At 73.1% G+C, this 57,671-nt stretch carries 46 protein-coding genes (1 of these 46 running past the window's edge); 21 read left to right on the top strand and 25 right to left on the bottom strand.

What is annotated here, in order from left to right:
• Window positions 1-450 carry the start of a macrolide-inactivating glycosyltransferase gene (mgt, locus tag ACFVST_RS11160; protein WP_390149139.1) on the bottom strand. Its footprint begins 750 nt before the window's first position, so 450 of the gene's 1,200 nt are visible here — the first part of the coding sequence; it begins with the start codon at window positions 448-450; its stop codon lies off the left edge, out of view.
• Window positions 451-600: 150 nt separating this feature from the next.
• On the opposite strand from mgt, the gene ACFVST_RS11155 reads away from it, so the two are divergent.
• Window positions 601-1,476, top strand: coding sequence for a phosphotransferase enzyme family protein (locus tag ACFVST_RS11155; protein ID WP_390149137.1), 876 nt, complete (start codon window positions 601-603; stop codon window positions 1,474-1,476).
• Window positions 1,477-1,513: 37 nt separating this feature from the next.
• On the opposite strand, the gene ACFVST_RS11150 is transcribed toward ACFVST_RS11155, so the two are convergent.
• Both ACFVST_RS11150 and ACFVST_RS11145 read right to left on the bottom strand, forming a co-directional pair.
• On the bottom strand, window positions 1,514-2,236 hold the full coding sequence (locus ACFVST_RS11150; RefSeq protein WP_390149135.1) for an exonuclease domain-containing protein: 723 nt from the start codon (window positions 2,234-2,236) through the stop codon (window positions 1,514-1,516).
• 97 nt (window positions 2,237-2,333) lie between these two features.
• Window positions 2,334-3,608, bottom strand: a complete 1,275-nt coding sequence (locus ACFVST_RS11145) for an SAV2148 family HEPN domain-containing protein (RefSeq protein WP_390149133.1) — start codon at window positions 3,606-3,608, stop codon at window positions 2,334-2,336.
• A 344-nt stretch (window positions 3,609-3,952) separates the two neighbouring features.
• On the opposite strand from ACFVST_RS11145, the gene glgX reads away from it, so the two are divergent.
• The 3 genes from glgX (at window position 3,953) to ACFVST_RS11130 (ending at window position 9,956) form a co-directional block, all read left to right on the top strand.
• Entirely contained in the window at window positions 3,953-6,073 is a 2,121-nt protein-coding gene (gene glgX / locus ACFVST_RS11140; RefSeq protein WP_390149131.1) for a glycogen debranching protein GlgX, read from the top strand.
• A 77-nt stretch (window positions 6,074-6,150) separates the two neighbouring features.
• On the top strand, window positions 6,151-8,523 hold the full coding sequence (gene treY, locus ACFVST_RS11135; RefSeq protein ID WP_390149129.1) for a malto-oligosyltrehalose synthase: 2,373 nt from the start codon (window positions 6,151-6,153) through the stop codon (window positions 8,521-8,523).
• A gap of 182 nt (window positions 8,524-8,705) precedes the next feature.
• A complete protein-coding gene (locus ACFVST_RS11130) occupies window positions 8,706-9,956 on the top strand; it encodes a M14 family zinc carboxypeptidase (protein WP_390149127.1) in 1,251 nt (416 codons plus the stop codon).
• Between the two features lie 62 nt (window positions 9,957-10,018).
• Here ACFVST_RS11130 and ACFVST_RS11125 read toward each other — a convergent pair whose 3' ends face one another.
• Window positions 10,019-10,570 carry an FHA domain-containing protein gene (locus ACFVST_RS11125; protein WP_390149125.1) on the bottom strand — a complete coding sequence of 184 codons (552 nt, stop codon included), beginning with the start codon at window positions 10,568-10,570 and terminating at the stop codon, window positions 10,019-10,021.
• Window positions 10,571-10,889: 319 nt separating this feature from the next.
• On the opposite strand from ACFVST_RS11125, the gene treZ reads away from it, so the two are divergent.
• Window positions 10,890-12,638 carry a malto-oligosyltrehalose trehalohydrolase gene (gene treZ, locus ACFVST_RS11120; RefSeq protein ID WP_390149123.1) on the top strand — a complete coding sequence of 583 codons (1,749 nt, stop codon included), beginning with the start codon at window positions 10,890-10,892 and terminating at the stop codon, window positions 12,636-12,638.
• A 28-nt stretch (window positions 12,639-12,666) separates the two neighbouring features.
• On the opposite strand, the gene ACFVST_RS11115 is transcribed toward treZ, so the two are convergent.
• From ACFVST_RS11115 to ACFVST_RS11085, 7 genes are all read right to left on the bottom strand, one after another.
• Window positions 12,667-13,608, bottom strand: a complete 942-nt coding sequence (locus ACFVST_RS11115; protein WP_390149121.1) for an aminoglycoside phosphotransferase family protein — start codon at window positions 13,606-13,608, stop codon at window positions 12,667-12,669.
• Between the two features lie 108 nt (window positions 13,609-13,716).
• Window positions 13,717-14,352 (bottom strand): PDZ domain-containing protein, encoded by a 636-nt coding sequence (locus ACFVST_RS11110; RefSeq protein WP_390149119.1) that lies wholly within the window; start codon window positions 14,350-14,352, stop codon window positions 13,717-13,719.
• A 168-nt stretch (window positions 14,353-14,520) separates the two neighbouring features.
• A complete protein-coding gene (gene cyc2 / locus ACFVST_RS11105) occupies window positions 14,521-16,692 on the bottom strand; it encodes a germacradienol/geosmin synthase Cyc2 (protein WP_390149117.1) in 2,172 nt (723 codons plus the stop codon).
• Between the two features lie 156 nt (window positions 16,693-16,848).
• Complete coding sequence (gene msrB, locus ACFVST_RS11100) at window positions 16,849-17,256, bottom strand: peptide-methionine (R)-S-oxide reductase MsrB (protein ID WP_390149115.1); 408 nt, start codon at window positions 17,254-17,256, stop codon at window positions 16,849-16,851.
• A gap of 28 nt (window positions 17,257-17,284) precedes the next feature.
• Complete coding sequence (gene murC, locus ACFVST_RS11095) at window positions 17,285-18,676, bottom strand: UDP-N-acetylmuramate--L-alanine ligase (RefSeq protein ID WP_390149113.1); 1,392 nt, start codon at window positions 18,674-18,676, stop codon at window positions 17,285-17,287.
• A 107-nt stretch (window positions 18,677-18,783) separates the two neighbouring features.
• Window positions 18,784-19,257 (bottom strand): indole-3-glycerol phosphate synthase, encoded by a 474-nt coding sequence (locus ACFVST_RS11090; protein WP_390149111.1) that lies wholly within the window; start codon window positions 19,255-19,257, stop codon window positions 18,784-18,786.
• Between the two features lie 318 nt (window positions 19,258-19,575).
• Window positions 19,576-20,397, bottom strand: a complete 822-nt coding sequence (locus tag ACFVST_RS11085) for a pyrimidine reductase family protein (RefSeq protein WP_390149109.1) — start codon at window positions 20,395-20,397, stop codon at window positions 19,576-19,578.
• 37 nt (window positions 20,398-20,434) lie between these two features.
• On the opposite strand from ACFVST_RS11085, the gene zapE reads away from it, so the two are divergent.
• From zapE to ACFVST_RS11055, 6 genes are all read left to right on the top strand, one after another.
• Window positions 20,435-21,535: a cell division protein ZapE gene (gene zapE / locus ACFVST_RS11080; protein ID WP_390149107.1), complete on the top strand. Its 1,101-nt coding sequence runs from the start codon at window positions 20,435-20,437 to the stop codon at window positions 21,533-21,535.
• Window positions 21,528-21,680, top strand: coding sequence for a hypothetical protein (locus tag ACFVST_RS11075; protein WP_390149105.1), 153 nt, complete (start codon window positions 21,528-21,530; stop codon window positions 21,678-21,680). Before zapE ends, ACFVST_RS11075 begins: the two co-directional genes overlap by 8 nt.
• Window positions 21,681-21,724: 44 nt before the next feature.
• Entirely contained in the window at window positions 21,725-22,498 is a 774-nt protein-coding gene (locus tag ACFVST_RS11070) for a peptidyl-tRNA hydrolase (RefSeq protein ID WP_390149103.1), read from the top strand.
• Window positions 22,499-22,868: 370 nt separating this feature from the next.
• Entirely contained in the window at window positions 22,869-24,098 is a 1,230-nt protein-coding gene (locus tag ACFVST_RS11065; protein WP_390149264.1) for a DUF692 domain-containing protein, read from the top strand.
• 92 nt (window positions 24,099-24,190) lie between these two features.
• Entirely contained in the window at window positions 24,191-24,970 is a 780-nt protein-coding gene (locus tag ACFVST_RS11060) for a TIGR04222 domain-containing membrane protein (protein WP_390149101.1), read from the top strand.
• 172 nt (window positions 24,971-25,142) lie between these two features.
• Complete coding sequence (locus ACFVST_RS11055) at window positions 25,143-26,753, top strand: alpha/beta hydrolase (RefSeq protein ID WP_390149099.1); 1,611 nt, start codon at window positions 25,143-25,145, stop codon at window positions 26,751-26,753.
• 31 nt (window positions 26,754-26,784) lie between these two features.
• On the opposite strand, the gene hemQ is transcribed toward ACFVST_RS11055, so the two are convergent.
• Window positions 26,785-27,501 (bottom strand): hydrogen peroxide-dependent heme synthase, encoded by a 717-nt coding sequence (gene hemQ, locus ACFVST_RS11050; protein ID WP_390149098.1) that lies wholly within the window; start codon window positions 27,499-27,501, stop codon window positions 26,785-26,787.
• 4 nt (window positions 27,502-27,505) lie between these two features.
• Window positions 27,506-28,996 carry a protoporphyrinogen oxidase gene (gene hemG / locus ACFVST_RS11045; RefSeq protein ID WP_390149096.1) on the bottom strand — a complete coding sequence of 497 codons (1,491 nt, stop codon included), beginning with the start codon at window positions 28,994-28,996 and terminating at the stop codon, window positions 27,506-27,508.
• Between the two features lie 437 nt (window positions 28,997-29,433).
• On the opposite strand from hemG, the gene ACFVST_RS11040 reads away from it, so the two are divergent.
• Both ACFVST_RS11040 and ACFVST_RS11035 read left to right on the top strand, forming a co-directional pair.
• On the top strand, window positions 29,434-30,585 hold the full coding sequence (locus ACFVST_RS11040) for a DUF4349 domain-containing protein (RefSeq protein WP_390149095.1): 1,152 nt from the start codon (window positions 29,434-29,436) through the stop codon (window positions 30,583-30,585).
• A 62-nt stretch (window positions 30,586-30,647) separates the two neighbouring features.
• Window positions 30,648-32,024 carry an FAD-dependent oxidoreductase gene (locus ACFVST_RS11035; protein ID WP_390149093.1) on the top strand — a complete coding sequence of 459 codons (1,377 nt, stop codon included), beginning with the start codon at window positions 30,648-30,650 and terminating at the stop codon, window positions 32,022-32,024.
• 339 nt (window positions 32,025-32,363) lie between these two features.
• Here the strand turns inward: ACFVST_RS11035 and ACFVST_RS11030 are convergent, their stop codons facing one another.
• From ACFVST_RS11030 to hemE, 3 genes are all read right to left on the bottom strand, one after another.
• Entirely contained in the window at window positions 32,364-33,314 is a 951-nt protein-coding gene (locus ACFVST_RS11030; protein WP_390149092.1) for an AEC family transporter, read from the bottom strand.
• A gap of 55 nt (window positions 33,315-33,369) precedes the next feature.
• A complete protein-coding gene (locus ACFVST_RS11025; protein ID WP_390149090.1) occupies window positions 33,370-33,618 on the bottom strand; it encodes a hypothetical protein in 249 nt (82 codons plus the stop codon).
• Window positions 33,619-33,691: 73 nt separating this feature from the next.
• The gene (gene hemE, locus ACFVST_RS11020) at window positions 33,692-34,801 is read right to left on the bottom strand and encodes a uroporphyrinogen decarboxylase (RefSeq protein WP_390149088.1); all 1,110 of its coding nucleotides are present in this window, start codon (window positions 34,799-34,801) and stop codon (window positions 33,692-33,694) included.
• Between the two features lie 149 nt (window positions 34,802-34,950).
• Here hemE and ACFVST_RS11015 point away from each other — a divergent pair, with 149 nt between their 5' ends.
• From ACFVST_RS11015 to ACFVST_RS10995, 5 genes are all read left to right on the top strand, one after another.
• Window positions 34,951-35,634, top strand: coding sequence for a DUF3000 domain-containing protein (locus tag ACFVST_RS11015; protein ID WP_390149086.1), 684 nt, complete (start codon window positions 34,951-34,953; stop codon window positions 35,632-35,634).
• Window positions 35,635-36,011: 377 nt separating this feature from the next.
• Window positions 36,012-36,674 (top strand): LuxR C-terminal-related transcriptional regulator, encoded by a 663-nt coding sequence (locus tag ACFVST_RS11010; RefSeq protein ID WP_390149084.1) that lies wholly within the window; start codon window positions 36,012-36,014, stop codon window positions 36,672-36,674.
• A 135-nt stretch (window positions 36,675-36,809) separates the two neighbouring features.
• Entirely contained in the window at window positions 36,810-38,111 is a 1,302-nt protein-coding gene (locus ACFVST_RS11005) for an HRDC domain-containing protein (RefSeq protein WP_390149082.1), read from the top strand.
• A 216-nt stretch (window positions 38,112-38,327) separates the two neighbouring features.
• Entirely contained in the window at window positions 38,328-39,548 is a 1,221-nt protein-coding gene (locus tag ACFVST_RS11000; RefSeq protein WP_390149080.1) for a thiolase family protein, read from the top strand.
• Window positions 39,545-41,674 (top strand): 3-hydroxyacyl-CoA dehydrogenase NAD-binding domain-containing protein, encoded by a 2,130-nt coding sequence (locus tag ACFVST_RS10995; protein WP_390149078.1) that lies wholly within the window; start codon window positions 39,545-39,547, stop codon window positions 41,672-41,674. Before ACFVST_RS11000 ends, ACFVST_RS10995 begins: the two co-directional genes overlap by 4 nt.
• A gap of 66 nt (window positions 41,675-41,740) precedes the next feature.
• Here ACFVST_RS10995 and ACFVST_RS10990 read toward each other — a convergent pair whose 3' ends face one another.
• The 5 genes from ACFVST_RS10990 to ACFVST_RS10970 form a co-directional block, all read right to left on the bottom strand.
• Entirely contained in the window at window positions 41,741-42,811 is a 1,071-nt protein-coding gene (locus ACFVST_RS10990; RefSeq protein WP_390149076.1) for a C40 family peptidase, read from the bottom strand.
• 19 nt (window positions 42,812-42,830) lie between these two features.
• Window positions 42,831-43,313, bottom strand: a complete 483-nt coding sequence (locus tag ACFVST_RS10985) for a poly-gamma-glutamate biosynthesis protein PgsC/CapC (protein WP_390149074.1) — start codon at window positions 43,311-43,313, stop codon at window positions 42,831-42,833.
• Complete coding sequence (gene pgsB / locus ACFVST_RS10980; protein ID WP_390149072.1) at window positions 43,310-44,938, bottom strand: poly-gamma-glutamate synthase PgsB; 1,629 nt, start codon at window positions 44,936-44,938, stop codon at window positions 43,310-43,312. The genes ACFVST_RS10985 and pgsB overlap by 4 nt, the downstream gene beginning before the upstream one ends.
• Before the next feature lie 7 nt (window positions 44,939-44,945).
• Entirely contained in the window at window positions 44,946-47,177 is a 2,232-nt protein-coding gene (locus ACFVST_RS10975) for a HAMP domain-containing protein (RefSeq protein ID WP_390149262.1), read from the bottom strand.
• Between the two features lie 230 nt (window positions 47,178-47,407).
• Window positions 47,408-48,616 carry a CapA family protein gene (locus ACFVST_RS10970; RefSeq protein WP_390149070.1) on the bottom strand — a complete coding sequence of 403 codons (1,209 nt, stop codon included), beginning with the start codon at window positions 48,614-48,616 and terminating at the stop codon, window positions 47,408-47,410.
• Between the two features lie 95 nt (window positions 48,617-48,711).
• On the opposite strand from ACFVST_RS10970, the gene ACFVST_RS10965 reads away from it, so the two are divergent.
• The 3 genes from ACFVST_RS10965 (at window position 48,712) to ACFVST_RS10955 (ending at window position 51,562) form a co-directional block, all read left to right on the top strand.
• Window positions 48,712-49,653 carry a hypothetical protein gene (locus ACFVST_RS10965; RefSeq protein ID WP_390149068.1) on the top strand — a complete coding sequence of 314 codons (942 nt, stop codon included), beginning with the start codon at window positions 48,712-48,714 and terminating at the stop codon, window positions 49,651-49,653.
• A gap of 346 nt (window positions 49,654-49,999) precedes the next feature.
• On the top strand, window positions 50,000-51,100 hold the full coding sequence (locus ACFVST_RS10960) for an LCP family protein (protein ID WP_390149066.1): 1,101 nt from the start codon (window positions 50,000-50,002) through the stop codon (window positions 51,098-51,100).
• Window positions 51,101-51,169: 69 nt separating this feature from the next.
• Complete coding sequence (locus tag ACFVST_RS10955; RefSeq protein ID WP_390149064.1) at window positions 51,170-51,562, top strand: NTP pyrophosphohydrolase; 393 nt, start codon at window positions 51,170-51,172, stop codon at window positions 51,560-51,562.
• Window positions 51,563-51,594: 32 nt separating this feature from the next.
• Here ACFVST_RS10955 and ACFVST_RS10950 read toward each other — a convergent pair whose 3' ends face one another.
• The 4 genes from ACFVST_RS10950 to ACFVST_RS10935 all read right to left on the bottom strand — a co-directional run bounded on the left by ACFVST_RS10950 (window position 51,595) and on the right by ACFVST_RS10935 (window position 57,467).
• The gene (locus ACFVST_RS10950; RefSeq protein WP_390149062.1) at window positions 51,595-53,100 is read right to left on the bottom strand and encodes an amino acid permease; all 1,506 of its coding nucleotides are present in this window, start codon (window positions 53,098-53,100) and stop codon (window positions 51,595-51,597) included.
• Window positions 53,101-53,257: 157 nt separating this feature from the next.
• The gene (gene dxs / locus ACFVST_RS10945; RefSeq protein WP_390149060.1) at window positions 53,258-55,192 is read right to left on the bottom strand and encodes a 1-deoxy-D-xylulose-5-phosphate synthase; all 1,935 of its coding nucleotides are present in this window, start codon (window positions 55,190-55,192) and stop codon (window positions 53,258-53,260) included.
• Window positions 55,193-55,383: 191 nt separating this feature from the next.
• Window positions 55,384-56,682, bottom strand: a complete 1,299-nt coding sequence (locus ACFVST_RS10940) for a sugar ABC transporter permease (protein WP_390149058.1) — start codon at window positions 56,680-56,682, stop codon at window positions 55,384-55,386.
• Window positions 56,679-57,467 (bottom strand): ATP-binding cassette domain-containing protein, encoded by a 789-nt coding sequence (locus ACFVST_RS10935; protein WP_390149056.1) that lies wholly within the window; start codon window positions 57,465-57,467, stop codon window positions 56,679-56,681. The genes ACFVST_RS10940 and ACFVST_RS10935 overlap by 4 nt, the downstream gene beginning before the upstream one ends.
• Between the last annotated feature and the right edge of the window lie 204 nt (window positions 57,468-57,671).

Raw genomic sequence — 57,671 nt, 5'->3', positions numbered from 1 at the left:
CGGCTGGTCGAAGACGGGCTGCCAGACCTCCTCCTCGTACCCCTGCCAGGCAACGAAGTTGGGCGAGAGCTGGATGAGGGGGACGCCCCAGCGGTGGGCGAGGACCCGGGCCGGGTAGGCGGTGATGTCGTAGAGGACGAGGTCCGGCGCGTCGTCCCGGTAGGCCTCTTCGAGCTGTGGCAGGGCTTGGAGGGCGTCGGTGAGGAACGGCTCGACGTTGTCGATGAGTTCGGCGCCCCAGTCCTCCGGCCGGTCGTCGGTGGGCAGGATGGACGTCCACACCTTCGGCTCGGCACCGGTCTCGGCGACGATCCCGGCGAAGGACGGCGGGATGGCGTACGTGACCCGGTGGCCGCGGGCGACCAGCTCCCTGATCACCTCGATACTCGGGTTCACATGGCCGTGGGCGGCGATGGAGAACATCGCGATATGCGCGGGGCGTTGGGGCATACCGCAGACCTTAACGATACGTCTCGTCTCGCGCGAACCGTTTTCCGAGCGTCCGGCCGCCGGTGACCGGCCCACCCCTCCGGGTGCGAGACTGGCGGGCGTGGACGACCGGGAAGGCCGGCCCCGGAAGAGCAAGGAGAGCGGGGAGAGATGGACGAGGCGCGGGCACGCGAGGTACTGGAGGCGGCACCACTGCCCGAACTGCCGGCCGGTGCGGCCGCCGGGGCGCGCCTGGCCGCGCTCGGCGAGAACGCCGTCTTCACCACCGCGGAGCTGGCCGTGAAGATCAGCCGGGCCGACGCCGCCCTGCTGGACCGCGCCACCCGCGAACTCCGTATCGCCCGCTGGCTGGAGGCCGAGGAGATCCCCGCGGTACGCGCCGCGCGGGCGGAGCCGCTGGTGGTGGACGGGCATCCGGTGACCGTGTGGCACCGGCTGCCCGAGGCGGTGCGCCCGGCCGAGGCGGCCGATCTGGCGGGGCTGCTGCGGCGGGTGCACGCCCTGCCGGGGCCGCCGTTCGCCCTGGGGCGGCGGGAGTTGCTGGGCGGGGTGGAGCGGTGGCTGCGGCTGGCGGGGGACGCGGTGGACCCGGCCGACGCGGACTATCTGCGCCGCCGCCGGGACGGCTTCGCCGAGGCCGCCGCCGCCCTCACGCCTCATCTGCCGCCCGGCCCGATCCACGGCGACGCCCTGCCCCGCAATGTCCATATCGGCCCCGGCGGTCCCGTCCTGGTCGATCTGGAGACCTTCGCCTCCGATCTGCGGGAACACGACCTGGTGGTGATGGCCCTCTCCCGGGACCGGTACGGGTATCCCGCCGAGGGCTATGAGGCGTTCGTCCGCACCTACGGCTGGGATGTGCGCGAGTGGGAGGGGTGTGCGGTGCTGCGCGGCGCGCGGGAGACGGCGAGCTGTGCCTGGGTGGCGCAGCACGCCCCGGCCAACCCGAGGGCGCTCACCGAATTCCGCCGCCGGGTGGCCTCACTGCGCGCGGAGGACCCCACCGTCCGCTGGTACCCCTTCTGACCCGCCCTTCCTCAACTCCCTTGTGTCCGCCCGCAGTTCACCGCACCGGATCGGGTATCGCGCGCAACGGCCAGGCACCGTCCACCACGGCGTCCGGAGTGCCCTGGCGGCGTAGATAGCTCTGGAAGTCCGCGGCCCGCTCCGCGCTCCAGGTGATCTGCCGGCGGTGCAGCTCGGCCGGGCCGAGACCGGCGATCTTCGGGTGCCGCTCGGCTATCGCCGCGGCCAGCCGGGCCGCGGCCAGCGCGTCGGCCGAGGCGTCGTGCGCCGCCTCCAGCAGCACCCCGTACTCGGCGCAGACCGCCTCCAGGGTGCGTTTGCCCTTGCGGTACTTGTCCACGGCGCGGTCGATCGTGTACGGGTCGACGACCGGGGCGGGCGGGATGCCGCCGAGCCGCTCGGCCAGCGACGGCAGCCCGTACCGTCTCAACTCGGCGCTGAGCAGCGTCAGATCGAAGGAGGCGTTGTACGCGGCGACGGGTGTGCCGCCGCGCCAGGCGTCGGCGAGGACCGCGGCGACGGCCTCCGCCACCTCGTCCGCGGGGCGGCCCTCGGCACGGGCCCGCTCCTCCGTTATGCCGTGCACCGCGACCGCGTCAGCCGGTATCGGTACGCCGGGATCGGCCAGCCACTCCCGCCGGCCCAGCGGCCGGCCGTCTCTCAGCTCGACGACCGCGCCGGTGACGATGCGCGCCTCCAGCGGATCGGTGCCCGTCGTCTCCAGGTCGAAGCCGATCAGCAGCTCCCGGTGCCAGGCCATGTGCGCCCCCTCCTTCGTGGTGCTCCCCCATGGCTCTCCACCCTGCCATGCGGCACTGACAACGCGGCCGGCCCCACTGCGTGGCCGGGGCGGCGGGTCAGGACACCGGGCGCGAGTCGGCCCAGGCGGACTCGAACTCCTCGCGGTAGATGGGGAAGAGCCCCCGGTCCATCGGCTCGGCGCCCGGCCGCCCGGCGCCGCCCGGCCCCTCGGCGCGCACCAGCCGCCCGCTGCCGCGCAGGACGAACACCGGGGCCTCCATGCCGCGGGCCCGCCGCAGATAGGACTGGACGACGGCTATCCCGTCGGGGCCGTCCCCGTCGACCAGGTAGGCGGTGAAGCGGGGCGTCTCGTCGTAGACCTGGATCTCGAAGGCGCCCGGGTCGCGCAGTTCGGCCCGGACCCGGCGCATGTGCAGGATGTTCATCTCGACGGAGCGGCTCAACTCACCCCGTTTGAGGCCGAGTTCGCGTTCGCGGCGCTTCACCGCGCTGCTGGCCGGGTTGAGGAAGAGGAGCCGCACCCGGCTGCCGGACTCGGCGAGCCGGACCAGGCGGCGGCCGGAGAAGTTCTGCACCAGCAGGTTGAGGCCGATCCCGGCGGCGTCCAGGCGGCGGGCCCCGCCGAAGAGGTCCTCGGCGGGGAACTGCCGCAGCAGCCGCACCCGGTCCGGGTGCACCCCCACCACGTCCGCGTACCGGTCGCCGACCAGGTCCTCCACCGCGTCCACCGGCAGCCTGCGGGCGGAGGGCACATCGGCGCCGGAGCCCAGGATGTCCAGCAGCCGGGCGGCGGCGCGCTCCGCCTGGGCGAGGACGGTCTCGGAGAGCGCCCGGTTGCGGGAGACGACATTGCGGGTCACCTCCAGCTCATCCAGGGCCAGTTCGAGATCGCGCCGGTCCTCGAAGTACGGCTCGAAGCAGGGCCAGTGCTGGACCATCAGCTCGCGCAGTTGCGGCAGGGTGAGGAAGCTGAGGACGTTGTCGTCGGCCGGGTCCAGCAGATAGCCCTTGCGGCGGCTGACCTCGCGGACCGCGACGGCCCGCTGCACCCACTCCTGCCCGGCCGGCCCGGCCGCGGCCACCACCCAGTCCTCGCCGTGCACGGGGGCGTACACCGGGCGGAGCACGGCGGCGACGACGGTGCGCAGCCGCTGCTCGACCAGGTTCAGCCAGATGTAGGCGCGGCCGGCGCGCTGGGCGCGGGTGCGGACCTCGCGCCAGGCGTCGGCGCCCCAGTCCAGCTCGGGTCCGATCTGGGTGGCCGGCTCGACCGGCCGCGCCAGGGACACCGCTGAGGGCGGGGCCTTCGCGGAGCCGCTCCCCTCGTGACCCTCGTCACCAGGGGGCAGCTCTCGCCCTCCCGAGCTCACCCGTTACCTGCCTTCCCCTGCCGGGACCGCGCCCCGGGCGCCCTCGCCCGACGCCGCCCGGACCTCCCCGTTCAACGATCAAGGAAGGGTACTCCGCATCCGGTGGGCGGTGCAGCCGGATGCGGCCGGTCTTTTCCCAACTCTCCCTTGGCGCACGGTTGTTCCGCACCGGTGGGTCACCGCGTACCCGCCGGTGACCGTGCCGTGGCGAACGGGCGTTCGACGGGCGGGCGGGACGGTCACCCGGTAGGCGGGGCAGAAGTCCTAGGAGGTTTCCGGACTTTCCGGAACACTCTGGGCGGAGTGGCCCCCAGACCCAGGGCCGGGAGCGGAAGGCTCAATCGATGCAGGTCTGGCCTGGACAGGCATACCCCCTCGGCGCCACCTACGACGGCGCCGGGACCAACTTCGCGGTCTTCTCGGAGGCCGCCGACCGGATCGAGCTGTGCCTGCTGCACGACGACGGCTCGGAGACGGCGGTGGAACTGCGCGAGACGGACGCCTTCGTCCGCCACGCCTACCTCCCCGGTGTGATGCCGGGCCAGCGGTACGGCTTCCGGGTGCACGGCCCCTACGCACCCGAGCGCGGTCAGCGCTGCAACTCCGCGAAGCTGCTCCTCGACCCCTACGCCCGCGCCGTCAGCGGCAAGATCTCCTGGGGCGAGGAGGTGTACGGCTACCGCTTCGGCTCCCCGGACAAGCGCAACGACATGGACTCCGCCCCGCACACCATGACCTCGGTGGTGGTCAACCCGTACTTCGACTGGGGCGACGACCGGCTGCCGCGTACCGACTACCACCGCACCATCCTCTACGAGGCCCACGTCAAGGGCCTGACGATGACGCACCCCGCGCTGCCGGACGAGCTGCGCGGCACCTACGCGGCGCTCACCCACCCGGCGATCCTGGAGCATCTGACCGAACTCGGCGTCACCGCACTGGAGTTGATGCCGGTGCACCAGTTCGTCAACGACCACCGCCTGGTCGAGATGGGCCTCAACAACTACTGGGGCTACAACACCATCGGCTTCTTCGCCCCGCACAACGCCTACGCCTCCTGGGGCGACCGCGGCCAGCAGGTCCTGGAGTTCAAGTCGGCGGTGCGCGCCCTGCACAAGGCGGGCATCGAGGTCATCCTCGACGTCGTCTACAACCACACCGCCGAGGGCAACCACCTCGGCCCCACCCTCTCCTTCCGCGGCCTGGACAACGCCTCCTACTACCGCCTCGCCGACGACGCCCGCTACCACATGGACACCACCGGCACCGGCAACTCCCTGCTGATGCGCTCCCCGCACGTCCTCCAGCTCATCATGGACTCGCTGCGGTACTGGGTGACCGAGATGCATGTGGACGGCTTCCGCTTCGATCTGGCGGCGACCCTGGCCCGGCAGTTCCACGAGGTGGACCGGCTGTCGTCGTTCTTCGACCTGGTGCAGCAGGACCCGGTGGTCTCCCAGGTCAAGCTGATCGCCGAGCCGTGGGACGTCGGCGAGGGCGGCTACCAGGTGGGCAACTTCCCGCCGCTGTGGACCGAGTGGAACGGCAAGTACCGGGACACGGTGCGCGATCTGTGGCGGGGCGAGCCGCGCACCCTGGCCGAGTTCGCGTCCCGGCTGACCGGCTCCTCCGACCTCTACCAGGACGACGGCCGCCGCCCGCTGGCCTCCATCAACTTCGTCACCTGCCACGACGGTTTCACCCTGCACGACCTGGTCGCCTACAACGACAAGCACAACGAGGCCAACGGCGAGGACAACCGGGACGGCGAGAGCCACAACCGCTCCTGGAACTGCGGCACCGAGGGCGACACCGACGACCTCGCCGTACTGGAGCTGCGGGAGCGGCAGATGCGGAACTTCATCGCCACCCTGATGCTCTCCCAGGGCGTGCCGATGCTCAGCCACGGCGACGAGTTCGCCCGCAGCCAGCGCGGCAACAACAACGCCTACTGCCAGGACGGCGAGCTGAGTTGGGTGCCCTGGGACGAGGGGGACGGGGACGCCCGGGAGCGGCGGCTGGCGTTCACCCGGGCCATGGTGTGGCTGCGCCGCGACCACCCGGTGTTCCGGCGGCGCCGCTTCCTGCACGGCCGCCCGGTGCGCGGCACCCGAGACGAACTGTCCGACATCGCCTGGTTCACCCCCGAGGGCGAGGAGATGACGCAGCGGGACTGGAGCGCGGCCCCGGCCAGCGCGCTCACCGTGTTCCTCAACGGCAACGCCATCTCGGAGCCGGGGCCGCGCGGCGAACGCATCGGGGACGACTCGTTCCTGCTGATGTTCAACGCCTCCCCCGGCGCACTGGACTTCCTGGTACCGGCCCACCACGGCAGCCAGTGGCAGGTGGTGGTGGACACGGCCCGCTCGGACGGCGTCCCCCCGGGCACCGGCCCCCGCGTCAAGGCCGGTGACCGGCTCACCCTGATCGACCGCAGCCTCACCGTGCTCCAGCGCCCCGCCTGACCACCCCGCCGCCGGGCCACACCCCCATGGCCCGCTCCGGCGGGACGAAGCCGAGCCCAGCGGGTAGCGATACCCCCATGACGCCAGAGCGTGCCGCCACCCCGCCGACCGCCACCTACCGGCTCCAGTTGCAGCCGGCCTTCCCGTTCGCCGCAGCCGAGCAGGCGGTGCCGCGGCTCGCCGCGCTCGGCGTCTCCCATCTGCACCTCTCCCCGCTGCTGGAGGCGGTGCCGGGCTCACCGCACGGATACGACGTGGTGGACCACGGGCGGGTGCGGGCCGAGTTGGGCGGCGAGGACGGGCTGCGGCGGCTGGCCGCCACCGCCCGCCGGCACGGCCTCGGCCTGATCGCGGACATCGTGCCCAACCACATGGCCGCCGACCCCCGCCACAACCGGGCCCTGCGGCACACCCTGCGGGAGGGCCCGCACTCCCCCTACGCCCGCTGGTTCGACGTGGACTGGGAGGCGGGCGGCGGGCGGCTGCTGCTGCCGGTACTGGCCCGCCCGCTCGGCGAGGAACTGGACGCGCTGCGCGTCGAGGACGGCGCGCTGCACTACGGCGAGCAGGTCTTCCCGCTGCGCGAGGGCACCGCCCACCTGCCGCTGCCCCGGCTGCTGGACGCCCAGTGGTACCGGCTCGGCTGGTGGCGGCTGGCCCGCACCGAGCTCAACTACCGGCGCTTCTTCACCGTGTCCGAACTGATCGGGCTGCGGGTGGAGGACGAGGAGGTCTTCCACGCCACCCACGCCACCGTGCTGCGGCTACTCGGCGAGGAGGTGCTGGACGGGCTGCGGGTCGACCACCCCGACGGCCTGGCCGACCCGGGCCGGTACCTCCAGCGGCTGCACGAGGCGAGCGGCGGCCGGTGGACGGTGGTGGAGAAGATCCTCGCCGACGGGGAGCGGCTGCCCGCCTCCTGGCCGGTCGACGGCACCACCGGCTACGACGCGCTGCGCCGGGTCGACGGAGTGCTCACCGACCCGGCGGGCGCCGGTGAACTGCTGGGCGGATACCGGCGGTTCACCGGCCGGCAGCCGGACCGCGGCGGTGACTGGGCGGCCACCGTACGGCGCGCCGCCCACCGTGTCCTCACCCGTGACCTGGCCGCCGAACTCAGCCGGCTCACCCGGGCCGCGTCCCGGCTCTGCGACCGCGACCCGGCCCGCCCCGACCACGCCCCGTGGACCTTGCACACCGCGCTGCGGGAGCTGCTGGTGCGGCTGCCGGTGTACCGTCCGTACACCCCGGGCGACGCCGCCGCACTGCTCACCGAGGAGACCACCGCCGAGGCCCGCGCCGCGTTCGCGGTGCCCGAGGAGGCGGCGGCGGTGGACACCGTACGGGCGCTGCTGACCGGGCCGGAGCGGCTGGGGGCCGAACAGGCCGCGTTCCGGGCCCGGTTCGGGCAGACCTCGTCGGCGCTGCGCGCCAAGTCGGTGGAGGACACCGCCTTCTACCGCTACACGCCGCTGCTGTCCGCGACCGAGGTCGGCGGCGATCCCGGGGCGCCCGCCGTCTCCCCGGCGGACTTCCACGCGTTCTGCACCCGGATCCAGCGGGACTGGCCGCTCACCGGCACCGTCCTCTCCACTCACGACACCAAACGCAGCGCCGATGTACGGGCCCGGATCGCGGTGCTCACCGAGTGCCCGGAGCGGTGGGCCGATCTGCTGGCCGAGGTGACGGGCGGCGGCGCCCGGCACCGGGGCGCCGCCGCCCCCGACGCGGCGCTCGCCTGGGTGGCCCGGCAGACCGCGCTGGGCCTCGGCGAACCGGACCCGGACCGCCTGCTGGGCGCCCTGCTGAAACACGTCCGCGAGGCGAAGCTCACCACCACCTGGACCGAGCCGGACGAGGCCTATGAGAAGGCGGTGGCGGACTTCGTACGGGCGGAGTTGTGCGGGCCGTCCTGGGCGGCGCTGGAGCGGCTGGCGGAGGAGGTGCGGGAGCCGGTGCGGGCGCGGGTGCTGGCGGCGGCGCTGCTGCATCTGACGATGCCGGGGGTGCCGGACCTGTACCAGGGCACCGAGGCCGAGTACCGGGCGCTGGTCGATCCGGACAATCGGCGGGTGCCGGGCGAGGACGGGGCGGAGGCGGGTGCCGGTGACCTCTCGGCGGAGAAGACCGCGCTGACCGAGGCGGCGCTGCGGCTGCGGGCCCGGCGGCCGGACCTGTTCGGGGCCGCCGCCCGCTACACCCCGCTGGACGCGGAGGGCCCCGCCGCCGCGCACTGCCTGGCCTTCGTCCGCACCGGCCAGGCGCTGACCGCGGTGACCCGCCTGCCACTGCGGCTGGTACGGGCCGGGGGCTGGCGCGGCACCGAACTGCCGCTGCCGGAGGGCCGCTGGCGCGATCTGCTCGCCCCGGACCGCACCCTCACCGGACGGGTACCGCTCACCGACCTCCTCGGCGAGTCCCCGGTCGCCCTGCTGGAACGGACGGCCTGACCAAGTCCCGTACCGGGGGCGGGCGTTGAGGGTGAGGTGCGTCTCCCGGGCTTCCGTGGCCCCCGGAGAAACGTTTCCACCTCCCTCGGGACACGGTCTGCATCAACTGTGAGTAACCGTCTTGACACAGGCCGCGTGGCATGGGGTACTGCGGGTGCGCACCGGGGGCGGGCGAGACGGGGGTGAGTTCCCTGACGGAGCAGCACTATCCCAGCGTGCCCGAACTCGCCGCGGCGGTACGGGTGTTTGCCTCGCGCCACCCCGGCCTCGGCTCGCTGCGGCAGGTGGGGCGGTCCCGGGCGGGCCGGCCGATGCTGCTGTTCTCGGTGGGGGACGCCCCTCACGCCGTACTGGTGGTGGCGGGGGCCCACGCCAACGAGCCGACCGGCGCCGCCACCCTGCTGCATCTGGCCGAACGCACCCTGCGCGAACCGGAGTTGCGTACCGGCACCGCCTGGCACTTCCTGCTCTGCGCCGACCCGGACGGGGCCTATCTGCACCACACCCCGGCGCCCCGCACCCTCTTCGACTACCACCGCGGCTTCTACCGGCCCGCCGGACCCGAACAGCCCGAGTGGTCCCCGTCGGTGCTCCCGCCGGACCGGCTGCCGCCCGAGACGCACACCCTGACCCGTGTCATCGACGAGCTGCGGCCCTACCTCCAGGTGTCCCTGCACAGCACCGATCTCGGCGGTAGCTGGGTGCAGTTGACGCGGGACATACCGGGTCTCGCGGAGCGGTTCGCCAAGTCGGCGGCACAACTGCACATCCCGGTGGAGACCGGAGCCGTGGACGCCGCCGGGTGGACAGTGTCCGGGCCCGGCGTCCAGGTCATGCCGGAGCCCGGAGCCGACGCGGCCTTCCCCAGCCTCCCCGACGACGCCCGCCGCAGCACCTGGTACCGCGCCCACCGCCACGGCGGGCTCACCGCCATCATCGAGGTACCGATGTGGGCCAGCGACCTGGTGGATGACCCGGCGCCGCACCCCGCACCCGCCGAAGCGCTGCGCCGGATCGCGGCCCGGCTGCTGCGGGACACCGGCCGGGTGCGGCAGGTGCTCACCGAGGCGGAGCCCCGACTGCCGTCCGTGGAGGGCCCGTTGGTGCGCGCGGCGCGCTGGCTGCTCGACCTGGTGCCGGGCCTCGCCGACGACTGGCGGCGCCCCCCGCCACCGGACGCCACCACCGCGTACATCAGCTCGGTGGACGCCTTCGGGCGGCGGATACCGCTGCGCGCGGCCTCGATGCTGCTACGGGCCCTGGAGCGGGCCGGAGATCCGGCGGCGCCCCACCTGGAGCGGCTGGTGGCCTCCTGGTGCGACTCCTTCGCCACGCACTTCCGGGCCCGCCGGGTCCCCCTGGCCCACCAGGTCGAGCACCAGGCCCGTACGGTCCTCGCCGCCGCCCGGCACGCGGCCCCGCCGCCCCGCTGAGACGCGCGCGGCCACGGCCACCGGAGTGCCAACAGCCCGCCAGGCAGCGGGACTTGGGCACGTCAGGAGGTGGAGACCCGGAAGGCCATGGTGCCGAAGGCGATCTGGTCGCCGTCCCGTACCACCGCCACATCCACCACCCGGCGGCCGTTGACGGTGGTGCCGTTGCTCGAACCCAGGTCCTTCAGCACCCAGACGCCGCCCTGGTGACTCAGTTCGGCGTGCGCCCTGGACACCGTCTCGTGGGTGAGGCGCAGCCCGTTGCCCGGGTCGCGGCCTATGCGCAGCGGGTGCGCGGAGGTGGGGGCGGGCAGGAGCAGCTTGGGCAGGCGCTCGCCCTGCCAGGCGCGGCGCAGCCGCACCGTGAAACCGGAGCAGGCGCGGACGGTGCCGAACACCACCCGCGCCATCGGGCCCTCGGACCGCAGATCGGCGGTCAACTGGGCCAGCTCGTCGGAGCGGCGGGCCACCAGCGCCTGCTCCATCCGCAGCACGAACGTGTCATGGGAGAGCTTGCCGCTCGCAGCGCCGTCCCGGAGCGCCTTCAGGGTCCGTTCACGTTCGGCGTCCGACATCCGCTCGGGGTGCACAGGGAACTCGGGAGACGATGTCACGCGCTTGATTGTCGGTCAGCGCGGCCGGGGTGTCCAGATCCCCCGACCACTCCCGCACCTCCCGAAGATCCACGCTGACCTGCGGAAACACCCGCGAAATCCGGTTTCGGCCGGGTGTGGGCGCAGCGCACATGGAACAGGGCTGTTACCGACGGCAAGACCGTGTCCGGAAGGTCCCGGCGGTTTTCCCGATCCCCGAGCGCGTTCCCGGCCACTGCCGCACCATGGACGCGCGGGCCCGCGCCCGGCAGGCACGGCACACGGGACGGCGCGGCAGGTACGACGACGGCACGGTGGCACCCGAGGAGAGGGACGGCAGGTGGAGTTCGAGGTGTGGGCGCCGAACGCGACCCAGGTGGCGCTGACCACGGCGGACGGGGACCGGAGCATGGCCCGCGACCCGGACCGCGACGGCTGGTGGACCGCCACCGCCGACGCGCCCGACGGCACCCGCTACGGCTTCCGGCTGGACGGCGGCCCACCGCTGCCCGATCCGCGCTCCCGCCGCCAACCGGACGGTCCGGGCGGCCTCAGTGCGGTGGTCGACCCCGACGCCCACCCCTGGCGGGCCGACTGGCCGGGCCGCGGCCTGCCCGGCGCCGTCCTGTACGAGCTCCACGTCGGCACCTTCACCCGGGAGGGCACCCTCGACGCGGCCGCCCGCCGCCTCGGCCACCTCGCCGGGCTCGGCATCACCCATGTGGAGCTGATGCCGCTCTGCCCCTTCCCCGGCCGCCACGGCTGGGGCTACGACGGGGTGGCGCCCTGGGCGGTGCACGAACCGTACGGCGGCCCGGAGGCGCTGCGCCGCTTCACCGACCGGGCGCATCAGCACGGCCTGGGCGTCGTCCTGGACGTGGTGCACAACCACCTGGGGCCGTCCGGCAACCAACTCCCGTCCTTCGGGCCGTACTTCACCGACGCGCAGCACACTCCGTGGGGCGCGGCGGTCAATCTGGACGGGCCCGGTTCGGACGAGGTCCGCGCGTACTTCATCGGCAGTGCGCTGGCCTGGCTGCGGGACTACCGGCTGGACGGGCTGCGTCTGGACGCGGTGCACGCCCTGCACGACACCCGTGCCCTGCACTTCCTGGAGGAACTCTCCACCGCGGTGGACGCACTCGCCGCCGAGGTGGACCGGCCGCTGTTCCTCATCGCCGAGTCCGACCGCAACGACCCCCGCACCATCACCCCGCGCCCCTCCGGCGGCCTCGGGCTGCACGCCCAGTGGAACGACGACTTCCATCACGCCCTGCACTGCGCGCTCACCGGTGAACACCAGGGCTACTACGGCGACTTCGCCCGCGCCCCGATCGCCGCCCTGGCGAAGACCCTCACCGGTGGCTTCTTCCACGACGGCACCTGGTCCGGCTTCCGCGGCCGCCACCACGGCCGCCCCCTGGACCGCACCCGCACCGCCGCCCACCGGCTCCTCGGCTACGCCCAGACCCACGACCAGATCGGCAACCGCGCCCTCGGCGACCGCCTCGCCGCCCACCTCTCCCCCGGCCTGCTGGCCTGCGCCGCCACCCTCGTCCTGACCGGGCCGGCGACCCCCATGCTCTTCATGGGCGAGGAGTGGGGCGCCGACACCCCGTGGCAGTACTTCACCGACCACACCGACCCGGAGCTGGCGCAGGCGGTACGCCGGGGCCGGCGGCGGGAGTTCGCCGCGCACGGCTGGGCGGAGGAGGAGGTGCCCGACCCGCAGGACCCGGCCACCCGGGACCGCTCCTGCCTCGACTGGGAGCAGCCCGGCCGCGAACCGCACGCCCGACTCCTCGCCTGGTACCACGAGTTGATCGCCCTGCGGCACGCCCGCCCCGATCTCACCGACCCGGATCTGACGGCGGTCAGCGTCGCCTACGACGAGGCGGACCGGGCCCTGCTGATGCGCCGCGGTGATCTGCGGATCGCGGTCAACCTGGGCCCGGCACCGGCCGCGATCCCCCTCGGCCCGCACCCCGCCCGCCCGCTCGCCACCTGGGACCCGGCCACCGGCCACCCCGACGAGGAGGGCGTACTGCACCTGCCGGCCGAGTCCTGCGCGGTACTCCTCCAGGGCTGACCGGGACCCCGCTCGCGCCTGAAGGTTGTCAGGGTGCGGGGCGGCGGGTGGGGAGTTCGGAGAGGCGCTCCAGCAGGATGGGCTCCCAGGCGCGCCGCTGCCAGGCCCTCAACTGCCCCAGTGGCGCCGTGCCTTGGCCCCGGAGGCGGTCCGCGAGCCGCACCAGGGCGTCGCAGCGGGCCAGCCACAGCCCGCGCAGGCAGGTCCGCGCGTCGTACCCGGCGAGGGTCGCGGCCCGTACCGCGGCCGGGGCGCCCACACAGACCGCGAGGCCCGCGATGTCCTCCGCCGGGTCGCCCACCGAGGCACCGGCCCAGCCGAGCACCCCGCGGACCCGGCCGTCGCCGCCGACCGCCAGATGGTCACCGGTGAACCGGCCGTGCACCACACAGCCCTCCGGCGGCGGTGTGAGCTGCCGTACCGCGCCCGGTGTCAACTCCCGTAGCGGCACGTCCTGTTCGTCGGAGCCGGCCAGGCTGTGGGTGGCCTCGGCGGCGCGGGCGCGCAGCGACTCCAGCGCCCGGGGCCTGCTCGCGGCGAGACCGAGGGCCGCGGCCCGCGCCACCGGCACCGTACGCAACCCCGCCAGCAGCTCCGCGAGGTCCGACTCACCGGCCGCCGACACCGGGCGCTGGTCCGCGGAGGCGCCGGGCAGCCGGGTGTCCACGCTGTAGCCGAGGCCCGGCGCCCACTCCCCGGCGGCGGCGCTCAGCGGGAGCCGCACCCCCACCCGGGACCGCACCAGATCACGCAGCCGCAGCTCACGGGCGAGCCGCCCGGTCGCGGGCCGGTCCAGGGCGAGCCGCAGCACATGCCCGCTCCCCGCCCACCAGGACAGCCGCGCCGGGTCGGCGGTGCCCAGGTCGGCCGCGGCCGGGTCCTGTTCGACCGGCCGCACCTCAAGGCCCCCGTCACCCAGCGCCGCGCGTACCAGATCACGTGCCTGCTCGGCCGTCGGCGGCTGCTGCATCCCTGTGTCGCTCCTGCCCGTCGCTCCCGCGGTCACGGGCAGCATCCTGCCCCCGCACGCACCCCCACGCGAGCGGGACACCGCGATTCCCCCGTACCGGGCCCCGGCTCAGGTGACGGCGCCCGGTACGGCCGAGAGCCGGGCGCGGGCGCCGTCGGTGCGGTGCACGGTGACGGTGATCCGGTGTCCGGGCCGGGCCTCGGACACCGCGGTGACCAGGTCGGCGGCGGTGGCCACGGGTGCCCCGTCGACGGCGGTGAGCACATCGCCGCGTACCAGGCCCGCGGTGGCTCCGGGGCCCGGCAGATGCACCCCGACCAGCAGCGCGCCCGCCCCGCCCGGCGCGTCCACCGCTTCCACGGCCAGCGTGGCCCGCCCGGCGCCGGGGTCCGACGCGGGCGCGGCACCGGCCCCCGGAGTACCGGAGGCGCTCATGGGGTGGGCGCCGACCGCACGGTGCGTACGGGGTGCGGCGGAGGGGGTGGTGGGGTGCGCGGGGGTGGTCGCGTGGTGCTGGTCGGCGAGCTTGCCGAGGCCGATCACCGTGGCGCCCACCGTGCCGAGGCCGACGCCCGACAGCAGCAGGGCGGCGCCGCACACCGTACCGAGCAGCAGGGTGAGCAGCCGGCGGCGCCGACGGACGCGGACCCGGGGAGCGCTCTGCTCCCGTCCCCCGCCGGGGCGGGGCGCGGTGGCGCGGCGACGGCCGGGCAGGGGCCTCGGCCGCAGTGCGCTCTGTTCCATGACTCGCCTCCACAGAGAGTCCGTCCGTACGAGAAACCACCGGGGACCGGCCGGGGCGGGACCGGACGGCGGGGGAAGGCCCGGGAACTCGGCTCGCCGCCCGTCCGTTGACCCGCGTGAGACCCCGCAGTTCCCCCGTCTGCGGGGTCTCGTCGACCGCCTCCCCGCTCAGCCCTGCACGGCCAGGAGGGCTCCCGGCAGCAGGGGCGCCGCGTGGACCGCGGGCGGGACCAGGTTCCGCGCCAGGTCGGCCTCCCGGTAGCGGCGGCACTCGCGGTGCCACTTGAGGATGCCCGCGAGCCAGTTCTCCAGCTCCCGCACATAGCCGTCGAGCACCTCACGTGCCTCCGCCGAGAGCTTGAAGTCCTCGTACAGCACCGGGAGTTCATGCGCGGCGACATGCTGGAACTGCTGCATCCGCTGCACCATCAGATCGGCGACGACCCGCTGCGCCCGCTCCCGGTCGCAGCCGAAGAAGTTCTGCACCACCAGCACCGCGTTGTGGATCTCGCCCTCGTACTCGATCTCCTTCTGGTACGAGAAGATGTCGTTGAGCAGGCAGGCGTAGTCGACCGCGGAGTTCTCCAGGGCGCGTACCGGGCCGCTGCGGTAGACCTCGGGCGGGACGGCGGGGCCGTGGCCGAGGCGGCACAGGCTCATCGTCAGATCGGAGCCGAAGGTGGCGCGGCGCATCTCCAGGTAGTCCACCGGGTCCGGGACGCGGTGCTGCGCCTGGTTGGCCAGCTCCCACAGCCAGCTCTCGGTCATCACCTCGACCGAGGCGCGCAGCGGGCCCCGTTCCTCCGGTGTCATGTCGGCGGTGGTGCGCCGCCACAGGTCGGCCAGGCCGCGTTCCAGCGCGTTGGCCGGCGGCGGCACCTCGCCCCCGTCGACCGGCATACACGCGGAGAGCCGCTCGGTGCACACCGCGGCCCCGGCCAGGTCCCGGCGGGCGCCGAAGACCACCGGGTAGTAGTCGTCGCCGTAGGTGCCCCAGGCGAGCCAGGCACTGCTGAGGTCGAGTCCCTCCTCGGTGGCGTCGGGGTGGATACCGGCGGCGCACAGCGGCAGGTCGAAGGCGTCCAGCTTGCGTTCGTCCCAGATGCCCTCGGAGAGGATGCCGTTGCGGTGCGACCACCGGGTCAGCCGGTGCCGGGCGCCCTCCAGATGCGGGCTGAGGGTGACGGTGAACGGCATGGCGAAGTCGGGCAGTTGGGTGGGTGCGACGCGCTGGAACGGTACATGGGTGTGGCGCCGCATCCGGTCCGCTCCGGCCGCCGCGAGCAGTGCCCGTACATCGGTGCTCGCGGTGCCGAGGCCGGTGGGGCCGCCGAGCGGGGAGGAGGTGAGCGCGCCCTCGTTCATATAGCGGCTGGAGCGCAGATGCCACTCATGGCCGCCGGACTGCCAGTCCTGGAGGCCCTGGGTGTACGCGGCGACGGCGGCGACCTGGTCCGGGCTGAGGCCCTTGACGGCGGCGAGCGCGGGGACCTCGGTGAGCGCGGTGTGCTCGAACTGCTGCAACCGCGAGGTCAGTACGTCGTTGACGAGGTCCGCGGCCTCCTGGGTGCCGCAGTCGAAGAAGGTCTCCAACACCAGTACGCCGTTGCTGAGTTCACCCTCGTCCTCCACCTCGCGCTGGTAGGAGAAGAGGTCGTTGCGCAGATGGACCGCGTCCGAGAAGGTCTCCATCAGGACCCGCAGCGCCCGCTCCGACGCGACCTCGGCGGGCACCTCGGCGGTGGCGTACTCGACCAGGCCCGCCGACCAGGGGGCGCCGCCCACCTTGCGGCGCATCTCGATGTACTCGACCGGGTTGGCCACCCGGCCCTCGTTGATGTTGGACAGCTCCCACATGGACTCGTTGAGGAGGTGTTCGGTGCTCTCGGCGAAGCGGCGGCGCCAGTCGGCGGACATCGCGGGCACGGTCCGCGTCCACAGGTCGGCCAGCCCGGCCTCGACCGGATTGGTGGGCTCCGGCATCCCGGCGGCCGGGTCCTGCGGCATGAACAGCGGCAACCGGTCCAGGTAGTCCCGGCCGCCGGCCCGGTCCTGGCTGCGCTTGAAGGTCTCCAGGAAGTGGTCGTCGAAGAAGAAGACCCACACATACCAGTCGGTGATCAGGGACAGCGCGGTCCCGTCGCAGTCGGGGTGGGTGTACGCGCAGAGCAGTGCGTAGTCGTGCGCCTCCAGGTCGGCCGGCTCCCAGATCCCGGACCCTTCGAGCATCCCCATGGTGCGGGCCCAGTCACGGGTGTGCGCACGGGCCTCTTCCAGGTGCGGGTTCAGTCGGGCGGGGTGCGGCAGGTAGAACTGCGGTAGTTGGAACGGCTGATTCATGGCCCGGCCCTACCCGTGCCCCCCAACCCTCATCCGGCACCGGCCTGTTGATCCCCTGATCGCGTGAACCAGGCATGAACGGGGGCGAGTTGGGGAAGGGGGCGGGTTCGGGTTCAGCCGGGGTGTACCGGCGGCCGGGCCGGCAGAGAATGCCGTTCAGTCCTGGGCAGGCTCCAGGCGGAGGGAGAGGGAGTTGATGCAGTAGCGCTGGTCGGTGGGGGTGGGGTAGCCCTCGCCCTCGAAGACATGGCCGAGGTGGGAGCCGCAGCGGGCGCAGCGGACCTCGGTGCGGACCATGCCGTGCGAGCGGTCCTGGAGCAGCTCCACGGCGCCGGTGTCCTTCGGGTCGAAGAAGGACGGCCAGCCGCAGTGGGAGGCGAACTTGGTCTCGGAGGTGAAGAGTTCGGCTCCGCAGGCGCGGCAGGAGTAGATGCCGCGCGTCCTGGTGTCGGTGTACTCGCCGGTGAACGCGGGCTCGGTGCCGGCCTGGCGCAGCACGGTGTACTCCGCCGGGCTCAGCTCGGCCCGCCATTCCTCGTCGGGCTTCTGCACGTCGTACGTCATGGTGATCCGTACCTCTCCGGTGCTTCGACTACTGGGCCAGGCGGTCCAGGATCCGCGGGCCGAGGTCGGTGACGTCGCCCGCTCCCATGGTGAGAACGAGATCGCCGGGCTTCGCCATTCCCGCGACCAGCTCGGCGACGGCCCCTCGGTCGTGCACGGCCTGCACATCGGCGCCCGCGGCACGGGCCGCGTCGACGACCAGGTCGCTGGTGACACCGGGGATCGGGTCCTCGCGCGCCGGATAGACGTCCAGCACGAGGGAGGCGTCGGCGAGGGCGAGCGCGGCGCCCATCTCGGCGCCCAGCTCCCGGGTGCGGGAGAAGAGGTGCGGCTGGAAGACGGCGAGGAGCCGGGAGCCGGCGGCGGCGCCGCGGATGGCGTCCAGGTCGGCGGTCATCTCGCTGGGGTGGTGCGCGTAGGAGTCGATGACCTGCACACCGCCCTGCTCGCCCTTGAGCTGGAGCCGCCGCTGGACTCCGGTGTACGAGCCGAGGGCGGTGGCGAGGTCGGCGGCGGGCACCCCTAGCGCGGTGCCGGAGGCGAGGGCGGCGACCGCGTTGTGCGCGTAGTGCCGGCCGGGCACCGAGACGGTGAAGGTGTGCTCGGTGCCGTCGAGGAGGACGGTGACCTCGCTGCGCAGGCCCTGCGGCACCACCGAGCGGATCCGCACATCGGCGTCGGCGGACTCGCCGTAGGTCACCACCCGGACATGTTCGCCGGTGAGGCGGCGGGTGAGGTCGCGGGCGCCGGGGTGGTCGGCGGAGACGACCAGGGTGCCGCCGTCGATGATGCGCCCGGTGAACGTCTCGAAGGAGTCGTGGATCTCCTCGATGGAGGCGTAGTTGGCGTGGTGGTCGAGCTCCACGTTGAGGATGACGGCGACCTCGGGCGCGTACTTGTGGAAGCTGCGGTCGCTCTCGTCGGCCTCGGCGACGAAGATCTCGCCGGTGCCGTGGTGGGCGTTGGAGCCGGGCCCGTCCAGGTCGCCGCCGATGGCGTACGACGGGTCGAGGCCGAGGGTGGTGAGGGCGACGGCCAGCATCGAGGTGGTGGTGGTCTTGCCGTGGGTGCCGGCGACGGCGAGCGGGCGCAGGCCGTCCATGAGCGCGGCGAGCGCGTCGGAGCGGTGCACCACGGGGATGCCGAGGGCGGCGGCGCGGGCCAGTTCCGGATTGTCCGCGCGGATCGCGGAGGAGACGACCACACAACTGGCGTCCTCGGCGAGGTGGTCCGCGGCGTGGCCGAGGTGCACGGTGGCGCCCTGGGCGCGCAGCGCCTCGACGGCGGCGGACTCGCGGGCGTCGCTGCCGGCGACGGCGGCACCGCGCTGGGCGAGGATCTTGGCGATGCCCGACATTCCGGCGCCGCCGATGCCGATGAAGTGCGGTCGGTCCATGGCGGCAGGAAGGCCGGGTGCCATAGGTGTCTCCCCTGGTGCTGGCGCCGCCGGTCCGGCCGGGGCGCTGGTGTGCTGCGGCTGCCGTCCGCCCCGGCGCGCTGCGGCGGCCGGGGCGGAGCGGGCCCAGCCTATGCCTTGCTGTGGGAGAAGAGTTTCAGTACCGGCACCCCGACCTTGTGGCGGGCGCGGGAGGCCCAGTCCCGGTGGAAGAACTCCTCCACGTAGTGCGGATCGGTCAGCACGATCACCTCGTCCGCGCCGGCCTCCTCCACGATGTCCTTGAGCGCGTCCAGCGGATGCGTCTCGGCCAGGCGCCCCTCGGCCTGGCAGCCCGCCTGGTGCAGGGCGCTGAGGGAGACCTGGAGGGCGCGGGTCGCGGGTTCGGTGGCCGCGTCGCCCTCCGGGGTCTCGCGTTCCCTGGCGGCCTCGTCCAGCTCGCCCATCGCCACGTCGTCGATGGCTCTCAGGAGCCGGTCCGCCTGGTCGCCCCGTGGCTGGAGCAGCACCTGGAAGGTGACCTCCTCCTCCCCGTGCAGGGTGGTCACGAACTCCACGTCTGCGGACGTCAGAGCCTTCTCGATCATCAGTACGCTTGTGAACACGTCGGAGCCCTTTCCTCCACGGGCCGGTACGGCCCCTGCTGAAACCATCCTGCTCCCCTCACACCGGAAGCAGCGAGACTCAGTGTGCCCGGACTCAGCTAACCGGAACGACGTATTCCGGTTATTGGGCACTCGAACTGTGGTGCGGAACGGTACGCCGGAAGCGGGAATACGCCGAGGTGGCGAGGGGTGGCGAGAAGTGGCGAAGACCCCGGGACGGCGGCCGGCGGGCGGTGCGCGGCACCGTGCGGCGGGGCCGGAACGGGGGTGCGGCAGGGGGTGCGCGCCGGGGGCCGGGAGGCCGGAGCCGGCGCGCGCTCAGGTCCCGTGGCGCGGTCGCCGGTAGCGGGTGAAGAGGAAGCCGTCCTCCTCCAGGACCGACACCAGCTCCAGCCGGGACGGGACCGCCACCGCAGGCCCGCCCGCGATCCGCTGCGCCTGCCCCGCCGCCAGCATCGGCGACACCGTGAGGCACAGCTCGTCCACCGCGTCGACCGCGACGAACTCGCCCAGCAGCCGCGGCCCGCCCTCCAACAGCAGCCGCGTCAGGCCCCGTTGGGCCAGCGCGCCCACCACCCGGGCCGGGTCCGCACCGGCGCCCTCGCCCGCCGCCACCACCTCCACCCCCGCGGCCCGCGCCGCCGACACCCGGTCCTCGGGCGCCCTGGCACCGGTCACCACCAGCGTCGGCACCAGCGGCCGGGAGAACAGCGGCAGCGAGAAGTCCAGATCGAGCGAGGCGCTGACGACGGCGATCGCCGGGGCGGGCCCCTGCCCGGCCGCCGCCCGCCGCCCGGCGAAGGCCTCCCGGGCGCGGGCCGGGCGGTACTCCTCCTGCCGCACCGTCTGCGCGCCCACCACGATCACGTCCGCCAGGGCCCGCAGCACCCCGAAGATCCGCATATCGGCGGTGCCGGAGAGGGGGGCCGAGTGGCCGTCGTGCTGGCCCGCGCCGTCCAGGGTGGACACCATGTTGGCCCGCAGCCAGCTCGCCGCGGGACCGGTCTCCTGCGGGTAGGCGTAAGCCTCGGCCAGCTCCGGCAGCGGCCACTCCCCGCCGTCCCCTTGGTCCGATCCGCGCCGCGGGCCGCCGGGCGGGGCGGCCGCTGTCTGATCGGTCACAGGGAACAGTCGTCGCATGTGATGCAGTCTCCCACGGCCCTTAAAGTGGTTAATCGTGTCCTCCTCCACCCCTGACGCCGCCGTCCGCCCGGCGGGCGAGACCGGTCCGCGGTCGCTCTGCGCCCGCCATCCGCAGGTACCGGCCGAGCGGCTGGTCGCCGAGATGGTGCCGCCGCCCCGCTTCGACTCGGTCCGCTTCGGCACCTATCTGCCGGACCCGGCGCAGCCCAGCCAGACCGAGGCGGTGGAGGTCCTGGAGGGTTTCGCCCGCGGCCTCGGCGGGGCGCACGCCTCCGGCTCGGGCCGCCGCCGCTGGTTCGGCGCCCGGACCCGCACCCCCGCCCCCGCCGGCCCCCGCGGCGTCTACCTCGACGGCGGGTACGGCGTCGGCAAGACCCATCTGCTGGCCTCCCTCTGGCACGCGGCACCCGCCGCACCCGAGCAGAAGGCCTTCGGCACCTTCGTGGAGCTGACCAACCTCGTCGGCGCCCTCGGCTTCCAGCAGACCGTACGCACCCTCAGCACCCACCGGCTGCTCTGCATCGACGAGTTCGAGCTGGACGACCCGGGCGACACGGTGCTGGTCTCCACCCTCCTCGGCAAGCTGGTGGAGGCCGGGGTGGCGCTCGCCGCGACCTCCAACACGCTGCCCGGCAAGCTCGGCGAGGGCCGGTTCGCCGCGGTGGACTTCCTGCGCGAGATCCAGGGCCTCTCCGCGCACTTCCGCGCGGTCCGCATCGACGGCGAGGACTACCGGCACCGCGGCCTGCCCGAGGCGCCCGCCCCCTACTCCGACGAACAGGTCACCCAGGCCGCGTACGCCGTGCCCGGGGCCTGCCTCGACGACTTCCCGCATCTGCTGGAGCACCTCTCCACCGTCCACCCCAGCCGGTACGGGGCGCTGACCGACTCGGTCACCGCGGTGTGCCTGACCGGGGTCGCACCGGTGCCGGACCAGTCGACGGCGCTGCGCCTGGTGGTCCTCGCGGACCGGCTCTACGACCGCGAGGTACCCGTCCTGGCCTCCGGGGTGCCCTTCGACCGGCTGTTCAGCGAGGAGATGCTCGCCGGCGGCTACCGGAAGAAGTACTTCCGGGCCATCTCCCGACTGACCGCCCTCGCCCGCGACGCCAAGCCGCTGGCCCGGCATGGCTGAGGACCAGCCCGCCCCGGACGGGCCGCCGTTCGCCGAGTGCGTGCTCTGCCGGGAGCCGACCGAGTACCCGGAGTCCCACCGCGGCATCACCCTGTGCCCCCGCTGCACATGGCAGGAAGCGGCCCGCACCGCCTGCACCGGGTGACCAACTCACCCCCGCCCGAACGGCCGCCCTGGCAGACTGGACGGGTGACCGACGCGCAGAACCCCGCCCCCGACCGGCAGGCGCAGACTCCGCGGCGCGGCGCGCCGGACAGCCCCTTCCGGTTCGAGCGGAGCGGGCGGGACGCGGCGCCGCAGTTCGTACTGCCGCTGGTGGTCAGGCTGGAGCGGGCCGAACCGCCGTCGCGTACCGATGCGTTGGAGGCCGCCGCGCGTGCGGTGCTGGTGCTGCTGTCCGATCCGCGGGCGCACGGCGACGGGCCCTGGGCGCGGGCCGTGCGGGACTGGCAGGACGCCCGGATCCGGAAGGTGGTGCGGCGGGCGCGCGGTGCGGAGTGGCGGCGGGCCGAGGCACTGGACGGGATCACCGTGTCCGGTGGCACGGCCGAGGTCCGGGTCTTCCCGCCGGTCCCGCTGGACGGCTGGCCCAAGGACCTGGCCCGGCTCCAGGTCTCCGGCACCGAACTCGACGACCCGGCCGAACCGCCCGCCGCGGGCCCCGGCGTACCTGTGCTGTGGCTGAATCCACGGATCGACATGTCGGCCGGGAAGGCGATGGCGCAGGCCGGGCACGGGGCCCAGCTCGCCTGGTGGGAGCTGTCCGGGGCGGAGCGTGAGGCCTGGCGGGAGGCGGGTTTCCCGCTCGCCGTGCGGACCGCGGACGCCGAGCACTGGCCCCGGCTGACCGCGGGCGGGCTGCCGGTGGTCCGCGACGCCGGTTTCACCGAGATCGCCCCCGGTTCCTGTACGGTCGCCGCCGACCACCCCGCCCTCAACTCCCGCGCCCACGGCGCCCGCTGAGACCACCGATCCGACGAAAAGCGCCGCCGAACCTCAGATGTAGCTCTGAAAACCGGCCCCTCCCGGTTGCCCGCCGCCGTGTGCGGCGAGGGTACGGACAGGAAACCGGCCCGACCCCTGTGCACCGCGCGGGGCCGGACCGAGACGGGGGAGGTCTCCCACGGAGGGACGGGGTGACGGCATGACGGCACTGACAGGGCGGGCGGGGCGAGCGGGGCGGACGGCCACGGCGGAGCGGCGGACCACGGGCCGGGAGCCCGTACCGGGACGGGCGTCCGCGAGCGACCGGGCATCCGCGCCGCGGCCCGCGCACACCGCGCTGGGCACCGGTATCGGCTGGCGGCCGGAGATCGCCGAGGCCGTGGAACGGATGCCGGGCGTCGACTGGGTGGAGGTCGTCGCGGAGAACATCTGCCCCGGCCACCTCCCGGAGTCCCTGCGACGGCTGCGGGCCCGCGGCGTCACCGTCGTCCCGCACGGGGTCGGGCTGGGGCTCGGGGGTGCCGAGCCGCCGGACCCGGCCCGGCTTGAGGCGCTGGCGGCCCGCGCCGAGGCGCTGGGTTCGCCGCTGGTCACCGAGCACATCGCCTTCGTACGGGCCGGGGGGCCGCTCACCGCGAGCCCCGCGCTGGAGGCCGGGCATCTGCTGCCCGTGCCGCGCACCCGGGACGCGCTGGACGTGCTGTGCGCCAATGTCCGCGCCGCCCAGCGCGCCCTGCCGGTACCGCTCGCGGTGGAGAACATCGCGGCCCTCTTCGCCTGGCCCGGCGAGGAGATGACCGAGGGCGAGTTCCTCTACGACCTGGTCGACCGCACCGGGGTACGGCTGCTGATCGACGTGGCGAACCTGCACACCAACCACGTCAACCGCGGCGAGGCCCCCTCCCTGGCCCTCGCCGAACTCCCCCTGGAGGCCGTCGCCTACGTGCATGTCGCGGGCGGCTACGAGCGGGACGGCGTCTGGCACGACAGCCACGCGCACCCCGTGCCGCCGCCGGTGCTGGGCATCCTGGCCGACCTGGCCGCCCGCACCACACCCCCCGGAGTGCTGCTGGAACGGGACGAGAACTTCCCCGAACCGGCCGAGCTGGCCGCCGAGTTGGACACCATCAGGGCCACCATCCGCACCGCCGCCGCAGCACACCCCGGCGCACCCGCGCGGCCCGTGGAGCCCGAGGTTCCGGCGGAGGCCAGGACGCGGCTCGCGGTGGCGCAGACCGCGCTGCTCTCGGCCCTGGTCGCGGGCACCCCCGCGCCCGAGGGCTTCGACCGGACGCGGCTCGCCGAGCAGAGCCGCGCACTGGCCCGCAAGCGCGCCGATGTGGTGGCCCGCCTCGCCCCCGAACTCCCGGAGATCCTCGGCCCGTTCTTCCGCCCCGCCTTCCTCGGCTACGCCGGAAAGCACCCGCTGACCTCCGGCTACCGGCGGGACGCCCTGGACTTCGCCCGGTACGCGGCACGGTCCCCGGCGATCCGGAACCGGGCGGTGCGGCGGCGGCTGGCCCACTGGTGGCTGGAACGTTCAGGTCCGGTTCCGCCCGCCACCCATGGCGCCGCCCGCCTGGCCCGCACCGCGCGCGCCGCCCTCCACCTCGTCTGACCTACGCCCGGCACGCCGCCGGGGGATGCGGTTCTGGCCACGATGTGAGAAAGGCGTGGCGTTCCGGTGTGCGGATCGCATAGAACCGAGGCGTGATCTCGGTGATTCTGCTCCTCGGGGCCTGTGCGGCGGCCGGGTTGAGCTGTGCGCGGCTCTGCCTCGCCGCGTCCCGCGCCGCCGACGAGGACCGTACGCCCGCTGCGCCCCGCCCCGAGCCGGGACGCGGTGCGCTCACCGTGTACGAGACGGCGTTCCTGTCCGGCGGCCCGCGGCGGGTGGCCGAGGTGGCCCTGGTGTCGATGGCGCAGGAGCGGCGGCTGCTGCTGGCGCACACCGGGTGGGCCACCGTCGTGGACCCCTGCGGGCGGGACGAGTGGGAGCGGTCCGTGCTGAGCGCGATCGGTCCCGGCGGGCAGTCCCGGATCGCGCCGGTCCGCTCGGCGACCGCCGGTGCGGACACGGTGCGGGCGCTCGCGGACCGGCTCGCCGCGGCCGGTCTCGCCACCCCGCCCGGGGCGCGCACCACGTTCGCGGGGGCGGCCGCGCAGGTACGGGCGGCATCGCTGGCGGTGGTCGGCTTCGCGGCCCTCGCGCTGTCCCTGCCGCAGACCGGTCCGATGGTGCCCGGCGGGTACGGGCTGCTCGCCGTCTGGTTCGCGCTGCCCCTGGTCCTGACGCTGAGCTGCCTGCTGATCGCCCGGGTGGAGGCCCGCCCCGGCACCCGCTGGGCCTCACCCGCCGGGCGCCGCCTGCTGGCCGCCGGACCACCGCCGGAGGGCCGCTCCCCCTGGCTGACGGCGGTGGCCCTGCGCGGTGTCCGCGCCATACCCGATCCCTCGCTGCGCGCCGCCCTCGCCCACCGCGACAGCTAGGCCGTGTCGTTTGGGGACGGCGGGCGCCCGACATGCGCCGCCGCGGTGCTTTACCGGCGCGGATCCGGTGCGGATCATCCGAGGATCTGCTCGCGCGGCGCCGCGGCCCACCCCGCCTCCGTATGGCGCCGGGTGCGGCCGTGGGCGCCGGGTACGAAGGGACCCGCACACCATGGCAGTTGACCGGACCACACCCGCCGGACGTCTCCGCGGGCGGGCGGTGGGCGCCGCGCTCACCCTGCTGCTGGGCACCGCGGTACCGGCGGGGGCGGCGAGCGGCGGGGCAGGCGGAGGTGCGGTGCCCGAGGCCGTCGGGGTGGAGCTGGCGGCGCGGCGGGCGGCAGCGGCCGGGGTGCGGTTCGGGCCGTGTGCCGAGGCCGACCATCTGGACGCGCCCGTCCGCTGCGGCACCGTCGTCGTCCCCCGTGACTACACCCGCCCCGACGGCCCCCGCGTCCGCCTCACCCTGAGCCGTCTCGCCGCGACCGGCGGGCGGAAGGTGCGGCGGCAGGGGGCGCTGGTGCTGGCGCCGGGCGGGCCCGACGGCGCAGGTTCGACCGGCCTGTACTTCCCGCTGGTCGTGGACCTCGCCGTATGGCGCCCGATGGCGGAGGCGTACGACCTGGTGGGCTACGAGGCGCGTGGAGTGGGGCGTTCCGCTCCGGTGTCCTGCCGGGATCCGGAGCGTCCCGGACGGGTGTCGGGCGCGGATCCCCGGCATCCCTCGGCGGCCGAGCGGCGGCGCCTGGTGACACGGGCCGCGGCCTACGCACACGGCTGCGCCCGGCGCACCCCCGGCCTGGCCGGCTACACCACCCGCAACAACGCCCGCGACCTGGAAGTGCTGCGGGCCGCGCTCGGCGAGCAGCGGCTGAACCTGCTGGGCGTCGGCTACGGCGCCTACCTCGGCTCGGTGTACGGCACCCTCTTCCCGCAGCGGGTGCGCCGCCTGGTGCTCGACTCCCCGCCCGACCCGTCCCCGCACCGCCTCGGCTACCGCTCGCTGCTGAGCCGCCCGCCCGCGTTCGAGACCCGCTGGGCCGACTTCCGTACCTGGGTCGCCGCCCGTGACGAGGTGTACCGGCTGGGCGCCACGGCGGAGGCGGTGCGGCGCAGCTATGAGCGGGTGCGGGCGGCGGTGGCGCGGCGACCGGCGGGCGGTGTGGTGGGACCGGCCGAGCTGCACCGGGCGTTCCTCACCGCGGCGTACTACGACGACTACTGGCCGGTGCGGGCGCTGGCGCTGTCCGCGTTTCTGCACGGGGACCGCGGCCTGCTGGCGCGGCAGGCGGGGCCGATGGCGGGCGCGGCGGCCGAGCAGGAGCACGCCGAGGCCGCGGGCACCGCGGTCGCCTGCAACGACGGCCGCTGGCCCGGGGATTCGGGGCGCTGGCTGCGGGACGCCGACCGACTGGCGCGGAGGGCACCGTTCCAGACCTGGCCCGAGGTGGCGTCGCGGCTGCCGTGCGCGTTCTGGCCGGGGGCGCGGGCCGAGCGGCCGGTGGCGGTGGGCGCGGTGCCGGGGGCGCTGCCGCCGGCCCTGGTGCTGGCGGCCCGGCGGGACGCGGCCGCCCCGTACCCGGGGGCGGTGGAGGTGCGGCGGCGGCTGCCAGGGGCGGTGCTGGTGACGGAGCGCGGGGCGGGGATGCACGGTCTGGCGGGCGGTCCCGGCGACTGCGTCGACGCCCGGCTGCGCGCCTATCTGCTGACGGGTGCGGTGCCGCGGCGGGACGTGGAGTGCGCACCGCACCCGGCGCCCCGCCCCATCCGCCCCGCCCGCTGAGACCGCGGGCCGGGACGGACGGCGAGCCCGGTCAGGCCAGGCCGTCCACCAGGTCGCCGACGCTCTTGCGGCGGCCGGTGAAGAACGGCACCTCCTCGCGGACGTGGCGCCGTGCCTCGGAGCCGCGCAGGTGGCGCATCAGGTCGACGATGCGGTGCAGCTCGTCCGCCTCGAAGGCGAGGATCCACTCGTAGTCGCCCAGCGAGAAGGAGGCGACGGTGTTGGCCCGCACGTCCGGGTAGCCGCGGGCCATCTTGCCGTGGTCGGCGAGCATGGTCCGCCGCTCCTCGTCGGGCAGCAGATACCAGTCGTAGGAGCGCACGAAGGGGTAGACGCTGATGTAGTCGCGGGGCGTCTCGTCGGCGAGGAACGCCGGGATGTGCGCGCGGTTGAACTCGGCGGGCCGGTGCAGCGCCATGTTCGACCAGACGGGCTCCATGGCACGGCCGAGGCGGGTGCGGCGGAAGCGGTTGTACGCCTCCTGCAACTGGTCCGCGGTCTCGGCGTGCCACCAGATCATCAGGTCCGCGTCGGCGCGCAGCCCGGACAGGTCGTAGGTGCCGCGGACGGTGACGTCGTCCTTGGCGAGCTGGTCGAACAGCTCCTGCACCTCGTCCGCGTAGCCGGTCCGGTCCTCGGGCAGCAGGTCGCGCAGCTTGAAGACGGACCAGAGGGTGTACCGGATGACCTCGTTGAGGTCCTTGGCCTTCTTGCCGGCGTTGGGGATTCGCTCAGGGGCAGCACTCATGGCGCTATTGTCCCGCGCCGCTGTGCTGCCTCGGCACCGGGTTCGCCGTGACGTCGTCCACAGTGCGCCGGTCGTCGCCGGTCAACTGGTCGGCGGCGGCCTGGCCGCCCGCGATACAGGCGGGGATGCCGACACCGTCGTAGGCGGCGCCGCACACCACGAGCCCGGGGAGCTTCGCCAGGTGTTCGCGGACCCTGGCGACCCGCGCGGTGTGCCCGACGGGGTACTGCGGCAGGCCCTGGTGCCAGCGGGTGACCCGGCTGTCCACCGGGCGCGCGCCGAGCCCGGTGGCCTCCCGCAGATCGTGCCGGGACACCTCGGTCAGCTCCTCGTCGGTGTGCTGGAGGATCTCCTCCTCGCCGTAGCGTCCGACCGAGGTCCGCAGCAGCAGCAGGTCCGGGTTCTCGTCGCTGATCCAGCCCCACTTGCGGCTGGCGAAGGTCGCGGCCTTGATGGTGCGGCCCTCGACCGGCGGCACCAGGAAGCCGCTGCCGTCGGGCAGTCGGGCCTCGTCGCGGCGGTAGGCGAGGGTGATCAGCGCCATGGAGGCGTACTCGACGGTGCGCAACTCGCCTGCGGCGGCGGGTGATTCGGCGTCCAGCAGGGCGGCCGCGGCGGGCGCGGGCACGGCGAGCACCACGGCGTCCGCGTCGAGGTGGCGGCCGTCCACGGTGATCTGCCAGCGCGCCCCCGGCTCGCCCTCCGGCCCGGTCCCACCGGGGAGCCGCCGCAGTGCGGTGACGGGCGTGCCGGTGAGTACGGTGCCGCCGAGGCCGCGCACCGTGTCGGCGACCGCGCCCGGCAGCCGCCCGATGCCGCCCGCGATGCCCATGAACACGGACCCGGTCTGCTGCCGGGCGGCCGCCGCCCGCTGGATCTCGCGGACGCCCTCGGTGAGCGAGGGGTGGCGGCGGGCCGCCTCGAAGAGCTGGGGTACGGCGGAGCGCATCGAGATCTGGTAGGCGTTGCCCGCGTAGACCCCGCCGAGGAGGGGTTCGACGATCCGGTCGACGACCTCGCGGCCGAGGCGCTCCGCCACATAGGCGCCGATCGCCACGTCCTCGCCGACCTCGGTGGGCGACAGCGTCCGGTCGTCCTCGATCCGGCGCAGGCCCTCCGCGGAGAGGACACCGGTGAGCGCGGCGGCGTCCCCGGGCACGCCCATCACATGGCCCTTGGGCATGGGCCGCAGTGCGCCGCGGGTCCACAGTGCGGCGCTGGCGGTGGCGGGCGGCTGGAGCAGCGCGGTGAGGCCGGCCTCACGGGCCAGGGCGACCGCCTCGGGACGGCGGGCCAGCATGGACTCGGCGCCCAGATCGACCCGCGCTCCGGCGACCTCGCCGGTGAGCAGCTTGCCGCCGAGACGCGGCCCGGACTCCAGGACGGTGACGCGGTTCCCGCGGCGGAGCAGGCGGTGTGCGGCGGCCAGTCCGGTGATGCCGCCCCCGATGACGACGACGTGTCCGCGGCCCCTGCCCATCTCACCCTCGCTCATGTGTCCACTGTCCCATGTCCGCCGGGCCCCCGGACCGGGTCTCGGCGGCCTCCCCGGCGGCCTCGGGGGCGGCGAGTCCTGACCGTGACCGCATCGGGACCGGCTGGCAACGTCCCGGCGGGCACGCGCTGCGTCGAAGCGGGAGACGGCCGCGCACCCGGCTCGCGGACGAACTGAAGCCGACCGGAAGCCGATCTGAAGCCGGGTCAGAAAAATTCTCCAAAGTCGCGTGACGTTCGCCGAGTTGCGGTGTCTGAAGAGCAACACCCCGAGATTCGGGGCGGCGGAGCAGGTCGGATCGCAGGACGGAAAGAGGGGAGGCGTCAGCGCCGTGGGGGTTGCCGCGGTGCCCGAGGGACGGGTGCGCGCGGGCAGGGGCGGCCGGAGGTTCCGGCGGCCGGGTTCGAGTTCGAGTACGGAAGGCGTGGGGGTACGGCATGAGCCGGAGGTACGGGTTGCGTGACGGGACATCGGGGGCGCGCCCCCCGAGGGCGGGGGCATGGGCCGCCGTGGTGTGCGCGGTGGTGGTGACACTGGCCGGGTGCAGCGGTACGGGCAGCGGGGACCGCGCTCAGGCGCCCGCCCGCGGCCCGGCGGCGACGGCCGGGGACCAGGCCACCGGCGCGGGCGGCGGCGCGGCCGCGAGCTCCGCACCGGGTGACGCCAAGGGGAAGGGCAAGGGCGCGGACAAGGCCGGGCCCAGCAAGGGCTCCACTCCGGCCGGCCTGCACATCGTGCGCACCGCGGAGCTGTCGGTGCGGGTCAAGGACGTGGCCAAGGCGCTGGACGCGGCCCGGACCGCGGTGACCGACGCGGGCGGTCTGGTCTCCGACGAGCAGACCTACGCGGCGGGCGGCGGGGAGCGTTCCCGGCTGGTGCTGCGGGTGCCGCAGGAGCACTACCAGCAGGTGCTGGACACCCTCTCCGGCGGCGGCAAGCTGATATCCCGCTCGGTGAAGGCGCAGGACGTCACCGATCAGGTGGTCGACGTGGACAGCCGGGTCCGCTCGGCCCGGGCCAGCGTGGCGCGGGTGCGGAAGCTGATGGACGAGGCCTCCGAGCTGAGCGATGTGGTGTCCCTGGAGGGCGAGTTGAGCAGCCGCGAGGCCGCTCTTGAGTCACTCCTCGCCCAGCAGGCCTCGCTGAAGGACCGCACCAGCCTCGCCACCATCACCCTGACTCTCTCGGAGCGCCCCACCGCCCACACCAAGACCGCGGCGAAGGACGACCCCGGCTTCCTGGACGCGCTGTCCGGCGGCTGGCACGCCCTGCTGGCAGTCCTCCGCTGGCTCGCCCTGGTCCTGGGCGCGGTACTGCCGTTCCTGGTGCCGCTCGCCCTGCTCGTCCTGCTGTGGTGGCGGCTGATACGGCCACGGCTCGCCCGGCGCCGCCCCGCCGCCCCCGCTCACCTCGGCCACCCGCTCCCCCGCCAGGCCCCCCGGCCCGGCCCCGACCCGGCGAACGCCGCGGGAGTCGGAGCCCCGCCAAAGCCTTCCGCCCGAGCCTCAGCCCACACCTCGCCCCAACCGCCGCCCCCAGAAGAATCCGCCACGGACACGGCCGACGACAGGAAGGACGACGCAGACTGAGCAGTCGAGGAGGCCGGGGCTCGCCGGGTACGCGGGGCCGCTACCCGCCGTAGCGTGGGCGCATGAATTCCTCACGGCAGCGGCTGGTGGTCATCGGTGGCGATGCGGCGGGCATGTCCGCCGCATCGCAGGCCCGCAGGCTGAAGGACGCGGACAAGCTGGAGATCATCGCCTTCGAACGGGGCCACTTCACCTCCTTCTCCGCATGTGGCATCCCGTACTGGGTGGGCGGCCAGGTCGAGCAGCGGGACGCGCTCATCGCGCGCACCCCCGAGGAGCACCGGGCCCGTGGGATCGACCTGCGGATGCGGACCGAGGTCACCGAGATCGATGTGGATCGCGGCCGGGTCCGTGCCCGCGGGCCGGTGGACGGTACCGAGGAGTGGGTGCCCTACGACAAGTTGGTGATCGCCACCGGGGCCCGCCCGGTGCGGCCGGCGCTGCCCGGTATCGACGCGGCCGGGGTGCACGGCGTGCAGACCCTGGACGACGGGCAGGCGCTGCTCGACACCCTCCAGGGCACCGTGGGCCGGGAGGCGGTGGTGGTCGGCGCCGGCTATATCGGCGTCGAGATGGCCGAAGCGCTGCTGAACCGCGGCTACCGGGTCACGGTCGTCAACCGTGGCCGGCAGCCCATGTCGACCCTCGACCCCGACATGGGCGAACTGGTGCACCGGACGCTGACCGGCCTCGGGGTCCGGGTGGCGAACGAGGCCACCGTCACCAAGATCCTCACCACGGAGGACGGCCGGGTACGGGCGGTGGCCACGGACGACGCCGAATATCCGGCGGATGTGGTGGTGCTGGGTATCGGGGTACGCCCCGAGACCGGGCTCGCCGAGGCCGCCGGGCTGCCTTTGGGTCAACACGGCGGCCTGTGCACCGACTTGGCGATGCGGGTACGGGGCCACGGCGACATCTGGGCCGGCGGTGACTGCGTGGAGGTGCTCGACCTGGTGTCCGGCCGGGAGCGGCATATCGCCCTCGGTACCCACGCCAACAAGCACGGCCAGATCATCGGCACCAATGTGGGCGGCGGCTATGCCACCTTCCCCGGGGTGGTGGGCACCGCCGTCAGCAAGGTGTGCGATCTGGAGATCGCCAGGACCGGGCTGCGGGAGCGCGACGCCCGTGCCGCGGGCCTGCGGTTCCGGACGGTCACCGTGGAGTCCACCAGCCGCGCCGGCTACTACCCGGGGGCGGCGCCGATGACGGTGAAGATGCTGGCGGAGGAACGCACCGGCCGGCTGCTCGGGGTGCAGATCGTGGGCCGGGAGGGCGCCGCGAAACGGGTGGACGTGGCGGCGGTGGCGCTGACCGCGCAGATGACGGTGGAGCAGATGACCGCGCTGGACCTGGGCTACGCGCCACCGTTCTCCCCGGTGTGGGACCCGATCCTGGTGGCCGCCCGCCGAGCCACCCGAGCCCTCACCACCTGACGCCGGTCGGTGGCGCCCCCGCCCCGCGCGCCCCTGCCCCACGCGCCCCGGCGCCGGGACCACCGGATGAGGCGGGTCGGGTGGCCCCGGCAACGAGGCGGCGGGCGTTACCAGGACTGCATCTCGTCGCCCGAAACCCCCTCCGACACAAAGCCGTTCGGGCCCTTCGCCGGTCGCCGAGGACCATGACGCGGCGCATGACGCGGTGCATGACACGGTCGACGTCGAGAGGGGCGAAGTCGGTGGAGGCGAACTGGCAGGGAAAGACCACACGGTGGTCGAGGACCGCCTGGCGGATCTCGACCACCATGGCCTCGTCCAACTCCGGGGCGGGTGGCCTCAGCCCGAGTGCGCGACCCACTGCATCCACAGCGGGAGCAGCACCAGGGCGACGGCCGAGCTTTTGATGACGAGGGCGGCGGACATGTCCACGCTCACGTCGTAGCGCTGGGCGAAGATGAACAGGTTCTGCGGGGCGGGCATCGCGGCGATCAGGACCAGGTAGTTCAGCCACTCGCCGTCGACTCCGAAGCCGTAGCGGCAGACCGCGTAGGCCACCAGCGGGAAGGCCACGCATTTGAAGGCGATCAGCCATATCTCCTCGCGGGTCGTCCCCCGCACCTCCAGGCCGGAGCCGCCCAGGTGCAGGCCGAGGGCGAACAGCGCCACCGGTGAGGCGCTGTCGCCGACGAAGGCGAAGCTGTCGAGCGCCACCTGCGGCAGGTGCAGGGACAGCAGATTGAGCGCGATGCCGGCGTTGCAGGCGATCACCACGGGGGTCAGCAGTGAGGCGGCGACGGCGCTGCCGAGTTTGCGCGCCGGGCCTCCGGTGCGGTCGGAACGGCCCAGTTCCATGGTCGAGATGATCACCAGGGACAGTACGCAGACTTGGAAGAGGAGGACCGGGAAGATCGGGGCGGCGTCGCCGAACAGCATGATGAACACGGGCACCGCGAAGTAGGCCGTGTTGACCTGGATCGCCGCCATGATGCGCAGCGCCACCTGGCGCGGTTCACGCACCCCCGTCGTCCAGCAGAGCGCGGTGACCAGGACGACGGCGAGGGCCGCGGCGGCCGCATGGCCGGTGAGCGCACGCCAGTTGAAGAGCTGGGCGAGGTCGCTGGTGTAGACGTTGCCGAAGAGGTAGCAGGGGACGGCGAAGAGGAAGGCGTAGTCGGCGAAGACCTTGGAGCTCTCGGCTGGCACCACCTTGCGACGGGCGAGGACGACCCCGCATCCGAAGGCCAGCACCACCGGTGCCAGTTTCTCCAGCGCTTCCAGCGCCCCCATGGACCTGCCCCCTGCTGTCGCGGACCCCACCCGGCAGGACCCTGGTGCCGTGCTGCTACTGCCGTGCCGTCGGCGCCGTGGCCCACACATCGGGCGCTGCCATGTCGCCGCGGCCGTCGACCAGGTCCCGGTAGCCCTTGATCAAGGTGGCGATGGTCTTGGTGCCGGACAGCTCGTAGGCGTGCCGGTCGATCCGCGCGGCGGGGAGGCTGGTGTCCTCAACGAAGGTGCCGCGGTCGTCGAGAAGCAGGGCGTCGTCGTGTCCGGCGCGCGGTGCCTCGTTCTTGGAGACGGTGCCGATCATGTGGTCACCGGCGGCCTTGGACTCGACCGGCGCGTACTCGGGCGAGGGGCGGCGGAGATCCGAACGGTACGGACTAGCGAGCCGTCGCCTCGTGGACGTGGGCGACGAGGCGGGTGAGGGCGTCCGGGGGGGTGGTGGGCAGTACGCCGTGGCCGAGGTTGAAGATGTGGCCGGGGAGGTTAGCCGCCGCGGTCAGCACCTCGCGGGTCTTCTCCTGTACCGCCTCGGTGGAGGAGAACAGCACGGCAGGGTCCAGATTGCCCTGGAGTGCCTTGCCGGGGCCGACCCGGCGCACCGCCTCGTCCAGCGGCACCCGCCAGTCGACGCCGACGACGTCCGCCCCCGCCTCGCCCATCGCGCCGAGGAGTTCACCGGTGCCGACGCCGAAGTGGATCCGCGGCACCCCGTACCCGGCGACCGCGTCGAAGACCTTGGTGGAGGCGGGCAGCACCGAGCGCCGGTAGTCGGCGGGGGCGAGTGCGCCCACCCAGGAGTCGAAGAGCTGCACGGCGCTCGCCCCGGCCTCGATCTGCACCTTCAGGAAGGCGGCGGTGATCTCGGCGAGGCGGTCCAGCAACTCCGCCCAGAGCTGCGGGTCGCCGTACATCAGGGCCTTGGTGTGCTCGTGGTTGCGGGACGGGCCGCCCTCCACGAGGTAGCTGGCCAGAGTGAAGGGCGCACCGGCGAAGCCGATCAGCGGGGTGGTGCCCAGCTCGGCGGTGAGCAGACCGATGGCCTCGGTGACGTAGGAGACGTCCTCGGGGGTGAGGTCGCGCAGCCCCTCCAGGTCGGCGCGGGTGCGGACGGGCTGTTCGACGACGGGGCCGACGCCGGGCTTGATGTCCAGGTCGATCCCGATGGCCTTGAGCGGTACCACGATGTCGCTGAAGTAGATCGCGGCGTCGACTCCGTGGCGGCGTACCGGCTGGAGGGTGATCTCGGTGACCAGCTCCGGCCGGGTGCACGAGTCCAGCATTCCGATGCCCTCGCGGACCTTGCGGTACTCGGGCAGCGAGCGGCCCGCCTGCCGCATGAACCAGACCGGGGTGTGCGGCACCGGCTCCCGGCGGCACGCCTTCAGGAAAGCCGAGTTCCTCAGACCGTCCCGGAGGTCGTCCCGGCTGTCCGGGAGGTCGCGGGTCTCGGTCTGCTGCTGGCCCCGAAGGCTGTCGTTGGCGCTCACACGCCAAAGTCTCGCATGAGGCCGGCGGGGGCCTCGGCGCGGGCCGGAGCCGGGTGCTTCGGCCCCGGAAAGGCAGGATCCGGACAGCCCGTACCCGCGGAGGGTGTCCTTCCCTGCGGACACGGCCGCTTCCCCTTACTCTTCCCGGCATGGCTGCGGCTCAGGGACGACTGTCGGACGGCGCTGACGGAACGAACGGAAGGGCGACAGAGGGTGCGAAGGGGTCACCGAGCGAGTCGGCGGACGCGGTTCCGCCACCGTTCCGCTCCGCCGTCGAAGCCCTGGGGGCGGCCCGGCTGAGACCGCAGGTGGAGATCGAACCGGTACCCCCGCCGCGCCGACTCGCCCCGTACGCCCATGCGTTGGAGGCCTCGGTGGTGGAGGGCGAGGACGAACTCGCCGACGGCAGGCTGGTGTTGCTGCACGACCCGGCGGGGCACGAGGGCTGGCACGGCACCTTCCGGCTGGTGACGCTGGTGCGCGCCGAACTGGAGCCGGAGATGGCGGCCGATCCGCTGCTGCCCGAGGTGTGCTGGTCCTGGCTGACGGGCGCACTGGGCGCCCGCGGCCTGTCGTACGGGGAGCCCAGCGGGACGGTGACGCGGGCCGCCTCGCACTACTTCGGGGGGCTGTCGCAGCGGCCGGCGGCCTCGCAGATCGAGATCCGGGCGTCCTGGTCGCCGCGTGAGGGTGCGCTGGGTGTGCCGGACGCGGCGGCGCATCTGGCGGGCTGGTGCGATCTGCTGTGCCAGGTCGCGGGGCTGCCGCCGACAGGTCCCGCGGACGGCTCCGTGGTGACACTGCCCCAGCGCCGGGGACCACAGGCGCACTGACCATCCGGGTGTACGAGCCCTCCGCGCGCACTCGCCCAGGCGCGGGGCGCGCGAGACTCGGGCACCGGCGCACGCCCCCGGCACATACGCCGGGGGCGTTGCTCGTGCCCGTCACTGCGGGCCGCTGAGCTGGGCGTTGCCCATGACGTGCGACGGACTGGCCGAAATCTGACCTCCGTATCGCACCTCATTGATCGATCATGCGTGCGAATGATTCGTTATCAATCGAAATTGATCGAATTATTACTCCCCCTATCGTGATCACCCCTAAAGCCAGGTGGATGCAGTGCCGAAGAGGTTTGTGACCTTGAAATCACGGTTCGCCCCGGCTCACCTCCCCAGAGCCGGCCCCCCGTCCCCACACCCCAGGAGGCCTGGTGTCCGTTCTCCTTGAGCAGCCCTCAAGCCTGGTCGCCTACCGCCCGAACAAGCCGACCGCCATGGTGGTGGTGGCCGACCCCCGGGTCCGCTCCACCGTCACCCGCCATCTGTGGGCCCTCGGCGTACGCGACGTCATCGAGGCGTCGTCCATCGCGGAGGCCCGCCCCCGAATCGGCAACCCGCGCGACATCTGCGTTGCCGACGTCCACCTTCCCGACGGCAGCGGGCTCACCCTGCTGTCCGAGACCCGTGCCGCGGGCTGGCCCAACGGCCTCGCGCTCTCCGCGGCCGACGACATCGGCGCCGTACGCAACGCCCTCGCGGGCGGCGTCAAGGGCTATGTCGTCACCGGCACCCGTACCAACATCGGCCTGCCCACCCGTCCCGGCGCCGCCCCCATCGGTGCCGCGGCGGCCCGTATGCACCGCCGCCCCCCGGGTACCCCGAGCCACCCGGGCGGCTACCGGGAGCTGTCGGGCCGCGAGGTCGAGGTGCTGCGGCTGGTGGCGGAGGGCCAGTCGAACAAGGCCATCGGCGTCTCGATGGGCCTGTCCGCACTGACCGTCAAGAGCCACCTGGCCCGTATCGCGCGCAAGCTCGGCACCGGCGACCGCGCCGGAATGGTCGCGGTGGCCCTGCGCACCGGCATCATCCACTGAATCCACCGAATCCACTGACCGTCCCGGCCCCCGCAGGGCCGGCCCGAACCCCCACGGCACCCGTCGGCGGCCCACCCGCAGGCGGGTGCCGGCACATGTCGGCGGACTGTCAGATCCGGCGGATACCCTGGACCGGTGACCGACGCCCAAGAATCCGCACACGACAGCGCACCGCGCACTCACGGGGACCCTGGACGGCAGCCGACGGCAGCCGACGGCCCCGAGGCACCGGACAGGACGGCGGTCCCCCTGCTCGAACCCCGCGAGGGCATCCCCCCGGTGATCTCCGACGCGGCGGCGCTGGCGGACGCGATCGAGGCCTTCGCCGCAGGGCACGGGCCGATCGCGGTGGACGCCGAGCGGGCCTCCGGTTACCGCTACGGGCAGCGCGCGTATCTGGTGCAGTTGCGGCGCGAGGGCGCGGGCAGTGCGCTGATCGACCCGGTGGCCTGCCCCGATCTGTCCGGGCTGGGCGCGGTCATCGCGGACACCGAGTGGGTGCTGCACGCCGCCACCCAGGACCTGCCGTGTCTGCGGGAGATAGGGCTGCTGCCGACCCGGCTGTTCGACACCGAGCTGGCCGGCCGGCTCGCGGGCTTCCCGCGGGTGGGCCTGGGCGCCATGGTGGAGAACGTCCTGGGCTTTGTACTGGAGAAGGGGCACTCGGCGGTCGACTGGTCCACCCGCCCGCTGCCCGAGCCGTGGCTGCGCTATGCCGCTCTGGACGTGGAGCTGCTGGTGGATCTGCGGGACGCGCTGGAGAAGGAGTTGGACCGGCAGGGCAAGCTGGAGTGGGCCCGGCAGGACTTCGCCGCGATCGCCGCGGCCCCGCCCGCCCCGCCCCGCAAGGACCCCTGGCGCCGTACCTCCGGGATGCACAAGGTGCGCCGTCGCCGTCAGATGGCGGTGGTGCGGGAGCTGTGGCAGGCCCGGGACCGGATCGCGCAGCGCCGCGACATCTCCCCCGGCAAGGTGCTGGGGGACGCGGCGATCGTCGAGGCGGCCCTGGCCATGCCGGCCGACGTCCAGGCGCTGAGCAGGCTGCCCGGCTTCGGACACCGGTCCGGCAAGCGGCAGTTGGAACAGTGGCAGGCCGCGGTGGACCGGGCGCGGGCGCTCCGTGAGACGGAGCTGCCGCAGCCTGGTCAGTCGGTGTCCGGTCCCCCGCCGCCGCGTGCCTGGGCGGACAAGGACCCGGTGGCCGCGGCCCGGCTGTCGGCGGCGCGGGCGGGGGTGTCGGCGCTCGCCGAGGAGCTGAATCTGCCGCAGGAGAATCTGATCACCCCGGACACGGTGCGCCGGGTCTGCTGGGAGCCGCCCGCCGAGGCGACCGCGGACGCGGTGGCCGAAGCGCTCACCACCCACGGCGCCCGCCCCTGGCAGATCGAGCAGGTCACCCCTCTCCTGGTCGCCGCACTCGCCGCGACGCCGGAGTAGCGGCGGACCTCGCGCGGTGCCGTTCCCTGCTGGGACAGGCACCGCGCTGGGCGCCGCACCGCCCGCGGCGACGCCTTTTCCGGTGTGACTTACGCCGCTTGGGCGGGCAGGACTGTCGCCTTTGGTTACCCGTAAGTAGCATGGCGGTACAGCGGTCCGGCGCGTCCCGGCGTGCCCCGCGCAGCAGTGCACCCCGCATCTGGAGGAGAGCCAATCGTGCCTCGTACCGTCAGGGACGTCGTCTTCGTCGACGGCGTCCGCACCCCGTTCGGCAAAGCGGGCCCGAAGGGCATCTACCACGAGACCCGTGCCGATGATCTCGTGGTGAAGTCCATCCGGGAACTGCTGCGCCGCAACCCGAACCTCGACCCGGCGAAGATCGACGAGGTGGCCGTCGCCGCCACCACCCAGATCGGCGACCAGGGGCTCACCCTGGGGCGTACCGCGGGGATTCTCGCGGGGCTGCCGCAGTCCGTGCCGGGCTACTCCATCGACCGGATGTGCGCGGGCGCGCTGACCGCGGTCACCACCACCGCGGGCTCCATCGCCTTCGGCGCCTATGACGCGGTGATCGCCGGCGGTGTCGAGCACATGGGCCGGCACCCGATGGGCGAGGCCGTCGACCCGAACCCGCGGTTCGTCAGCGAGAAGCTCGTGGACGAGTCCGCCCTCTTCATGGGCATGACCGCGGAGAACCTGCACGACCGCTTCCCGCACCTGTCGAAGCAGCGCGCCGACGAGTACGCCGTGCGCTCGCAGGAGAAGGCCGCGAAGGCCTACGCCAACGGGAAGATCCAGCAGCATCTGGTGCCGATCTCGGTGCGCCGCACCACGCCCGAGGGCGGTGAGACCGGCTGGGGCCTCGCCACCGAGGACGAGCCGATGCGCCCGGGCACCACCCTGGAGTCGCTGGCCGGTCTGAAGACGCCGTTCCGTCCGCACGGCCGGGTCACCGCGGGCAACTCCGCCGGTCTCAACGACGGCGCGACCGCCTCCGTCATCGCCGCCGAGGACTTCGCCCGCGAGCACCAACTGCCGGTGAGGATGCGGCTGTTGTCGTACGCCTTCGCGGGTGTCGAGCCTGAGGTGATGGGCTACGGGCCGATCCCGGCCACCGAGAAGGCGCTCGCCAAGGCCGGTCTCTCCATGTCGGACATCGGCCTCTTCGAGATCAACGAGGCCTTCGCGGTCCAGGTCCTCGCCTTCCTCGACCACTACGGCATCGCCGACGACGACACCCGCGTCAACCAGTACGGCGGCGCCATCGCGTTCGGCCACCCGCTGGCCTCCTCCGGGGTGCGGCTGATGACGCAGCTCGCCGCGCAGTTCGAGGAGCAGCCGGACGTGCGCTACGGCCTGACCACCATGTGTGTGGGCTTCGGCATGGGCGCCACGGTCGTCTGGGAGAACCCGCACTTCGATGGAGGCACCAAGTGAGCACCACCGCCGAACTCCTGACGGGCGCCGCCGCGCTCTTCCCCGACGAGGTCGTCACCGAGGCGCACGTACGCCACCTCGATCTGCCGGATGGCGCGGGCCGGTTCGCGCTGATCACCCTCGACAACGGCTTCGACCACACCAAGCCGACCACCGTCGGCCCGCAGTCGCTGGCCAACCTCAACACGGCGATCGACCAGGTCGAGAAGGAGGCCGCGGAGGGCTCCATCGTCGGTGTCGGCGTCACCGGCAAGCCGTTCATCTTCGCGGTGGGCGCCGACCTCAAGGGCGTCGAGCTGCTGAAGCGGCACGAGGACGCGCTCGCCATCGGCAAGGGCGGCCACGACGTCTTCAAGCGGCTCTCCGGCCTGGCGGTGCCGACCTTCGCGTACTACAACGGCGCCGCCATGGGCGGCGGTGTGGAGATCGGGCTGCACTGCACCTACCGCACGGTGTCCAAGGCGGTGCCGGCGTTCTCGCTGCCCGAGGTGTTCCTCGGTCTGGTGCCCGGCTGGGGTGGCTGCACCCTGCTGCCGAACCTGATCGGCGCCGACCGCGCCGTCACGGTCGTCATCGAGAACTCGCTGAACCAGAACCGTCAGCTCAAGGGCGCCCAGGTGCATGAACTCGGCATCGCGGACGCGCTGTTCGAGGGCGCCGACTTCCTGGAGCAGTCGCTGCACTGGACGGCGTCCGTGCTGAACGGCGGGACCGAGGTGGTCCGCGCCGAGGTGGACCGCGGCGAGGCCTGGGACCAGGCGGTGGCACGCGGCCGGGAGATCGCGGACAGCAAGGTGCACGGCGCCGCGCCCGCCGCGTACCGGGCGCTGGACATCATCGCCGAGGCGAAGAACGGCGACCTCCAGCAGGGCTTCGACGCCGAGGACCGGGCGCTCGCCGACCTCATCATGAGCGGTGAACTCCGCAGCGGCATCTACTCGTTCAACCTGGTGCAGAAGCGGGCCAAGCGGCCGGCCGGCGCCCCGGACAAGAGCCTGGCGCGCCCGGTCACCAAGGTGGGCGTGGTCGGGGCCGGTCTGATGGCCTCGCAGTTGGCGCTGCTCTTCCTGCGCCGCCTTGAGGTGCCGGTGGTGCTCACCGACATCGACCAGGCGCGCGTCGACAAGGGCGTGGGCTATGTGCACGGCGAGATCGACAAGCTGCTCGGCAAGGGCCGGATCAACCAGGACAAGGCCAACCGCCTGAAGGCGCTGGTGACCGGTGTGCTGGACAAGGCGGAGGGCTTCGCCGACGCGGACTTCGTCATCGAGGCGGTGTTCGAGGAGATCGGCGTCAAGCAGAAGGTGTTCGCGGAGGTCGAGGCGGTCGCCCCGGAGCACGCGATCCTCGCCACCAACACCTCCTCGCTGTCGGTGTCGGAGATGGCCGCGCAGTTGAAGCACCCGGAGCGGGTCGTCGGCTTCCACTTCTTCAACCCGGTGGCGGTGCTGCCCCTGCTGGAGATCGTCCGCGGCGAGCGGACCGACGACGCCTCGCTGGCCACCGCGTTCGCCGTGGCGAAGAAGCTGAAGAAGACCGCGGTCCTGGTGAAGGACGCCCCGGCGTTCGTCGTCAACCGCATCCTGACCCGCTTCATGGGCGAGATCCAGAACGTCATCGACGAGGGCACCCCGGTCGAGGTCGCGGAGCGTGCGGTGGAGCCGCTCGGCCTGCCGATGTCGCCGCTGGTGCTGCTGGAGCTGGTCGGCCCCGCGATCGGGCTGCATGTCTCCGAGACACTGCACACCGCCTTCCCGGACCGCTTCACCGTCTCCCCCAACCTGAAGGCGGTGGTGGAGGCCGGCAAGCGCGGCTTCTACGTGTACGACAGCGGGCGCCCGGAGTTGGACCCGGAGGTCGCCGCGCTCCTCCAGCAGGGCGACAGCGTCCTCACCGAGGAGCAGACCCTGGAACGGGTGCTGGCCGCGGTCGCCCAGGAGATCGGGCTGATGCTCGACGAGGGGGTGGTCGCCGAGGCGCAGGACGTCGACCTGTGCCTGATCACCGGCGCCGGCTGGCCCTTCCACCTGGGCGGCGTCACGCCGTACCTGGACCGGTCGGGCGTCAGCGAGCGGGTCAACGGCAAGCCCTTCCTGGAGCCGGGAGTGGCGAGCGTCCCCGCGTAACGCGCATGGGCAACGCCCGGGGGCCGTACGGGACTTGACTCCGTACGGCCCCCGGTTCTGTTGCGTTCAGAGGCGTTTGGCGCTGCGGAGGGTGGCGGCGTAGTAGCCGTTGCCGTCGAGGCGGGATGTGCCGCCCTTGTCGCCGATGGTGGGTCCGTTGACCTCCTCGCGGCTGGACACGAAGATCATGTGGCCGTCGGTGTCGTGGCCCATGAACATCCCCACGTGGTCGAGGCGTTGGCCGGTGCGCCGGTCCAGTTTGAAGAAGACCAGATCGCCCGGTTGCAGCCGGTCGATGGAGGTGGGCCGGTCGGCGGGGGAGATTCCGTTGAGTGGCAGGACGTCGGCGCCGAGCTTGGAGCGGGCCATGCCGTTGGCGGTGCGGGGCAGCCCGTCGCCGTTCTTGTCGGAGGACATCAGCGGGTAGCGGGCGCGGTAGCCCCAGATGAGGCGCTGGAATCCGGAGCAGTCCACGGAGCGGGCGCGGCGCGGGTCGGGCCGCCGCGAGGTGCCGTCGCGGAAGGTGTACGGGGTGCCCAGGTAGTCGAAGAAGTCGGAGAGTTCGTCACGGAGGTCGTTGCCCTCGCTGCCGTTGGGGTTGAGCGGGCCGAAGTTGGCGTCGCCTGCGTAGGCGACGCCCTCGTCGTCCTTCTTGACCGGGGCGCCCTGGGTGTACTGGAAGGCGTAGGCGAAGAGGTCGTCCTCCTCGCTGCCGTAGAACTCCTTGAACCAGTCCTTGAACCACTTCTCCCGTTCGGCGCCCTTGCGCCAGGGCTCGGGCATCAGCCGCACCCAGTCGTCGCTGACCACACGGGACTTGGTGTTGGCCGGTTCGGCGAAGGTGCGTCCGGGGCCCTTGAGGGTGGCGGTGCGGGCGTCGTCGGTGAAGGTGGCCAGGACCTGGCCCTTGGCGCCGCGGAGCACGGAGCGCGCCGGGTGGCCCAGCCGCTCCCACTTCTGGGCCCCGCCCTTGTCCCCGGTGCTGGACTCCAGCAGGGGGTTGTCGGTGACGGTCTGCGCCTCGGGTGCCTTGGCCTGCTCGTCCTCGCGGAGTTCCACGGTGAGGTACGCGCTGCCGCCGAGCAGGGCGACGACGGTCAGCGCGTGCAGTACGGGTCGTTTCTTCTTGGCGCTCATCAGGTCGACTCCGGGTGGTTCAGGCGGACGGCATGAAGCCGAGGAGGATTCCGGCGGTGAGGACGACATAGGCCATCAGCGTCACCGAGCCGGTGGCGAGGAGGGTGGCTCCCTTGGGCTGGCGGACGAGCTGGTAGCCGATGAGGCCGGGCACGATGAAGCCGAGGGTCTGGTTCCCGTACATCAGGGGGAACTCCATGGAGAGCACGATCATCACGGTGGCCTGGAGTACGACGCCGGTGAGGACCACGGCGGCGAAGAGGCGCTTGCCGTAGAGGATCACGAAGCGCTGCATGATCAGGGTGCTGACATAGGTGAGCACGGTGATGCCGACGACCATGGCGGCCCGCTGAAGGTCCTCGACGAGGGTGAGGGCGAGCCAGCCGGGGGTGATCATGCCGCCCGGGGAGAGGTTGGTGGTGAGGTAGCAGACCAGGGAGAACAGCAGTCCCAGGGCGATGCCCACCGCGGCGATCTCGGGGGTGAGGACGGAGGGGATCAACGCGGTTCTCCTGGGTGCTGCCACGGGTCGGTGTCTTCGTCGTACGGGTCGAACTGCCCCCGGGCGCCGTCCTGTTGAGGGGCGGGCCGGTACTGCGGGGTGCGCTGCCCGGGGATCGGCGGCGGCTGCGGCACCGGCTCGTACGGCTGCCGGTACTGGGGCTGGTGGTACTGGGGCTGCTGGTACTGCTGCTGGTGCTGCGCCGTGTACCGGGCCTCGTACGCCTCGGGGTAGGGCTGGTACGGGTCGAGGTAGGGGGCGTAGCGCCGGGCGTCGGCGTGGTGGGGGGCGGGGACCGGGGCGAGGCCGGACGGGGCGGCGGGGCCGGGGTGCTGGACGGGGTAGGCGGCAGGGTTCTGGTCGTGGTGGCCCTGGTTCGCCTGGTCGGGGAAGGCGGGGTGGGGCGGGGTCGGCTCGCCGGGGCGGCCGGGCTCGTCGGGGGTTTCGTCGGCGGGGAGTTCGGCCAGGTGCTCCAGGAGGACTTCGCCCTGCCCGTGGATGTTGCCGATGGCGACGAGGGAGCTGTCGGGGCCGAGCCGGCCGAGGAGCTGGGCCATGAACTCCTCCGGGTCGCGCCGGTCGCCGCCGAGGTCGACGGCGCGGTCCCGGTGGGCGGCGGGGATGGCGTCGATGGCGGACTTCGCCGGGTGGCCGATGACGAACACCTGGTCCGGGTCGAGGTCCGGGATCAACTCGCCCATCTGCCCGTTGCGTTCGACCCGGTCGGGGCGGCAGTTGATGACGACGTTCAGCGGCCGGTGGATGGCGCCGAGGTCGAGCAGTTGGTTGATGTTCATCAGGGTCGACTCGGGGTCGTTGGCCGCGAAGACGTTGGCGAAGCGGAGCCGCTTGCCGTCCTCGGTGGCGTAGCGCTCCACGGAGAGCACCCCGGGGTCGGGCGGTGCGTCGTACATGCCCGTCAGGGCGGTGGCGCGGTCCACGCCGAGGAGTTCGGCGACGGTGAGCGCGATCGCCACGTTCTCCTTGAAGGTGAACCAGCTGAAGCCGCGCAGCTCCTCGTCGGTGACCGTCTCCGGGTCGGCGTACACGAGTCGGCAGTCGCGGGCGTCGGCCTCCTCCTGGAGGATGTGGAAGCGGTCGACCTCGGCGGTGACGCAGATGCCGCCCTCGGGCATGGACCGGCACAGGGAGCGGGCCACGTCGTCCAGGGTGGGGCCCATCTCGGCGAGGTGGTCCTCGCGGACGTTGCAGAGGACGCCGATGGTGGAGCGGATCAGCTTGGACTGGTTGATCTCCTGGAGCGCCGGCATCACCGCCATGCACTCGATGACCAGGGCGTCGGGGTGGTAGGCGGCGGCCCGGCGGACGATGCCGATCTGCTCGACCACGTTGGCGATGCCGAACTTGCGGTAGACGGGCTCCTCGGTGGCGTCCGGGTGGATGAAGCGGGCGGCGGTGCCGGTGGTCTTGGCGACGGTGGTGAGGTCGCCGCCGCGCAGGGCGCCGGCGCAGAGCCGGGTGATGGAGGACTTGCCGCGGATGCCGTTCACCAGGACCCGGGTCGGTATGAGTTCGAGGTTGGTGAAGTGCCGCCGCTGCTCGACGATGCCGGCGACCAGGAGCACGGCGCAGCACACCACCAGCACGGTGTAGAGGAAGAGCACGGCTGGGTCAGTTCCTTCCGGCGGTGGCGGCGGCGCTCTCACGCCGCCGCTGGCGGCCCGCGAGTTGCTGCCGCAGGAGTTCCAGGCTGCGGGTGACGGCGCCGACCTCGTCGTGGTGGCGGGGGAAGAGCACGGTGCGGCGGTCCCCGTCAGCGAGCCGCTCGGCCTGCCCGGCGAGGGCGCGCAGCGGCCGCACCACCACGATGTGCAGCCAGCCGAGGCAGGCGCCGGCCGCGGTCAGTCCGAGGAGCCCGGCGAGAACGGTGCGGTTCTGCAGGCTGTACGCGGGGATGGCGAGGCCGGAGGCGGGCTGCCAGGAGACCACCGTCCAGTCGAGGGCGTTGGCCGGGCCGCCGCCGGTGAAGGGTGCGGCGGCGGCGAGGCCGATGTCCTCGCCGTGGCGGTAGAGGACGCCGCTGGGGCGGGTGCCGCGGCCGGCGCGTTCGCTGCCGGCCTGCACCAGTTCGTCCAGGCGCCCGTCGGGGAGCTTCTGGAAGGCGAGGTAGCCGGTGTTGCCGCCGACGACCCGGCGGTCGGCGTCCACGATGCGGACCTGGCCGAGACCGGGCCGTTTCAGCAGCGCGTTGACGAAGTCGATGCGGAACTCCCCCACCACGGCGGCCCCGTGGCGTCCGGGCAGTTCCGCTGTGCCGACGACGACGGGCTTGCGGCCGTGCTCGTCGCGCACCCGCAGCGGCTGCTTGGCGGGGCCCTCTCCGGCGTCCAGGTGGGGGCGGTGCCCGGCGCGGGCCTGCACGGTGCCGTCGGCGCCGAGGACGTAGAGGGCCTCGTAGCGGTCGTGTTCGGTCATGGTGCGTTCGAGGACGGCGGTCATGTCGGCGGGGCGGGTGCGGTCGCCGAGGAGGGAGGCGACGGAGGTCAGGTCGGCCTGGCCCTCGTTGAGTGCGCGGCGCACCCGGTCGCTGAGGGTGTCGGTGCGCTCCCGCTGGTCGTCCACGAGCTGCTGGGGGACCACGACACCGTCGCCGGCCCGGTTGACCAGCAGCATCAGCGGCCCGGACCACAGCAGCAGCAGGACTCCGGCGGCGGCGACCAGGGTGCGGGCGCCGAGCGGGATACGGCGGCGGGCCGGCTGCTGCTCGTCGGAGGGTTCGCCGAGGAGTTGCCGGCGCAGTCGTTCCAGGGCGTGTCCGACGCGGGCGGCCTCGCCGTAGCGGGGGACGCCCACCGGGCGGGTGAGGTCGCCGCGGGTGAGGCGGCGGCTCTCCAGGAACAGCCGGATCAGGGGCCGTTGCACGGTGCCGAGGAGGAAGGCGACGGTGAGCGCGCCGAGGACCAGCAGGGCTCCGGCGGCGATCACTCCGAACGCGGTGTCGGTGACGGTGGCGGGGTCCTCGGCGACGGGCACCATGGCGACCACGCTGAGGCCGAGGCCGGTGGCGACGGTGGACTCGCCGGGTTGGGCGCTGGCCAGTCCCGCGTAGCCGGCGACGGCCCGGTCCCCGTCGTGGCGGTCGCCGAGGAGGCTGCCGCTGACTCCGGTGAAGCCGCGGGAGCCGGGCTCCTTGGCGGTGACCGGGTTGTGGGAGGAGCGTTCGGCGGCGGTGGCGGCGAAGGCGGTGAGCTGCCGGCGGGCGGCGGCGGCCTCGGCCCGCTGGCTGTCGGAGTCGAGTTCCTCGGCGCGGGGGATGCCGTCGCTGCTGAGGATGCGGCCGCGCTGGTCGACGACGGCGATGGAGCGGAAGTGGCCGAGGCTGATGCCGGGGAACTTGAGGCTGCTGGACGCGACGAGGAGTTGCTGCGGGCGGTTCTGCCAGGTGAGGAGGGCGAAACTGAGCAGTCTGGTCTCGCCGTTGGGCAGCCGCACCATCCGGGGTGCGAGGCCGTTCTCGTCGCCGAGGTGGGCGCGGTCGACCACGGTCAGCGGCACGTTCTCGCCGCGGGCGGCGAGGAGTTGGCCGGACTTGATCTCGACGACGGCGGTGCCCATCCACTTCTGGTAGACGTTGCCGATCTTGTCGAGGACGGCGTCGGCGGGCACCGGCTTCGCGGCGCTGAAGAGGCCCGCGGTGCGGGTGAGGTCGGTCACGCTCTCGTCGATGGAGGCGCGCAGCGCGATGGCGCCGTCCTCGGCGAAGTGCTGCTGCGAGGTCCGTACGGCCTCCGGGACGCGGGGGTCGCCGACCCGGCCGATGGTGAGGGCGGTCACTCCGGCGAGTGCCAGCAGCAGGACCGACAGCACGGCGATGGGCGGCCGTATACCCCCCAGCAGGGACATATCGGCTCGTCGGCGGACCTTGTGCCGCCGCTTCGGGCGCGAAGCGGCCAACGGGGGCTCCTCTCAGGAGGTACAGCGGGGGGCGGTGGCCTTGCCTACCACCCGAAGAAGACATCTGGTGATACGGCCTGCGAACGAGACCTGTTCAGGAAGCGAAGAGTTGTACAGCTTTACGGAACTTTGAGAAATAAGAGCGTCATGTTCGGTCAGTTCCCGGCAGCGGCGGCGGCTCAGTCCGGGAGCGCCTCCAGCGGGCGCAGTCCGTCCCGGGCGGCGCCCCGGTTCAGCAGGGTGCCTTCGGTGCGCTCGAACGCCAGCCGGTAGCGGGCGCGTTGGCCCGCGCTCAGCCCGTCGCCGGTGCGCAGTCTGGCCGCCACATCGATCAGCCGGTGCTCGCGTTCGGCGCGCTCGGGGCTTCGGCCGTCGTCGTCCGGGGCGGGCGGAACGGTCACCAGAGTCGGTACATATCTGGCGGAAACCGCCCAACTCCCTCCGCGCCGGGTGAAGTCGAACCAGCCGATCACGCCCTCCTCGGTGAGCCCCGTGGGCACATCGTGGCGGGCGATCTGGTTGCCCAGGCCGTAGGCGATCCAGGTGCCGTCGACCTTCTCCATGGGCTGCACCACATGCGCGTGGTGCCCGACGATCAGGTCGATGCCGGTCTCCCGGGCCAGCCGGCGGGCGAGGGAGAGCTGGCCGCGGCTCGGGTCGGACTGGTACTCGCGGCCCCAGTGGATGCTGAGGATGACCACCTCCGCACCCGCCTTGCGGGCCCGCCGCTCGGCCGCGGCGATGTCCTTGAACGCCGTCCTGTTGGCCAGCCACGGCTTCCCGGCGGGGATCTCATTGCCGTTGAAGCCGAAGGCGTACGAGAGTTGGGCCACCTTGACGCCCTTGACCTCGGTGATGAGCGGCTTGGCGGCCTCCCCCGCGCTGCGGGCCGAACCGGTGTGCCCCAGGCCCGCCTTGTCCAGGGCGCCGAGGGTGGCGACGACGCCCCGGTAGCCGTGGTCCAGGGTGTGGTTGGAGGCGGTGGAGCAGGTGTCGTAGCCGATGGCCTTGGCGGTGGTGGCGATCTGCGGGGGGACCTGGAAGTCGGGGAAGCCCTCGAAGGGGCCGCCCGGTTTCCCGGCCACCGCCTCGAAGTGGCAGACGGCCAGATCGGCCTTGGAGATCACCGGCCGCACCCCGCGCATCATCGGCCCGAAGTCCAGGCCGTGGTCCCCCTTGCCGGTGGTCTTGGCGTCCTTGCGTGCCTGCTCCACGAGTTGGGGGTGGATCAGGATGTCGCCCGCCGCGGCCACCGAGAAGCCCGGGCCGTCGGGGCGGGCGCCCCGCGCCGTGTCGTCGTGGACGAGACCGCAGGCGGCGGTGGTGGCCAGCACGGCGAGGGCGGCGGCGCGGGCCGCCAGGGAGCGGCGGAGAGGACGAGGAATCACTTGGCTATCTTTATACAATCATGAGGTCGAACCGGACAAAGACGATAACAATTGCGGCAATCCTGGTAGTTGTCGGGTCTCTTGCGGTCGCCGCGATGATAATCGGCGGCTCTTCCCGGCCCGGCGACCACCGCCCGGGCCCGACCGCTTCCCCCTCAGCGACCGAAGAGGTCGATCTGCTCGCCAGGGTTGCCTCCTTCACCGCCCCCTTCCGTCCCGGCACCGGCTACCGCCCGCCCACGGGACGGCAGCGGCACACCGTGGCCCGGGCCGTCGGCCTGCTCCTCGACGGTGAGCAGACCCGCGCCCGCCGTCTCCTCGACGGTGTCGATCTCACCCTCACCCCTCTCAGCGACCGCACCACCGGTCGCCGTTACCTGGAGCTTTCCGACCGCACCGAGCACGCCCCGGCGCCCCGCGGCTGGGGCCGCGTCTATCTGCCGGTCGGGACACCGGCCCGCTGGTCGGTGCAGGTGCCGCATCCGGTGTCGGACCGGGACAGCGAGCGGCTCGGGGTGCGGGTGCTGCGCGGCAGCCCCGGCGGGGTGCTGGTACTGGCCGGGGCGCACCGGGACGCCGGGCGCGGGGACACCGCGGACATGGCGCACCGGCGGGACACCGTCTTCGACGCGGTGGTCGCCGAGCTGACCGCGCGCCGCCTGCCCGGCATCCAACTCCACGGTTTCGCCCAGGACTCGGCGCCCCGCTACGACGCCATCGCCTCCACCGGCGCCGGCCGCACCGCCCGCCCGGAGGGCCGGGAGCTGGCGGACGCGCTACGGGGCCGGGGGCTCGATGTGTGCCGTGCCTGGGTGCGCGACTGCCCGCTGGAGGGCCGCAGCAACGTCCAGGGGCGACGGGCCGCGGCGCACCAAGTGCCGTTCCTGCACCTGGAGTTGGCGCCGCAGCAGCGCACCCGGCCACAGCGGGCGGACCGGGTGGCGGCGGCGATCAGCGAGGTCACCTCGCGCTGGGCGCACGCCGCGGCCCCGTCCCCCAGCAGCAGCGGCAGCGGCAGCCCGACCGGCCAGACGTGAACAACTAGGCCGTGTCGTTTGGATCTCCGTGGAACAAGGAGCGGGTCCTGGTGCGTGCTCTCGGTGTGCCGGCCGGACTCCCTCGTACTGGACGCCGGTGCAGCGAGAGTGCGTGCCAGGGCCCGCGACGCCACGGAGATCCAAACGACACGGCCTAGGACGGAAGGCACCACTCGGGCGCCCCACCGGCCAATTCCCGCCCTGGAACAGGCCATCTGCCAGCCACCCGTTCGAAAATCCGTCTATAGTCCTCACCCAGCGAGGAGTTGCCCCGGGCCGGCCCTCCCCCCACCCGCGCCCCGTCCAGGCCGAATCGGGTACCGGAGAGCGGAGAGAGGCCCCAACCATGTCCCACACCCTGACCGAGCACGGCGCCGGCGGATCGCACCGCAAGGACGGCGGAGCCGACGACGGCGGGCCCGAACGGCCGCCGCGACGGCGGCGGGTGTGGCGCTGGGTACTGCTGGCGTTGCTGGTCCTCGTGCTCGCCCTCGGTGGCACTGCCTGGTGGCTGTACCACGGGCTGGACTCCAATCTGAACAACGTCGACATCGACAAGTCCCTCGGCAAGGACCGCCCGGAGAAGCTGCCGACCAGCGGCCAGAACATCCTGGTCCTCGGCTCCGACTCGCGGGCCGGCGCCAACGCCGAGCTGGACTCCGGACATGTCAGCGGCGCCCGCTCGGACACCGCGCTGGTGATGCACATCCCGGAGGGCCGCAGCCGCGCCACCGCGGTCAGCATCCCCCGCGACACCCTGGTGACCCGGCCGGCGTGCACCACCGGCAAGGGGCGGCAACTGCCCGAGGCGCGGCGGCAGATGTTCAACTCGGTGTACTCGCTGGGCGGTCCGGCCTGTGTGGTGAAGACCGTGGAGTCGATGTCCGGTATCCGGATGGACCACTACATGGAGGTCGACTTCGCCGGCTTCAAGGACCTGGTGGACGCGCTGGGCGGAGTGCGGGTCACCACCGAGGAGGACATCCACGACCCGAAGAGCGGCTTCGACCTCAAGGCCGGCACCCACCGCCTGGACGGCACCAAGTCCCTGCGCTTCGTCCGCACCCGGTACGGCGTCGGCGACGGCAGCGACCTCGGGCGGATAGGGCTCCAGCAGAAGTTCCTGCTGGCGGTGCTCACCGAGGTCCAGCACCAGGACGTCCTCGGCTCCCCGCGCAAGCTGTACCGGGTCGCGGACGCCGCCACCAAGTCCCTCACCACGGACTCCGGTATCGGTTCCCTCACCGACCTGGCCCGCTTCGGCCGCAGCCTCAAGGGCATCGACCCGGGCAGCATGGAGACGATCATGCTGCCGGTGCGCTACGACACCCAGGACCCGAACCGGGTGGTGGCCGCGCACCCGCAGAGCGAGCAGTTGTGGAAGGCGCTGCACACCGGGCAGCCGGTCCCCGAGTCCGCGAAGAAGTCCCCGGCCACCGGCGGCTGAGCACCCGGCACCGGCCCCGCGGCATAGCCTTCGGGTACCGAGCCCCTCCACCCCCGAAGGACCCGCACCGTGACAGCCGCCCCGCCCCCCGTACTGATCGTGGACGCCGCCAATGTGGTCGGCTCGGTACCGGACGGCTGGTGGCGGGACCGGCGGGGGGCCGCCGAGCGACTGCGGGACAGCCTGGTGCCGCGGGCCCGCGAGGGGGTGGCCGGGGTGCCGGGTCCGGTGGAGGTGGTGCTGGTCGTGGAGGGTGCGGCACGCGGCGTGGAGCCGGTGCCCGGGGTGCGGGTGGTGGCCGCGGCGGGCAGCGGCGACGACCGCATCGTGGAGCTGGCGGCCGAGTCCGCGGACCGCGACTGCGTGGTGGTCACCGCCGACCGTGGGCTGCGGCGCCGGGTCGAGGCCCTGGGCGCCCGCACCGTCGGCCCGCGCACCGTCCACGGCCCGCCCCGCGCCTGACGGCCACCGGGCGCCCAACTGGCCTGCCATGCCTAGGAGTTGGGCGTCCCCGCGTCCTGCTGCCGGGCGGTGGACAGGCCGAGGCGGCTGTGGGCGCGGCCGTAGGCGAAGTACAGGACGACGCCGATGGCCATCCAGATGGCGAACCGCACCCAGGTCTCGGCCGGCAGGTTCAGCATCAGCCAGAACGAGGCCATCACCGAGAGCACCGGCACCAGCGGGACCAGCGGGGTGCGGAAGGCGCGGGGCAGATCGGGACGCCGGCGGCGCAGAATGACCACCCCCAGGGCGACCACCACGAACGCGAACAGGGTGCCGATGTTGACCAGTTCGGCGAGTACGTCGATCGAGGTGAACCCGGCGACCACGGCCACCACCACCCCTAGCAGCACGGTGGACCGGTACGGCGTGCGGAAGCTCGGGTGGACCTTGGAGAAGACCCGCGGCAGCAGCCCGTCGCGGCTCATGGCGAAGAACACCCGGGTCTGGCCCAGCAGCAGGATCATGCAGACCGAGGTGAGGCCGACGGCGGCGCCGAAGCTGATCACGCCCGCCCAGAACGGATGGCCGACGGACTTGAAGGCGTCGGCGAGCGGCGCGTCCACGGAGAGCTTGTCGTAGTGCTCCATGCCCGTGACCACGACGGACACCGCGACGTACAGCAGGGTGCAGATGAAGAGGGAGCCGAGGATGCCGCGCGGGACGTCGCGCTGGGGCAGCTTGGTCTCCTCGGCGGCGGTGGCGACGATGTCGAAGCCGATGAACGCGAAGAAGACCACGGCGGCCGCGGTGAAGATGCCCATCACCCCGAAGTTGGACGGGGTGTAGCCCGCCATCAGCTGGATCAGCGGGGCGCTGAGACCGCCGCCGCCCGTCACCTCCTGCTTGGGCGGGATGAAGGGGTGGTAGTTGGAGCCGGTGATGTACAGCGAACCGACGATGATCACCAGCAGGACCACGGTGACCTTCACCGCCACGATGATCCCGGTGACCCGGGACGACAGCTTCATCCCGGCGACCAGGATTCCGGTGAGGACCAGCACCAGCAGCGCGGCCAGCAGATCGAAGCCGAAGGTGCCGCCGTGGGTGCCGCTGAGCGCCGAGGGAAGCCCCACCCCCGCCGTGTCCATCAGCGAGCGCACATACCCGGACCAGCCGACGGCGACCACGGCGCAGCCCAGCGCCAGTTCCAGGATGAGGTCCCAGCCGATGATCCAGGCCGGGAACTCCCCCAGCGAGGCATAGGAGAAGGTGTACGCGGAGCCGGCGACCGGGACGGTGGAGGCGAACTCCGCGTAGCAGAGCGCCGCCAGTGCGCAGACCACTCCGGCGACGACGAACGCCAGGGCGGTCGCCGGGCCCGCGGTCTCCTTGGCGACCTTGCCGGTGAGGACGAAGATGCCGGTACCGATGATGACGCCGACACCGAAGACGGTGAGGTCCAGCGCGGAGAGGGACTTGCTGAGTGCGTGCTCCGGTTCTTCCGTGTCCCTGATGGACTGCTCGATGCTCTTCGTCCTGAACAGGTTGTCGCTCACCGGCCGTACCTCCCACCTGGTCGTACCCGAGCAGCTCGGGAAAGAGCACCTGTGCCCGGCTTTGACGACGTATGCCCGGGCTATGGGATTTTCACGCACGTGGAACGGCCCCGCCACCCGGGGCATGGGCGGCGGGGCCGTCGGAGAAGGCGGGCGGTCAGTCCCGGGCGGGCTCCACGGCGGGCTTGTGGACCGGTCGGGTACGAGCCGGGGTGAGGCCGTCGAGCTTCGAGACGAGGCCGGTGACCTGGCGGGCGATGTCGGGCGCGGTGAGCCCGATCTCGGCCAGGACCTCCTTGCGGGAGGCGTGCTCCAGGAAGCGCGGCGGGATGCCGAAGTCACGCAGCGGCATATCGACCCCGGCGTCCCGCAGGGCCTGCGCCACGGCCGAACCGACGCCGCCGGAACGGGAGTTGTCCTCGACGGTGACCACGACGCGGTGCCGCTCGGCGAGCGGTGCCATGGCCTCGTCGACGGGCTTGACCCAGCGCGGGTCGACCACGGTGGTGGTGATGCCCTGCTTCTCCAGCAGCCCGGCGATCTCCAGGCACATCGGGGCCAGCGCCCCCACCGACACCAGCAGCACATCCGGGGTGTCCGTACCGGCGGCCCGCAGGACGTCCATCCCGCCGACGGTGTCCACCGCCTCCACCGCGGGGCCCACGGCGCCCTTGGAGTAGCGGACCACGGTGGGCGCGTCCGACACCTCGACGGCTTCCCGCAGTTGGAGCCTGACCTGCTCGGCGTCGCGGGGCGCGGCGATCCGCAGCCCGGGCACGCACTGCAGGATCGACATGTCCCACATCCCGTTGTGCGAGGCCCCGTCGGTACCGGTCACCCCGGCCCGGTCCAGTACGAAGGTGACGCCGCAGCGGTGCAGCGCCACATCCATCAGGAGCTGGTCGAAGGCGCGGTTGAGGAAGGTGGCGTAGACGGCGAAGACGGGGTGCAGGCCGCCGGCGGCGAGACCGGCCGCGGAGACCGCGGCGTGCTGCTCGGCGATGCCCACGTCATAGGTGCGCTCGGGGAACGCCTCGGCGAACTCCTTGAGCCCGACGGGCTGGAGCATGGCCGCGGTGATCGCCACGATGTCCTCGCGCTCCCGGCCGAGCTTGACCATCTCCGCGCCGAAGACGGACGTCCAGTCGGTGGCGCCGGCGGCGACCGGCAGCCCCGTGTCGGGGTGGATGGGGCCGATGCCGTGGAAGCGGTCCGCCTCGTCCTGCTCGGCCGGCTCGTAGCCGCGGCCCTTCTGGGTGAGGCAGTGCACGATGACGGGCCCGCCGAACCGCTTGGCCCGTGCCAGCGCCGACTCCAGCGCCTCGATGTCGTGCCCGTCGATGGGCCCCACGTACTTCAGGCCGAGGTCCTCGAACATGCCTTGCGGGGCGATGAAGTCCTTGAGGCCCTTCTTCGCTCCGTGCAGTGTCTCGTAGAGGGGGCGGCCGACGACGGGGGTGCGCTCCAGGATGTCCTTGCCGCGGGCGAGGAAGCGCTCGTAGCCGTCGGTGGTGCGCAGGGTGGCCAGGTGGTCGGCGAGGCCGCCGATGGTGGGCGCGTAGGAGCGCTCGTTGTCGTTGACGACGATGACCAGGGGGCGGTCCTTGGCGGCGGCGATGTTGTTCAGCGCCTCCCAGGCCATACCGCCGGTGAGGGCGCCGTCGCCGATGACGGCGGCCACCTGGGCGCCGGTGCCGCGGACCTGGTTGGCCTTGGCGAGCCCGTCGGCCCAGCCGAGGACGGTGGAGGCGTGCGAGTTCTCGATGACGTCGTGCTCGGACTCGGCCCGGGACGGGTAGCCGGAGAGGCCGCCCTTGCCGCGCAGCGCCGAGAAGTCCTGCCGGCCGGTGAGCAGTTTGTGCACATACGACTGGTGGCCGGTGTCGAAGAGGACCCGGTCGGTGGGGGACTCGAAGACGCGGTGCAGGGCGATGGTGAGTTCGACGACACCGAGGTTGGGACCGAGGTGTCCGCCGGTCTTGGAGACCGCCTCGACCAGGAAGGTCCGGATCTCGCCGGCCAACTGGTCCAGCTCCTCCAGGCTGAGTCGGTCCAGATCGCGCGGTCCGCCGATGCGGGAAAGCAGCGCCACCCCGTGCCTCCTTGCAGATTGAGCCGATGGAGCTTTGTCGGGCCAGCCGAGTCTAATGTTCATCGGCTGCGGCCCGCGGCCGGAAGCCCGCACGGGGGCGCCCACCGGGTGATTTCAGCCGCGGATGTGCCCAACGGCACAGCCGTGCCCCGTGCCGGTCCGGCAGGGGGCACGACGGGGCGGGACTGCCGTCAGGCGCGGCCCGCGCTCTTCTGGGTCTTGCGGGTGACGGCGTCGATGACGACGGTCGCCAGCAGCACCGCACCGGTGATCATGTACTGGATCGGCGCGGCGATGCCCTGGAGGGCCAGGCCGTACTGGATGGAGACGATGACCAGGACGCCGAGGAGGGCGTTCCAGGTCCGGCCGCGGCCGCCGAAGAGGCTGGTGCCGCCGATGACGGCCGCCGCGATCGCGTTCATCAGCAGGTCGCCGGAGCCGGCGCCCTGGTTGGCGGCGGCGATCTTGGAGGCGATGAAGATACCGCCGAGCGCGGCGAAGGCACCGGCGATGCAGAACACCGAGATCCGGATCAACTCGACGTTGATACCGGCCCGTCGGGACGCCTCGACGCTGCCGCCGAGCGCGAAGACCTTCCGGCCGTAGGCGGTGCGGCGCAGCACGAAGTCGGTGAGGAACAGCGCCGCGAGGAAGATCACCACGGCCAGCGGCAGGCCCTTGTTCTGGTTGTAGACGATCGCCACGGCGAAGGAGACCACGGCGAGCAGCACGGTCCGCACCACGGTGTCGCTGAGCGGACGCGAGGGCACACCCGCGGCCTGCCGGCGCCGGTTGTCCAGGAAGGACGTGACGAAGAACAGCGCGGTCACCGCGAGCGCCAGCCCGTAGGCGGCCGCCACATCGGAGAAGTAGTAGCGGGTGAGCTGGCCGACGACGCCTTCCGAGTCCAGGTTGATGGTGCCGTTGTCGCCGAGGACCTGGAGCATCAGGCCGTTCCAGAACAGCAGACCGGCCAGGGTGACGGCGAAGGCGGGGACGCCGATGCGGGCGAAGCAGAAGCCGTGCAGCGCACCGGCCACGGCCCCGGAGACGATGGCGAGCAGCAGCGCCAGCCACTCGTTCATCCCGTGGGTGACGGCGAGCACCGCGAAGACGGCGCCCGCGACACCGCTGACCGAGCCGACCGACAGGTCGATCTCGCCGAGCAGCAGCACGAAGACGATACCGACGGCGATCATGCCGGTGCCGACCATGGCGATGGAGATGTCGGTGAGGTTGCCCGCGCTGAGGAAGTTGGAGTTGAGGCTCTGGAAGATGAGCCAGATGATGACGAGGCCGAGGACCACGGGGATGGACCCGAGGTCGCCGCCGCGCACCTTGCGCTTGAACTCGGTGAGATAGCCCGCGAGGCCGTGCTCGCGGACGAGCAGCCGCGGGTCGACGACGGTCTCGGCGCCCTTGGCGGCCTGCGGGTTGCCGACGCCGTCCGCGGCGGCGTCCGGGGACGCGGCGGTCTTGTCCAACTTCACTTCTGGCCCTCCCCGTTGCGCGCAGCACGACGGGTCACGGCGTTGTCCGTGGCGCCGGTGATGGCGGAGATGATCTCTTCCTGCGATGTGGACTTCACATCGAAGATGCCGTTGTTGCGGCCCAGCCGCAGCACCGCGACCTTGTCCGCGACGGCCTTGACGTCGGCCATGTTGTGGCTGATGAGGACCACGGCGTGGCCGCGTTCGCGGAGCCGCTCCACCAGGTCGAGGACCTGGGCGGTCTGCTCCACGCCGAGGGCGGCGGTGGGCTCGTCCAGGATGACCAGTTGGGGCTCGCCGAGCATGGAGCGGGCGATCGCCACCGTCTGGCGCTGACCGCCGGACAGGGAGGCGATGGGGATCCGGACGCTGGGTATCCGGATCGACAGGGTGTCGAGCAGCTCCCGGGAGCGGCGCTCCATCTCGACCTCGTCCAGGACGCCGCGCTTGCGCAGCTCCCGGCCGAGGTACAGGTTGCCGACCACGTCGATGTTGTCGCAGAGCGCCAGGTCCTGGTAGACGGTGGCGATGCCCAGGCTCTGGGCGTCGTGCGGCCGGTTGATGCGGACCTGCCTGCCGTCCCATTCGATGGCGCCTTCATCAATGGGGTGCACACCGGCGATCGTCTTGACCAGTGTGGACTTTCCGGCGCCGTTGTCGCCGACCAGGGCGACCACCTCACCGGCGTGGACCTCAAGCTCTACGTCGGTGAGCGCCTGGACGGCACCGAACCGCTTGGAGACCCCGCGCAACGCCAGCACGGGCGTAGCGGACACGTGAACCATCTCCTTCGCCGCCTGACCGGCGGGGATGCCGCGCCCTTCGGGGTGGGGCGCGGAGGTGTGGGCGAGAACTCGGGGGCGGACCGCGGCTCGGGGGGGGGTGTGCCCCGGGCCCGGGGTGGGGGGGCCCCCCATGGGGGGGGCGCCCCCCCCCGGCGGGGGGGGGTGTTTGGGGGGGGGGCCCCCCCGGCCCCATACAATGACCAC

This window comes from Streptomyces sp. NPDC058045 (genome assembly GCF_042885635.1).
Classification (GTDB): Bacteria; Actinomycetota; Actinomycetes; order Streptomycetales; family Streptomycetaceae; genus Streptomyces.
Note: the sequence above shows the minus strand (reverse complement) of the source record. Positions and strands in the feature narration are given on the sequence as shown.

Coding starts and splice junctions, on each gene's coding strand:
- ACFVST_RS10965 (WP_390149068.1), top strand. CDS start 48,712: ATGATAATCGGCGGCTCTTCCCGGCCCGGCGACCACCGCCCGGGCCCG.
- ACFVST_RS11150 (WP_390149135.1), bottom strand. CDS start 2,236: ATGGCCTGGCACCGGGAGCTGCTGATCGGCTTCGACCTGGAGACGACG.
- msrB (WP_390149115.1), bottom strand. CDS start 17,256: ATGACGTACGACGTGCAGAAGCCCGACGAGGAATGGCGGGCCGAGCTG.
- murC (WP_390149113.1), bottom strand. CDS start 18,676: ATGGCACCCGGCCTTCCTGCCGCCATGGACCGACCGCACTTCATCGGC.
- ACFVST_RS11055 (WP_390149099.1), top strand. CDS start 25,143: ATGGCAGTTGACCGGACCACACCCGCCGGACGTCTCCGCGGGCGGGCG.
- ACFVST_RS11035 (WP_390149093.1), top strand. CDS start 30,648: ATGAATTCCTCACGGCAGCGGCTGGTGGTCATCGGTGGCGATGCGGCG.
- ACFVST_RS10975 (WP_390149262.1), bottom strand. CDS start 47,177: ATGTCCCTGCTGGGGGGTATACGGCCGCCCATCGCCGTGCTGTCGGTC.
- ACFVST_RS10990 (WP_390149076.1), bottom strand. CDS start 42,811: ATGAGCGCCAAGAAGAAACGACCCGTACTGCACGCGCTGACCGTCGTC.
- ACFVST_RS10935 (WP_390149056.1), bottom strand. CDS start 57,467: ATGGTTCACGTGTCCGCTACGCCCGTGCTGGCGTTGCGCGGGGTCTCC.
- hemQ (WP_390149098.1), bottom strand. CDS start 27,501: ATGAGTGCTGCCCCTGAGCGAATCCCCAACGCCGGCAAGAAGGCCAAG.
- glgX (WP_390149131.1), top strand. CDS start 3,953: ATGCAGGTCTGGCCTGGACAGGCATACCCCCTCGGCGCCACCTACGAC.
- ACFVST_RS11065 (WP_390149264.1), top strand. CDS start 22,869: ATGCCGGGCGTCGACTGGGTGGAGGTCGTCGCGGAGAACATCTGCCCC.
- ACFVST_RS11030 (WP_390149092.1), bottom strand. CDS start 33,314: ATGGGGGCGCTGGAAGCGCTGGAGAAACTGGCACCGGTGGTGCTGGCC.
- ACFVST_RS11015 (WP_390149086.1), top strand. CDS start 34,951: ATGGCTGCGGCTCAGGGACGACTGTCGGACGGCGCTGACGGAACGAAC.
- ACFVST_RS11025 (WP_390149090.1), bottom strand. CDS start 33,618: ATGATCGGCACCGTCTCCAAGAACGAGGCACCGCGCGCCGGACACGAC.
- ACFVST_RS11085 (WP_390149109.1), bottom strand. CDS start 20,397: ATGCGACGACTGTTCCCTGTGACCGATCAGACAGCGGCCGCCCCGCCC.
- ACFVST_RS11110 (WP_390149119.1), bottom strand. CDS start 14,352: ATGGAACAGAGCGCACTGCGGCCGAGGCCCCTGCCCGGCCGTCGCCGC.
- cyc2 (WP_390149117.1), bottom strand. CDS start 16,692: ATGAATCAGCCGTTCCAACTACCGCAGTTCTACCTGCCGCACCCCGCC.
- treY (WP_390149129.1), top strand. CDS start 6,151: ATGACGCCAGAGCGTGCCGCCACCCCGCCGACCGCCACCTACCGGCTC.
- ACFVST_RS11115 (WP_390149121.1), bottom strand. CDS start 13,608: ATGCAGCAGCCGCCGACGGCCGAGCAGGCACGTGATCTGGTACGCGCG.
- ACFVST_RS11075 (WP_390149105.1), top strand. CDS start 21,528: ATGGCTGAGGACCAGCCCGCCCCGGACGGGCCGCCGTTCGCCGAGTGC.
- ACFVST_RS11155 (WP_390149137.1), top strand. CDS start 601: ATGGACGAGGCGCGGGCACGCGAGGTACTGGAGGCGGCACCACTGCCC.
- hemG (WP_390149096.1), bottom strand. CDS start 28,996: ATGAGCGAGGGTGAGATGGGCAGGGGCCGCGGACACGTCGTCGTCATC.
- ACFVST_RS11040 (WP_390149095.1), top strand. CDS start 29,434: ATGAGCCGGAGGTACGGGTTGCGTGACGGGACATCGGGGGCGCGCCCC.
- ACFVST_RS10960 (WP_390149066.1), top strand. CDS start 50,000: ATGTCCCACACCCTGACCGAGCACGGCGCCGGCGGATCGCACCGCAAG.